The sequence below is a fragment of the Streptomyces sp. NPDC058632 genome (assembly GCF_042717095.1).
Classification (GTDB): domain Bacteria; phylum Actinomycetota; class Actinomycetes; order Streptomycetales; family Streptomycetaceae; genus Streptomyces.
In genome coordinates this window covers 55,883-112,880 of the sequence record NZ_JBHXQZ010000006.1, presented here as the reverse complement: position 1 = coordinate 112,880, position 56,998 = coordinate 55,883, and the positions used below count along the sequence as shown (strand labels likewise).

Sequence of the window (56,998 nt, the reverse complement as noted above, 5' to 3'; positions counted from 1 at the left end):
GTCGACCCGGCGTCGACGGGACCCGAGCACTCCGACCGGATCGCGGTGGCGTACACCGGGGACGAGGCGGTCGCGCTCGTCCCGCTGCCCGCGGTGGCGAGCGAGCACGACAGCGCCGACGGGCGGGGGCTTCTCGCCGACGCCCTGCTGGAGTCCGTACGGGAGCCGCTGACGGCCGGTCTGGACGGCGACGGGCGGCTCACCCTCGGGGTCAGCGCGGCCGTGCACTCGGCGGAGGGGCTGCGCGGGGCCCTGGAGGAGGCGCGGCACGCGCGGCGCGTGGCCGCGGCGCGGCCGGGCCGGGTCTGCGCGGCCGGCCACCACGAGCTGGCCTCGCACGTCCTGCTGCTCCCGTTCGTCCCCGACGACGTACGGCGGGCCTTCACCGCACGTCTCCTGGACCCGCTGCGGGACTACGACCGGCGCCACCGCGCCGAGCTGATCCCCACGCTGGAGGCCTTCCTGGACTGCGACGGCTCCTGGACCCGCTGCGCCGCCCGGCTGCACCTGCACGTCAACACGCTGCGGTACCGGGTGGGGCGCATCGAGCAGCTGACGGGCCGCGACCTGTCCCGCCTGGAGGACAAGCTGGACTTCTTCCTGGCCCTCCGCATGAGCTGACGGCCGAGCGGCCGGCCGGCGTTCGCGTGGTGGGGGTGGCGCGTGGTGGGGGTGTGCGCCGGTGGGGAGTCGCGGGCGCCGTCGGACGGTCCACCGTTCGGGTCCGTTGATCCACGACTTTGTGAAATCCTTCACCCACCCTCTTGGCCCGGCCCCGTTGTTCGTGCTGAGATGCGGCCACCACTCAACAGCTCGATGGCGTGCTCGGGGAGGGCAACGTGGCGCACACCGCCATGTCTGGTAACGGAACGACCGCTGGTGACGATCCCCTCCAGACCGCGGTATGGCGGTTGCGCTCACGCGCCTGCTGGGCCGACGCCGCCGCCCTGCTCACCCCGGACACCCCGGCCGCGGCGCTGCAGCGGTCGTCGCTCCTGGTGGAGCGGTGCCTGTACACGGAGACGGGCTGGGGCGAGGCCGAGGACGCGCTGCGGACGGCCGAGGCGCTGGCCGACACCGACGACGAACGGGGTGCCGCCGCTTGTGAACGCGGGTACCTGGCCTACGCCGCCACCCTGCTCGCGGTGCGCGACCGGGCCGACGAGGCGCGGGCCGCGCTCGGGCGCGCGGCGGCGCTGATCCCTCCGGGGGCCCCGGCGCGGGCGCTGCTGGACTTCCGGCGCGGGCTGATCGCCGAGAACCTGGCCCGCTCCCCGCAGTCGGCGCGGGCCGCGTACCGCCGCGCCCACGCGGGCGCCACCGCGCACGCCGACCCACTGCTGCTCTCCGGCACCTGGCGTCACCTCGCCGGACTCGCCCTGCGGGAGGGAGAGTTGGCGGAGGCGCGGCACGGCTTCGCCGAATCGCTGCGGATCCGTGAGGAGTTGGGCTACCTGGTCGGCACGGCCCCGGCCCTGGCCTCCCTCGCCGACACGGAGGCCGAGCCGGAGGCGTCCCGGCTGCGCGAGGAGGCCCGCCGGCTGCTGCGCCTGCTCGGGGGCGTCCCCACCTGGCTGTCCCGCCAGCTGGCCCCACCGGCCCCGGGAGCGGCGACGGCGTAGGAACGCCCGCGGCTGCGGCCCCGCTACCGCGTGCCGGGGTGCGGCGGGGCCGCCGTGCTTCGGGCCGCGCCGGTGAAGTGCTCCCCCACCAGTGACCGCACCGCGTCCCGGTCGCCCGCGATCAGCGCGTCCAGCAGGGTCGTGTGCTGGTGGGCGTCGGCCACCAGCCCCGCCCGGCCGAGGGGGCCGGGGGCGGTGCCGACCAGGGGCCACTGGGCGCGGCGGTGGAGGTCCTCGGCGATGCGGACCAGTTGTTCGTTGCCCGCGAGGGCGAGCACCGCGCGGTGGAAGGCGCGGTCGGACTCGGCGTACGTGGCCCGGCAGCCGGAGGAGGCGGCGCGGATGGTGGCCTCGGCGAGGGGGCGCAGTTCCGCCCAGCGCTCGGCGGGCACCGTACCGGCCAGCCGCAGCACCACCGGGACCTCGATCAGTGCCCGGACCTCGGCCAGTTCGGCGAGCTCCCGGTCGCCCCGCTCGACGACCCTGAAGCCCCGGTTGGGCACGACCTCGACCGCGCCCTCGAGGGTGAGTTGCTGCATGGCTTCCCGGACGGGTGTCGCGGAGACCCCGAACCGCTCGGCCAGCACCGGCGCGGAGTACACCGCGCCGGGCCGCAGGTCGCCCGTCACCAGCGCGGTGCGCAGCGCGGCGAGGATCTGCCCGCGCACGGAGGACCGCTGGACGGGCGTCCGGGGACGGGGAAGGACGGCGGCCGGCTCACCGTGGGTGTGCTCACCGCGCACGGCGTCGTCCCGGCCGGGTGCGGCGTCGGCCCCCCCGCCCCGTACGCCGGACCGGCCGGGCGCCCTGGCCCTGCCCGCACCCGTGCCCGGCCCCGCGCCGTCCCGTCCGGTCCCGGTGCCACCTGCCCCTGGGAAGCCCTTCGTGCCCTGCCTCACGGGGTCCTCCTCGGGACGTTTCGGTACTTGAGGTCATTACGGCGGCTTGTCAGTCGCTCGTCAAGCACCATACGGGCACGGGCCCCCCGGTTCACATCTCGAGGATCTTGGGTAAGGTGAGGCTTACCTTTACTGGCTCGGCGTCGGGTCGGTTCTGCGACACGTGAAGGGGTGGCCCCATGGCAGCGACCGGTTCGGCCGTCGCGGACGCGTACGCCCGCCTGGCGGAGGCCTTCCCGGCGCTCGCCGTCACGGAACTCGCCACCGACGAGGAAACCCCCCGGGGCGGCGCCTGGGTGTCCGCCGACGCGCTCGCCGAGGGCGACAGCGGCTCCGCCCTGGACGCCTTCCTGTCCTGGGACGAGACTCAGGTGCTGCGGGACTACGGACAGCAGGGCCGCCCCGACGTGGTCGCCAGCTTCGGCCTGCACCGCTACGCCTGGCCCGCCTGCCTGCTGATCACCGTGCCGTGGTTCCTGCACCGCCGCGTGCCCCGTTACCCCGTGACCCACGTCTCCTTCGACCGCGCCGCCGCCGGACTCGCCGTGGGCCGCATGGCCGTACGCCCCGACACGTTCGCCTGCCTTCCGGACGACCCTGCGGCCGCACTGCCCGGCGCCCGCGTGGTCCCGGACGAGGAGGCCCTGCGCACCGAGGTGCGCGCCGCCGTCGCCGAGCACCTCGAACCCGTCCTGACGGGCTTCGGCCCGAGGATGCGCCGTCGCGGCCGCGCCCTGTGGGGCATGGCGACCGACGAGATCGTGGAGAGCCTGCGGTACGTCGGGCAGCTGCTCGGCGAGGAGGAGCGGGCCCTGCGGGAGCTGGAACTGCTGCTGCCGGGCGCCACCAAGCCGTACGTCGGCGCGGCGGGTTTCCGCCCGGTCACCGGGCCCGGCGGCGAGGCCTCGCACACCCGGGACCGGATCAGCTGCTGCATGTTCTACACCCTGCGCCCCGACGACACCTGCGCCAACTGCCCGCGCACCTGCGGCGCCGGAAAGCCGAACGGAAGGGCGAGCGAAGGGGCGGCCACCGGCAAGGTCATCAGCATGCCCACCGAAGACGCCGTCATGGCGGTGGCGAAGGCGAGTTGACTTCGCGTCACTCGCCTGCCCCTCCGCACGCCCCTGAGCACGCCCGGTTTCGCACCACCACGAAGGTCACAGGGTCTTCACGATTCCCTCGCCTGCCGCAAGGTGTATCCACCGAACCACCCGTACGGGTAATCTCATTCGAACCCAACTCTCGCCCCTCACGCGTCAGTTCGAGCAGAACGGCGCCCTGGGCATCCCCTCGCACTTCGATGGCGGCCACTTGCCCCGAAATCCCCGGAGGGACGGCGGGATTGGGCCACTATGGCGGGCGTTACGCCCTATCCCAATGCAAGGGACCCCTAGATGAGACTGACCGACATATCGCTGAATTGGCTGCTTCCGGGCGCCGTGCTGCTCCTGGGCATGCTGGCGGCGGTGGCGGTGCTCGCGCGCGGCAAGCGCTCCTCGGTCAAGGACACGAGCGCGGACGACTCGTGGGAGCGCAGCGAGGAGCGCCGCAGGCGCAAGGAGGCTCTGTACGGCACGGTCTCCTACATCCTGTTGTTCTGCTGTGCCGCGGTGGCGGCCGCGCTCTCCTTCCACGGTCTGGTCGGCTTCGGCGAGCAGAACCTCGGCCTGTCCGGCGGCTGGCAGTACCTCGTGCCCTTCGGTCTGGACGGCGCGGCGATGTTCTGCTCGGTGCTCGCCGTGCGCGAGGCCAGCCACGGTGACGCGGCGCTCGGCTCCCGCATACTCGTGTGGACCTTCGCGTTCGCCGCGGCCTGGTTCAACTGGGTGCACGCTCCCCGGGGCATAGGGCACGCGGGCGCTCCGCACTTCTTCGCGGGTATGTCCCTGTCGGCGGCCGTGCTGTTCGACCGCGCGCTGAAGCAGACCCGCCGGGCCGCTCTGCGCGAACAGGGTCTGGTGCCTCGTCCGTTGCCGCAGATCCGCATCGTCCGCTGGCTGCGGGCTCCCCGGGAGACCTACCGTGCCTGGTCGCTGATGCTGCTGGAGGGCGTGCGCAGCCTCGAGGAGGCGGTCGAGGAGGTCCGCGAGGACCAGCGCCAGAAGGACGAGACACGCCGGCGCCGGCGCGGCCAGGAGCGGGTGGAGCGGGCGCGGCTGAAGGCCATCAGCCGGGGCCACCGCGCTCTCGTGGGCGGCGGTGGCCACCCCATGGAGGCCCCGACGGTGGAGCGGGCGGACGACGCGGTGACCAAGGAGCCTGCCATAGCGGCGCCGGAGGCCGTCCTGCCCGTCCGCTCGCGTCCGTCCCTGCAGCCGGTACGCGGTCATTCCGATCCGATGACGGTCGACCTCACCGCGGAGGACGACACGCAGGCGCTGCCGCGTCTGGACTCCCTCGAGCGCAAGCTCAAGGACCTGGAGCAGCAGTTCGGCTGACGCGGACGGGAGGGGCACCGCACGGGACGGGGCACGGCCGCACGGGCCGTACCCCGTCCCGTCGAGGGCGCCGGTGTCAGGCGGCGTTTGCTTCGAGTTCGAACCAGACCGCCTTGCCCACCCCGTGTGCCCTGATCCCCCACGCGTCGGCGAGGGACTCGACCAGGACCAGTCCACGGCCGTGCGTACCGTCGTCGGCGGCCGGTACCCGCGGCCGGGGTTCGTGGTCCACGAAGTCCCGTACCTCGACCCGTAGTCCACGGGGTCCGACGGTGGCCGTCAGGACCGCCGCCCGGTCGGTGTGGATCAGCGCGTTGGTGACGAGCTCGGTGGTGAGGAGCTCCGCCGTCTCCGACTGTCCGGGCCTTCCCCAGTGCCTGAGCAGTTGTCGTAGGTCGTGGCGGGACTCGGGTACCGCCCGCAGGTCCGCGCGCCCCAGCCGACGTCGCAGCTGGGCCGCTGCCGGCGCCTGCTCCGCGTCCCCGTCGGCCGTCCCGTCCACGGTCGTCGCCGAGCCGGTCCCCGCCGTGCCGGGACGACCCCCTTGTGCCTGCCTTCTCATGGCCCCCGCCCACGTTCCGGTGTCGATTCCCCCTGCGGCTCGAACACGTCCAGGGGAATCCATGCCCTGTCACCCACGCGGCAGTCATGCGGCGGTCGTAAGGCGTCTTCAAGGCCGGACATTGGCCGAACTTCAACGGCCACCCACGTGTGCGGGGCCGTCCTCCCGACCCCCGTGGCGAGAGGACGACCCCGGGTTCGCGGTGGTCGTGCGGTGCGTTGCGGACCATGCCCTTCCGGGCCGTGCCCTTTCGGACAGTGGCCTTCCGGGCGCCGGTGTCAGTACAGCTTGTCGACGGCCAGGGTCGTCGTCTTCTTGAAGGCGGCCACCGGGGCGTTGCCGAAGTCGCCCATCTGCCCCCAGCTCACGATGGTGACCGTCCTGCCGTCGCGTCCCACCGACAGCAGGTGGATGTCGGTGGCGCCCCAGGAGGCGTTGGTGTGCAGCCCGTGGACCTGCGCGCCCTCCTCGACCGGCAGCGAGCCGTAGTACCGGCCCTCGGCCTGGATCTCCGGGTCGGACCGCTCGATGCGGTCCGCACAGGAACGGAACTTCTTGTTGATCAGGGCGGCCAGCGCCTTGCCCTTGGCGGCCGAGCCCGTCACGACCGTGGCCTGCACGGCGCCCGTGTCCAGTTCGGTGTGGAAGACCCGGTGCCGGTAGTCGTAGGCCGCGACGCCGTCCTCGCCCAGACAGTGGGCGAGCTCGACCGGGAAGCCGTCGGTGACGGGCCCCGCCGTCCACTCGGACGACGGGTGCGGCGGAAGCTGGGACGCCGCGAGGAACGCGGGTGTGGTGGCCTTCGTCCGCTGTTCCTTCGGCTCCGGGTCCGCGGCCGGCGCGGCTCCGGCCGGCCCGGTGAGCGACGTGACGGCGGCGAGTGCGGCGACGGTGACGGCGGAGAGCGCGGCGGCCCGGGTGCGCATGGGCATGGGTGTCCCCCGTGAGGAGTGCGTGGTTGGATGCGGGTGCTGCCGGGATGGCCCGGACGGTCCGTCCGGTGGCCGTCGGAGCGACACCAGGAGCATCCGCCGTCCCGGGTGGCAGGCGCAAGCGCCGGTGGCCGTTCCCCGGGCATGGAACCATCCCAGCCCGTCTGACGTGCAGGTATATGGAGTGCCTGGGATGCCGTCCCGGGCCCGTCCGGTCCAACGAGTGTGCGCGGGGTGAAGGTGTCGACACAGGACGACGTGGCGGAGTTCGCGGCTCGGCTGCGGGAGCTGAAGGAACGTACGGACCGCAGTTACGGCTCGCTGGCCCGCCGCCTGGACATGAACACCTCGACGCTGCACCGCTACTGCGCGGGCGAGGCGGTCCCCCTCGACTTCGCTCCGGTGGAACGCTTCGCCGCCCTGTGCGGGGCCTCGGGCGCGGAACGCCTGGACCTCCACCGCCACTGGCTCCTGGCCGTCGCGGCACGGCAACGACCACGAGCGGGAGAGACGGCGGCGGAGGCCGTGGGCACTCCGCCCGCCACCCCGGCTCCGGTCACCGAGCCCACGAACAGCCGTCCCGCAGAGGCGCTCAGTGGCGACGGTGCCGGTGCCGGTGCCCACGATGACACCGGGACCGGCACGGACACCGCTGCCGGGATCGCCCCCGGAACCGGTCGAACGCCCCCGGACGCGGGCGCCGTCACCGGTCCTCGTCCCCCGGTCGGCCGCCCCCTCCCCCGCCCCTGGTACCGGCGCGAACGCGTCGCGGGTGTCCTGGCCGTCGCATGTGCGTCACTCGCCGCCGTGGGCACGCTGGCCGCGCTGCCGGACGGCCACCGTTCCTCCCCCGACGACACCTCCCGGGCCACCGCCGACTCCCTACCGACCGCCTTCGTGGACCCCACGGCCCCGGGCCTGCGTACCCCGTCGCCGCCCGCCTCCGCGTCCGCCTCGTCCGGACGCCCGGAGCGCTCGCCGGACGGCTCCGGAACCGGGCGTGAGCCGTCCGGCCCGGCCGCTCCCGGCGGCACCTTCGGAAGTTCCGCGGGGAGCGGCTCCGACGGCTCCTCGGGCGGCTCCTCCAGCGGCTCGTCCGGGGGCTCCTCCGCGCCCGCCGGCACGCCTCTCGCCTGGACCGTCGATTCCCAGGCCTGGGCGCACGGCTGCGGTCACGACTACGTCGTCGCCAAGCCGCCCGCCCAGGTGCCGCCGCCCCCGGTCCCGCAGGACGCCGGTACCTGGGCGGCGACGCAGGCGGCGGTGCACGGGGGCGAGACGCTCGTGAAACTGTCCGTACAGGGGACGTCGGACACGGCGGTCGTCCTCACGGCGCTGCGGGTCCGGGTGACCGGCCGCACCGACCCCGCTCCGGGCAACGCGTACGCCATGGACCAGGGCTGCGGCGGCGCCCTCACCCCGCGGTACTTCGCGGTGGACCTGGACAAGGACCGGCCGATCGCCCGCGCGGTCGCCGGGAACGACGCCGGTACGCCGGTCCCGGCGGTCCGTATGCCCTACCGGGTCTCCGCGGAGGATCCGGAGGTGCTGGAGGTGACCGCCACGACCGCGGGCTGCGACTGCCGCTGGTTTCTGGAGCTGGACTGGTCCTCGGGCGGCCGCTCCGGCACCGTCCGGATCGACGACGGCGGCCGTCCGTTCCGCACCAGCGGCATCGAGGGGCTGCCCCGCTACGAGTACGACACCTCCAATCGCCGCTGGACACCCCGAACCGGCTGAACGCCCTTACGGGCGCGGCATGTTGCGCAGGTTGGAGCGCGCCATCTGAAGCATCCGGCCGACCCCGCCGTCCAGCACCATCTTCGACGCGGACAGTGCGAAGCCGGTCACCATCTCGGCCTTGATCTTCGGCGGGATGGACAGCGCGTTGGGGTCGGTGACGACGTCGACGAGGGCCGGCCCCTTGTGCTTGAACGCGGACTTGAGTGCCCCGGCGAGGTCCTTCGGCTTCTCCACCCGCACCCCGTACGCGCCGCACGCGCGGGCGACGGCGGCGAAGTCCGTGTTCTTGGTGGCGGTGCCGTGCGAGGGCAGTCCGGCGACCAGCATCTCCAACTCGACCATGCTGAGGGAGGAGTTGTTGAAGACGACGACCTTCACCGGCAGGTCGTACTGGACGAGGGTGAGGAAGTCCCCCATGAGCATGGCGAATCCGCCGTCACCGGACATCGACACGACCTGCCGCCCCTGGTCGACGAACTGGGCCCCGATCGCCATCGGCAGCGCGTTCGCCATCGAACCGTGCGAGAACGAACCGATGACCCGGCGGCGGCCGTTGGGCGAGATGTAGCGGGCCGCCCAGACGTTGCACATCCCGGTGTCCACGGTGAACACCGCGTCGTCGTCGGCGAGTTCGTCCAGGAGGGAGGCCACGTACTCGGGGTGGACCGGCACGTGCTTCTCCACCTTGCGCGTGTATGCCTTCACCACCCCCTCCAGCGCGTCCGCGTGCTTCTTCAGCATCCGGTCGAGGAACCTGCGGTCGTCCTTGCCCTTGATCCTCGGGGTCAGACAGCGCAGCGTCTCCCGCACGTCGCCCCACACCGCGAGGTCCAGCTTCGAGCGCCGGCCGAGGTGCTCGGGCCGCACGTCGACCTGGACGATCTTCACGTCGTCGGGGAGGAAGGCGCTGTACGGGAAGTCGGTGCCGAGCAGGATCAGCAGGTCGCACTCGTGGGTGGCCTCGTAGGCGGCGCCGTATCCGAGCAGCCCGCTCATGCCGACGTCGTACGGGTTGTCGTACTGGATCCATTCCTTGCCGCGCAGGGCATGCCCGACCGGGGACTTGATCTTCTGGGCGAGTTCCATGACCTCGGCGTGCGCGCCCTGGGTGCCGCTGCCGCAGAAGAGGGTGACCTTCCCGGCCGAGTCGATCATGTCGACCAGGCGGTCGATCTCGGCGTCGCCGGGGCGGACCGAGGGGCGGGAGGTGACCAGGGCGGTCTCGACGGCCTGGTCGGGGGCTGCATGGTCGGCGATGTCACCGGGGAGGGTGACGACGCTGACGCCGGAGCGGCCGACCGCGTTCTGGATCGCGGTCTGGAGCAGCCGGGGCATCTGCTGGGGGTTGGAGATCATCTCGCTGTAGTGGCTGCATTCGCGGAACAACTGGTCGGGATGGGTCTCCTGGAAGTAGCCGAGGCCGATCTCGCTGGAGGGGATGTGCGAGGCGAGGGCGAGGACCGGGGCCATGGACCGGTGGGCGTCGTACAGCCCGTTGATGAGGTGGAGGTTGCCGGGCCCGCAGGAGCCGGCGCAGGCGGCGAGACCGCCGGTGATCTGCGCCTCCGAACTGGCGGCGAAGGCGGCGGTCTCCTCGTGCCGGACGTGGACCCAGTCGATGGCGGAGTTGCGGCGCACGGCGTCGACGACGGGGTTGAGGCTGTCGCCGACGACGCCGTAGAGGCGCTTGACTCCCGCGCGGGTCAGGATGTCGACGAACTGTTCCGCGACGTTCTGTTTGGCCATGGTTCCCAGGTGCCCCTTCGGTGTCCGTGAATCCCCCGGATCTCCGTCCGGGTTCCATGGAGGCACACCCGGCGCGTTCACGCCTCCCAGACGGCGGCGGCCGTACGGTCGTCCGCGTATCCCTTGACCCGTACCTGGGTGTCGGCGAGGAACGCGGCGAGGCCCGGCGGCCCGGGGCTGGACCACCGCCTGGCCAGGTGGGCGCGGAGTTCCTCCTCGCCGCGCAGCGGGTCGGCGAGGCCGGGACTGCACAGCAGGAGGGTGTCACCCTCGCGGGCGACGGACGTACGGAAACGGAAGGGTTCGCGCAAAGGGCCGGGGGCGGGCTCGTACGGGCTCGGGGGTGCCGGTATGCCGAGGTCCATGGTGAGCCGGTCGCCCTCGGGGGTCTCGGAGGGCGGCGAGCCGAAGCCGAGCACGGCCCCGCCCCTGGTCTCGGCGGCCTCCGGCTCGATGTCCTGCCACGTCCCCTCCCGCAGCCGGAACAGTCCGCCGTGGCCGACGCCGAAGAAGACGCGGGTCCGGCAGTCGGGGTCGGCGGGCAGCAGCAGGCAGCGCAGGGTGGCCGCGTAGGCCTCGGGTCCGAGGCCCTGCTCGGCGGCGCCCGCGCGGAGCCTGCCGAGGGTGCGGTCGGTGAGGCGGTGCAGCCCCGACTTGAGGTCGCCGCGCCGGCCTGCCCTGATGTCCTCGGCCAGGCGGGCGTGGCTGAGGCCCACCGCCTTGCCGATCCACCGACAGGCCTCGGCGGCCGCGCGATGTGCCCCGGGGGCGCCCCGTACGCCGGTGGCGACCGCCACCAGCACCAGGGCCCGGTCCCCGCTGCCGAACCGGGCGGTCAGCAGGGCGTCCCGCCGCAGTTCGCCCCGGTACCGCGCGGAGTCGCCGCGTACGGAGGCCGCCCGCAGGGTGCAGGCCCCGTACTGGGCGCCGTCGAGCACGGTGTCCGGGACCAGATCGTCCAGTTCGTGGGGGTCGGCGGCGGGCAGCGCGGTGGGCTCGGCGTCGTAGGTGGGCGGCCGGGAGCCCACGTGGCCGCGCGGCGGGGGCGGCGGCTCCGCGGGCGGGACGAGGCGCGGGGCCCGGGGGTCGGGGGGAGCGTCGGTGGGGGTGGGGTCGGGTGGGGCGCCAGGGGGTGGTGCGTCGGCGGGCGGTGCCGGGGGTACGGGCGGGAGGGGCGCGTGGGCGGGAAACGCGGGGGTGCCGGTCACCGAGGTCGTGCGGCCCGGCGGGGGCCAGGCCTGCGGTGGCCCTTCCGGCGTGCGGGGCGTCCCCCCGTTCACCGTGTCGGCCGCGGAGTCGAAGCGGTCGTCCAGGGAATCGGGCGCGGGCGCGGAGCCCGTGTCGCCTGTGGCGCCGTCGTACAACTGCCCCCACCAGTCGTCCTCGTGACCGGTGGACCGGCCCCCCTGCTCGCTCATACCTTGAATTGTCCACCGCGCGGGCCCGATGAAAACGGAGCATGGGAAAATCCGTTCCCTGCGCCGCGCGGCATACGGCACACCGGCCACTCGGGACGTACGGGGCACTCCCGTGCGATGTGAGGGGTCGTCAACTGCTTGCCGGGAGGCGTGCACCAGGGTGGTGCAACTCGATCGTGTGAGGGTCGGATTCCGTGCTTGCGGCATCCTGGGCCGTCCGGGTCAACGTGGTCGTGCGATCCGGGACGCCGGGTACGGCGCCGGTGAGCGGGCCCCTGCTCCACCGGAGTGATGGTTCAGGGCCTCCCCGTCGCCTCCGGCCGTATCCATGTGCCCAGGCCGTACAGGGAGCCGGCCTCCCGGGATCGGACCACGCACGGGATGCGTGTCGCCGCCCCGGGGTCGAGTACGCCGGTGACCCGGGGGTGCCTCCCGCGCCCTTGAGGCAGTGGGGGAGCGTCCAGGACCGCTCGGGGCGTGCGGCCGGGCAGACTCACTTCTGCTCGGTCCGGAGGAACGGTCGGTGCGGGTCCCCGTACCTGGTCTGCGCCTTCGACCGTCCTCCGGCACCCTGGACAGATGGGAGCGTGGGATCTCCTGCTGACCGGACTGGTGATCCTGTTCGGTCTGTGCGGAGTACTGCTGCCCGGGGTGCCGGGGTCGTGGCTGGTGTGGGCCGCGGTCATGTGGTGGGCGCTGGAGGACCCGCGGCCCGTGGCATGGTGGGTGCTCGTCGGCGCGACGGTCGTCCTGCTCCTGTCCCAGGTGGTCCGCTGGACCCTGCCACCCCGGCGGCTCCGGGCCGCCGGCGTCGACGGACGGGTGCTGGCGTACGCGGGCGCGGGGGCGTTCCTGGGCTTCGCCCTGTTGCCCGTCCTGGGCGCGGTCCCGGGTTTCGTGGCCGGGATCTACACCTGCGAGCGGGTCCGCCTGGGCCGCCACGGCGAAGCGGTGACGGCGACACGTACGGCGATGCGCTCGGGTGGCTGGAGCGTGCTGGCCGAACTGTTCGCCTGCCTGCTGATCACGGCGGCATGGCTCGTCACGGTCGTCTGGAGATGACCCGCCGGCCGCTCGGTCCGCGGCTACGGCCGCAGGGCTCCTTCGTGGGTGAGCAGGCGGACCTTGCGGTCCAGGCCGCCAGCGTATCCGGTCAGCGTCCCGTCGGCGCCGATCACCCGGTGGCAGGGGCGCACGATCAGCAGCGGGTTCGCGCCGATCGCCCCGCCGACGGCCCGTACGGCGGCCCTGGGGGCGCCGATCCGCGCGGCGATCTCGCCGTACGACACGGTCGCCCCGTAGGGGACGTCACCGAGCACGGCCCAGACCTTCTCCCGGAAGGGGGTGCCCGCGGTGTGCAGCGGCAGCCGGAAGTCCTTGAGCTCACCGGCGAAGTACGCGGCGAGCTGCTCCTCGGCCGCACGGAACGGACCCGGGTCCTGCCGCCAGACCTCCCGCACACTGCGCCCACCCTTCTGCCCGGGCACGGAGAGCGAGGTCAGCGCCCCGTCCGGGCCGGCGGTGAGAAGCAGTTGCCCGAGGGGGCTGTCGACCCTGGTCCAGTACGTGTCCGTGTCCGTGCCTGTGTCGGCCATGCCGCCGTTCGCCATCGTGGTCGTGGTCGTGTTCATGAGTACTCCAACTCCCCTGCCGCGCGCAGGTGGTTCAGGGCGTATGAGCGCCAGGGGCGCCAGCTGTCGGGCAGGTCGGGGCCGGGCAGGGCCACGTCCGGGTCGCCGAGCGCACGGGTGCGGATCTCGGTGATGGTACGGGCCTCCAGGCCCGGAACGCCGGTCAGCGTGTCCGCGGCCTCGTCCCGGTCGGCGCCGGGGTCGAGCCGTACGGCGCCGTCGGCGAGGGCGGCGGTGAGCGCGCCCAGGGTGCCCCCGGGTTCGGCTCCGGCGAGGACGGCCGGTTCGGGGAAGAGGTGGGTGAGGGTGCCGCAGGGGGCGTCGAGCGTCTTGCCGTACCGCTGGACCAGCCGTGCGGCCTCGTCGCGGCCCACCAGGGCCCGTACGGCGAGTTCGGCGGGGTCTGCGGTGCCCGGCGAGCGCAGTCCCGGCCGGGCGGCGACCAGCGGGGCGAGCCGCGCGTCGGCGCCGAGCCGTTCGTCGACGGCGTACGGGTCCGCGTCCAGGTCGAACAGGCGGCGCAGCCGCTGTACGGCGGTGGTCAGGTCGCGGAGGTCGGTGAGGTGGATCCGGGCGTCGAGCCAGCCGCCGGGGTGGGCTCCGGAGCCGGTGCGGACGGCGCCGGGGTGTTCGCCGACGGCGGTGATGCCGGTGCCGTACGGAAGCCGGAGGGTGCGCCGGTAGGTGCGGGTGCCCGGGGTGCCCGTGACGTCCTCGACGCCCGGGACGGCCTCGCGTTCCAGCAGGTCGAAGACGGGTCCGGGCGGGTACGGGCCGCGGTGGGCGAGGCGCAGGGGGACACCGGCGGCGGGGGTGGCGGTGCGGTGGTCGAGCCGGCCGCCCCGTGGCGCGGCGGCACGCAGTTCACTGGGCGTGGCGGCGTACACGGCCCGCACGGTCTCGTTGAACTGCCGCACGCTGGCGAACCCGGCGGCGAAGGCGATCCCGGTGACCGGGAGCGTGGTGGTCTGCAGGAGCACGCGCGCGGTGTGCGCGCGTTGCGCCCGGGCGAGCGCGACGGGTCCGGCGCCGAGTTCGCCGGTGAGCTGGCGCTGTACCTGGCGGGCGCTGTAGCCGAGCCGTGCGGCCAGTCCGGCGACGCCTTCGCGGTCGACGACGCCGTCGGCGATCAGCCGCATGGCCCGGCCCACGACGTCGGCGCGTACGTTCCACTCGGCGGAGCCGGGGACGGCGTCCGGACGGCACCGCCGGCAGGCCCGGAACCCGGCGCCCTGCGCGGCGGCGGCGGTCGGGAAGAACCGCACGTTGCGTCGCTTGGGCGTGACCGCGGGGCAGCTGGGACGGCAGTAGATCCCGGTGGTCCCGACGGCGAAGAAGAACGCCCCGTCGAACCGTCCGTCCCGGCTGCGCACCGCCTCGTAACTGCTGTCCTCGTCCATCACGCCGTCCAGTCTCCACCGGCCGGAGGGGTCCGGCTGGCGGAAATCGGACATGAAGGCACAGGAGGGTGAGCGGCCGCCCGGGAGTCGACGGACGGCCGCTGCCGGAGCTCGGGCAGGCACCCTGTGACCGGTGTTACCGCCGGCTGCTGTTGCCGCCCCTCTTCGCCTCCATGGCGGCCCTGCCGATCGCCCCCTTCCGTTTCCAGTCCTTGCGGATCTCGGCGCGGAGGCGTGCGTCGGTCTTGGCGACGATGCGCCGGTTCTCGCGGAGCAGTTTGCGGTAGCTCTCGAGGCGGCGTTCCGGAAGGGCGCCGCTCCCGACGGCCTCGAGGACGGCACAGCCCGGCTCGCTCTCGTGGGCGCAGTCGTGGAAGCGGCAGCCCTCGGCGAACTCCTCGATCTCGGAGAACACCTGGCCGACACCGTGGCCGGCGTCCCAGAGGCCGACGCCCCGCAGGCCCGGGGTGTCGATGAGGACGCCCCCGCCGGGGAGGGCGAGCAGGTTGCGGGTGGTGGTGGTGTGCCGGCCCTTGCCGTCGACGTCGCGGGCGGCCCGTACGTCCATGACGTCCTCGCCGAGGAGCGCGTTGGCGAGGGTGGACTTGCCGGCGCCGGACTGGCCGATCAGGACGGACGTACCACCGGCGGCGATGGCGGTGAGGACATCGAGCCCTTCCCCGTCCTGGGCACTGACGGCGAGCACCGGCACGCCGGGCGCGCTGGTCTCCACGTCCTGGACCAGGTGCGCCAGCGTCACCGCGTCCGGCACGAGGTCGGCCTTGGTGAGCACGACCACCGGCTGCGCCCCGGACTCCCAGGCGAGCGCGAGGAACCGTTCGATCCGGGCCAGGTCCAGCTCGACGGCGAGCGAGACGGCGATGACGGCGTGGTCCACGTTGGCGGCGAGGATCTGCCCCTCGGACCGCTTGGACGAGGTGGACCGCACGAAGGCGGTACGCCGCGGAAGGCAGGCCCGCACATACCTCGGCGTGCCCCCGTCCGGGTCGACGGCGGCCCAGTCCCCGGTGCACACGACCCGTAGGGGGTCGTGCGGAGTGACGAACGCGGTGTCGGCCCGCACGGTCCCGTCACCGGTGACGACATCGCACTGTCCACGGTCAACCCGCACCACACGGCCGGGCAGCAGCCCTTGCTCGCCGTACGGGAAGAACCCGGCCTCCCATTCCTCGTCCCAGCCGAAGGGAGCGAGAGGATGCGGGGAAACGGACAGAGAAGAAGAGAGGTTCAAGGGAAACCCTTCGAAGGGCGGCCCCGGCACCGCGCATCACAGGCGCGGCAGCAGAAGAGGTGTCAGCCGAGGGCCACGGAGGTGGGATGAACGAACGTCCGGATGCAGACAGCACCCATCACGGAGACAGTCATCGGTCGCACCTCCCTTTCACCACACACGCACCAACGGCGACAGCAGCCGACGGCCCTGCTCACTTCCGCGCCCAGAGTAAAGCGCCGATCAGCCGGACGGCCACTCCTTTTCCGCACCCGCCCGCGCCCCGCCACCCGGCACGGGCGCCGTCGGGCCGCGTCATCCGGTCGCGCAGGGGTGACCGTTGAGGGTGATGTCGGCGGGCGGGGAGTTCTTGCCGGTCCAGGAGGCGAGGAAGCCGAAGGCCAGTTTTCCGCCGGCGGGGACCGTCCTGTTGTAGTCGGCGGGGGTGGCGGTGACGCGGGAGCCCTTCTGGCTCGCTTCGGCGTCCCACATCTGGGTCACGCGCTGGCCGTCCCGGAAGGTGAAGGTGACGCGCCAGGAGTCGAGGGGCGCTGTCGTGGTGACGGTCAGGGTGGCCTGGAAGCCGTCGGGCCACTGGTTGCCCAGGTCGTACGTGGCCCGGCAGACGGCCGGTTCGCCGGCGGGCGCGGTGGTCCGGGGCGGGGGGGCCGTGGCGGAGGTGCTGCCCTGCGGTTCGGGGTCGGGGCGGGGGCCGGAGTCGGTGTCGGTGTCGGGGGCCGGCCGGTCCGGGGCGCGTCCGTCGGCGGGGGGTTTGTGAGCGTCGCCGGGTGCGGCGCCGGAGGCCGAGGCGGGTGGAACGGCGCCGGGGCCCGCGGGCGGGTGCGGATCCGGGTTGGCCACCGCCTGGCGGTCGGCGTCGGGGCGGGTCGCGCTGTCTCCCTCCGCGCCGCCGAACTGTGTCAGGGAGACGGCGAGTGCGACTCCCGACACCAGGACGACGGCGACCATCAGCCGGTTGCGGACGACGCGCGCCCGGTCCGATCCGTCGGCCGGGGCTCGGCCCGCGCCGGGTCCGTCGGGGCGGCCGGGGCCGAGGCGCGCCTCGGCCGCGCGGCGGCGGCGCTCCAGGTAGGCGAGGCCGCCCCAGCCGATGACGCCGCCGGTGAGCGCGACGGGCAGTCCGCCGCCGTGCATCCGCAGGCAGGCCGCGGCCTCGGCGCACTGCACGCAGAGGGCGAGGTGCCGGGACAGGTCGTCGGGGGTGTCGGCGGCGGGTGAGCGGGTGACGGCGTCCAGCAGCCGGGCGTAGCTGCGGCACTCCGCGTCCATCGGGGAGTCGAGGTGGTTGCGGTGGCAGCGGTCCCGGAACAGGCGGCGGACCTGGGTGAGTTCGTCCGCGGCGGTGGCGGGGTCGAGGCCGAGCCGGCGGGCCACCAGGGGCAGCGGCAGGGACTCCGCCTCGGCCAGCCAGAGGAGTTCGGCGTCGGCCTGCTGCAGATCGCGCAGTCCACGCAGGGCGACCGGGCGGCTCAGCGGCGGTCCGGTGTAGCGGGCGGCCTTGTCCGAGTGGAGCCACAACCGCAGGTCAGGATCGAGCCGGTGCCCCTGTCCGGTGTCCTCCCAGTCCGCGGCAGTGGTGCGAACGGAGGCCAGCAGCAGGGGTATTCGGGGCAGCCTGGAGGAGCGGCGACCGGTGCCGCGCACGGTGCTCGCCTCCGCCTCGCGCACCTCCCGTATGCCTTGTGCGAACGCCTCGCGCGCGAGTTGCGCGGCGGCGGTGGAGCCGGCCGTGCAGAGATCGGCGTACGAGAGCACCGCGTCCCAGCACTCGGAGAACAATGCTGCCTCGGTGGCGTCCTGAGGGGCCGGCAGGTCGGGCATGAGTCTCCTGCATCCACGAACGAGGTCAACTCGCCATTCTGAAAGCGCAGTTGGGGAAACCCTCGGGGCGATGGACGAGCTTTTCACGATCTCGACACAACTGACAAGCACTGTCTCCGCTTTGGGCGGCACGGCGGAAGGCGTGCACGCCCTCGCGCACGCTTCCCGCCGGAGGATACGCAAGGAAGGCCGGAACGTCTCGGTTCCGGCCTTCCCTGTTTTCCCGTTTCCCGCTCAGGCGCTCTTGGCCCTCGCACGTCTCACGCCTCGACGGGCTCCTTCGCCGGGAGACTGTCCATGAAGGAGCTGACGGAGAACACCGCGCGCCCCGGTCCGGGCTCACCGTAGCCGGGGGGTGAGGACAGGCCGAAGTCGTCCATCGTGGCGCGGTAGGCCTCGAGCAGCCGGATGTGGTACTCCAGCGGCGCGCCCTGCGGGTTGGCCTTGCCCAGCGGGGTCGTCGGCTCGGGGCACCAGGTGGTGAAGCGGGGTGTGATGCCGTGCGACATGAAGAAGCGCAGGCCCTCGGTGGTGGAGGCGATGGCCTCGTCGACCGTGGTGAAGCCGGAGGGCTCGGCCATCTCCACGCCCGCCACGAAGTTCGGGATCACGTTGCGCGCGCCGAAGATGTCCGCGGAGTCCAGGATGCGCTTGTGCCACTCGTCGCGGCCGACGTAGCGCTCCTTGCCGGGGCAGTACAGCTCGAACAGGCGGCGGTCCCACACCTCGTAGTTGGGATGGTAGATCTGCACGCCGTAGTCCTTGAAGCGCTGCACGTCGTCCCTGGGCAGCGCCTGGGCGACGACCTTGCCGATCCAGCGGCCGGGGAAGCGCTCCTCGATGGCCTTGGCGTAGTGGCCGTAGAAGTCGGCCTCGTCACGGCCGGCGACCGTCTTGGTGATCGCGCCGCCGGTCAGCGTGTAGGCGGTGGACGCCTTCGCCGTGTCGTACCGGTCGATGATCTCCAGCGCCTCGAGGACCTCCTCGACGTCCTTGACCCCGGTGTAGGGGCGGCCGGCCGCCTTGTGCTGGCGCCAGTTGTGGTTGATGTCGCAGTACTGGCACTCCTCCTTGGCGCCGAAGTACTGGCAGACCCGGAAGACGGTCAGGTAGATCAGGTAGCCCCACTGGATCGTGGGAGCGACCTCCATGACGGACTTCCCGTTGGAGAGGGTGTGCCGGTAGTACTCGGGCATCGGCGGCACGCCGACGTCCGAGATGCGCTTCCCGTCGAGGTAGAGGCCGAGGACCCCGTCCTCGTTCGCCGCGACCCGGTAGGGGGAGGCCGGGTTCACCCTCACGGAGACGACGGTGCGGCGCAGGTCGTAGGGGCCGCCGGTGAGGATGATCTCCTCGGGCGGGCGCCGGAGCGCGGCTTCGCCCAGCTCGGGCAGCGTGCCGTGGTCGAAGGAGAAGATGAAGTACGACTTCGGTTTGACCTCACCGCCCTCGTTGTCGCTGAGGGCGGACGGATCGAAGGCGACCCCGCCCCGGAGCAGGTCCTCCTTGAAAACGGCCTCGCGCGGCACATGCGGGAACCGCTCCATCAGATCCTCGACCAGCGCGGTACGGCTGCCGCTGCCCATCCCGTGTCTCCTTCCGGCTCGGACGTACGACTCCCGGCTCGGACGTACGACTCCTCACGGTATGCCCCCGCCCGTCGGTCCGTGGTGCCGGGGCCCCCGACGTGACGTGGGGCACTTCCCGGACCTGCGAAGACAGGACGTCCTGCGGGTCGCCCGGTGGGCTTCGGTGCCGCGGGGGCGCCCCGTGCGCGCCCCCGCGGGAAGCGGAAGGGCGGGCCGGGCGACGCCTGCCCCGGGGCGCGCGATAAATTCCGGCGGGGACCTTTTCGGTCCCGCACCTCGGGGAAGGACGACCGATGACCGGGACCGTGACCAACTGGGCGGGCAACATCACGTACGCCGCCAAGGAGCTGCACCGCCCGCACACCCTGGACTCGCTGCGCGCGCTGGTGGCCGGGAGCAGCCGGGTGCGGGCTCTGGGCAGCGGGCACTCCTTCAACGAGATCGCCGAGCCGGGCGAGGCCGGCGTCCTGCTCTCGCTCGAGGGCATGCCCGCGCAGGTCGACGTGGACACGGCGGCCCGGACGGTACGGGTGGGCGGCGGCGTGCGGTACTCGGAGCTGGCCCGCCGCGTGCACGAGCGAGGGCTCGCGCTGCCGAACATGGCGTCGCTCCCGCACATCTCGGTGGCCGGTTCGGTCGCCACCGGCACGCACGGCTCCGGGGTCGGCAACGGTCCGCTCTCCTCGGTGGTGCGCGAGGTGGAGCTGGTCACGGCGGACGGCTCGACGGTACGGATCGGTCGTGCGGACGAGGCCCGGTTCGGCGGGGCGGTCACCTCGCTCGGGGCGCTGGGCGTCGTCACGGCGCTCACCCTGGACCTGGAGCCGGCGTTCGACGTCGAGCAGCACCTGTTCACCGAGTTGCCGCTGGCCGGGCTGGACCTCAACCTCTTCGAGACGGTGATGTCGGCCGCGTACAGCGTGAGCCTGTTCACCGACTGGGGGGCGCCGGGGTTCCGGCAGGTGTGGGTGAAGCGGCGTACGGACCAACCGCTGCCGGACTTCCCCTGGGCGCCGCCCGCGACCGAGAAGCTGCACCCGGTGCCGGGCATGCCGGCGATCAACTGCACGGACCAGTTCGGCGTGCCGGGTTCCTGGCACGAGCGGCTGCCGCACTTCCGCGCGGAGTTCACCCCGAGCAGCGGGGCGGAGCTGCAGTCGGAGTACCTGCTGCCGCGCAGGTTCGCCGTCGACATGCTGCATACGATCGACAGCATCCGGGAGACGATCTCCCCCGTGCTGCAGACCTGCGAGGTGCGGACCGTGGCCGCCGACGGCCAGTGGCTCAGCCCCTCCTACGGCCGGGACACCGTGGCCGCCCACTTCACCTGGGTGGCGGACACGCCCGCGGTGCTGCCCGTGGTCCGGCGGCTGGAGGAGGCGCTGGCCCCCTTCGACGCGCGGCCGCACTGGGGGAAGGTGTTCACCACCCCGGCGGCGAAGCTGCGCGCCCTCTATCCGCGGCTCGGCGACTTCCGGGCCCTGGCCCGGTCACTGGACCCGGCGGGCAAGTTCAGCAACGCGTTCGTGCGGGACGTCCTGGGCGACTGACCCGGCCCCGGCCCCGGCACCGCCCCGACTTCGTACAGCCCCTTTCCGAACCCCTTGTCGAACGTCGGCACCGGCCATAGCCTTGCCGCGCGCCGGTGCCGACGCCGCCCGGCACGGCAGGGCGGGCACTGCAGGGATGGGGGCACCTCCGGTGAAGCGCACCTCGCGGGACATCCGTACCGCCAACCGCTACGAGGTGCTGCGCCAGATCATCGCCGAGTCCCCCACCTCACGGCAGGAGCTGGCGGCCGCCACCGGGCTCAGTCTCGCCACGGTCGCCACCCTCGTCGGCGAGCTGCTCGGCCTCGGCATGATCGTCGAGGTCGGTTTCGAGGACTCGGCCGGCGGGCGTCCGCGCGGTCTGGTGGCCGTCGACGCGGCGGGCGGTGCCCTGATCGGCGTCGACCTCGCCGAGACGTACGTCCGGGTCGAGCTGTTCGACCTCGCGCTGAACGTGCTGGCCCGCGCCGGCGAGGAGATGCGCCCCGGCGAGAACCGGCCCGAGCAGGTCGTGGGCCATGTGGTGTCGGCGGTCGGCTCGGTGGTGGAACGGGCCGGGATCGAGTCCGCGCGGGTGCTCGGGGCCGGGGTGAGCGTGCCGGGCCAGGTGGACCGTGCCACGGGCGTCTGCGAGTACGCGCCGAACTGGGACTGGCACGACGTGCCGCTGCTGGACCTGCTCGCCGAGCGGATCTCCCATCCGCTGTACCTGGACAACCCGTTGCGCGCCTGCGCGGTGGCCGAGCTGTGGTTCGGGGCGGCGCGCGGGCACGGTGACGCGGTGGTGGTCAACCTCGGGACCGGGGTGGGCGCCGGGCTCGTGCTGGGCGGCGGAGTGCACCGCGGGGTCAGCAACAGTGCCGGCGAGTGGGGGCACACCACGCTCGTCCTGGGCGGGCGCCCCTGCCACTGCGGCAATCGCGGCTGCGTCGAGACGTACACCGGGGCTCCGGGGATCATGCTGAACCTGCGGGAGGTGAGCCCGCACAGCCCGCTGCTGCGTCCCGACGACCAGACAGCCACCGTCGACGCCCTGGCACGGGGGGTGGGCTCGGGCGACCCGGTGGCGGTCAGGGTCCTTGAGGACACCGCCCGTTACCTCGGTGCCGGGATCGCCGACCTGATCAACCTGTTCAACCCGGAGGTGGTCGTGCTCAGCAGCTGGGTCGCGGCCGCGTTCGGGGAGCGGCTGCTCGACGCGGTGCGCGAGGCCGTCACCCGGCACGCGCTGCGCCGCCCGCTGGCCTCCACCCGCATCGTGCTCTCCCCGATTCCCACCGATCCGGTCTGCCTGGGCGCGGCGACGTTCGCACTGGAGGGCGCGTTGCAGGCGGCGCGGAAGAAGAACGGCACACGCGTCACCGCGCCCGCGCGCACCCGCGCCACCGGCGGCAACAGCGGCTCCGACAGCTCCGACAGCTCCGACAGCTCCGGCGGCAGCGGCAGGCCGTAGCGTCCCTCGCGCCACGTGCGTCCCGAGCGTCAACGCCCTTGCCCTGTCGACCCGTTCGTCATTCCGAACGAGGTGCAACGCTTCGTACGGGCTTTGCCCAACCCCTTGCCGAAGCCTTAGCCGAAGGTTAACGTCCGGCACCGCAAGGCCTTTCCGTGCCGCCCGCCGCACCACCGCCGGAAGCCGTTCGCCGTTCGCCGCAGATCCCTCTGCTCCGCGCGCACTGCCCCGTACCGCCGCCGCCCGCACTTCCCCGCACCCGCCCGGGGCACCTGCTCCACCCACCTGCCTTCCGAGCCGTACTCGAGACAAGGACGTCGACATGTCGGCATTGAGTACTCACCACTGGGACCGCCGTTCCGTACTGCGGGCGGCCATGGGTCTGGCTGCCGTCGGCGGACTCGCCGCGTGCGGCGGCAACACCGGCCGGGACGGCGGTTCGGGGTCGGGCAAGCGCCTGGTCCAGTACTTCCACGCCTACGGCGAGGCCGGCACCGAACAGGCCGTCAGGCGCTACGCCAAGGCCTACAAGGAGGCCGACGTGACCACGCAGTGGATCACGGGCTCCAACTTCGAGAGCAAGCTGTTCGCCTCCCTGCTCACCGACAAGGCCCCGGACGTCTTCGAGTTCCATCCGCAGATCCAGCTGGTCAGGAGCGGTCAGGTGGCGGACCTGACCGACCTGGTCGAGCCGGTGAAGGACGACTTCAACCCGGCCGACATCCAGTCGCACACCGTCGACGGGAAGATCTACGGGGTCCGGATGATCGACGACCCGCAGTTCTTCTTCTACCGGAAGTCGATGTTCGAGAAGGCGGGCGTCGGCGTCCCCGCCACACTCGACGATCTCCTCGCGACAGCGGCCGAGCTGACCACGGACAAGGTCAAGGGCATCTATCTGGGCAACACCCTGCACCCGGTCGTCAACCCGATGATCTGGGCGTCCGGCGCCGACACCCTCGACGAGAAGAACGAGATCGCGTACCACACGGACGCGGTGGTCGGGGGCTTCCGCACCCTGCGCAAGCTCTTCACCAGCGGCGATCTGCTGCTTGACGCGCCGACCGACTTCTGGGACCCCTCCGCGCTCAACCAGGGGCTCACCGCCATCCAGTGGTGCGGCATGTGGGCGATGCCGCAGATGCAGGAGGCGCTCGGTGACGATCTCGGGATCTTCCCCTTCCCGAAGGTCACCGACGCGGGCAAACCGGCGGTCACCAACGGCGGCTGGTCGATGTTCGTCAACGCGAAGGGCAAGAACGTCGAGGCGGCCAAGGAGTACGTGAAGTGGCTGTGGATCGACCAGAAGGAGTACCAGGAGGACTGGTCGCTCTCCTACGGCTTCCACATCCCGCCGCGCACCTCGATCGCCCGGTCCGCCGACAAGCTCAAGTCGGGCCTGCCGGCCGAGGGCGTCAGGCTGTTCAACGAGTTCGGGCACTTCGACAACATCGGCTGGACACAGGCCATGATCACCGCCCTGGAGGACGTCCTCGCCGACTGCGTCCGCAAGGGCGGTGACCCTCAGAGCGCGCTCGACAAGGCCGACACGACGGTCGACCGCGAACTGCAGAAGCTGTTCGGATAGACCGCGGACGGGCAGCGACGAGATGCCGACCACCACCGCGCGCGGTGCCACCCGCCACGCCCCGGCCATGGGCTCCCCCCGGCCGCGGCGGCCGCTGCGGACCAGCAGCACCTTCAACTTCTGGCTGTTCACCGGGCCCTTCCTCCTCGGCCTGCTGATCTTCGTCTACGTGCCGATCCTGTGGAGCGCGTGGCTGTCCTTCTTCGAGGCCCGGTACACCGTCACGCCCAGCGAGTTCACCGGCTTCGAGAACTACCGGGTCATGCTGACGGACGACCGGTTCATGGGCTCCCTCGGTACCTTCACGGTGTTCGCGGCGCTCATCGTCCCGACCACCTGGGCGCTGTCGCTGGCGCTCGCGCTCGCGGTGAACCGGCTGCGGTTCATGCGGGCCTTCTTCCGCTCGGTCTTCTTCCTGCCGACGGCGGTGAGTTATGTCGCCGCCTCGCTCATCTGGAAGATGTCCATTTTCAACGGGGTCCGCTTCGGTCTGGCGAACACCGTGCTCGGTGTGTTCGGCGTGGACAACACCGCGTGGCTGGCCGACCCGAACCCGCCCTGGTACTGGCTGGTCATCGTGACCGTACGGCTGTGGCTCCAGGCGGGCTTCTACATGATCCTGTTCCTGGCCGCGCTGCAGAACATCCCGCGCGAGCTGTACGAGGCGGCCGCCATCGACGGGGCCGGGCCCGGCTGGCAGACGTTCAGGTACATCACACTGCCGCAGTTGCGCGCGACCTCGACGGCCGTGATCCTTCTGCTGCTCGTGGCCGCGTACCAGGCCTTCGACGAGTTCTTCAACCTGCTGAACAAGACCACGTGGGGGCGCCCGCCGCTGGTCGAGCTGTACCACAAGGCCCTGGGCGACAACCAGGACTACGGCGCGGGCAGCGCGGGCGCGCTGATCCTCACGCTGCTGATCTGCCTGGTGACGCTGTTGCAGGGCCGGTTCATGGGCTTCGGCCGGGAGGAGGACGCCAGGTGACTTCCGGTACGCCGAAGACGGCGGGACCCGGGCCGAACCGGCCGAACCGGCCGAACCGGGGCGGCCCGCGCGGCAGCGTGCTCGGGTCCGCGGGCCTGTACGCCGCGACCGGCCTCGCCGCGCTCCTCTTCCTGGTCCCCTTCTACCTGCTCGTCCGAGGCTCCCTGTCCACCGATCCCGAGATCACCGGCGAGGAGTGGGCGTTCTTCCCGTCGGACATCCAGTGGGGCAACATCACCGAGCCGTTCGACGACCCGACGGTCGACTTCGCCCGGTCGCTCTGGAACTCGGCGGTCGTCGGAACACTGCATACGGTCGGCACTCTGCTGGTCTGTTCGCTCGCCGGGTACGGGCTGGCCCGCATCCCGTACCGGCACGCCGGCAAGGTCTTCTACGCCGTCCTGGGGACCCTGATGGTGCCGACGGCGGTCACCTTCGTACCCAGTTTCGTGCTCGTGTCGTCGCTCGGCTGGGTGGACAGTTACCGGGGTCTGATCATTCCGGGCCTCTTCAGTGGTTTCACGTGCTTCCTCTTCCGGCAGTACTTCCTGGGGTTCCCGAGAGAGCTGGAGGAGGCGGCGCGGGTGGACGGACTCGGTTACTGGGGCGCGTACTGGCGTGTGGTCGTCCCGAACTCGCTGAACTTCTTCGCCGCCATCGCGACGATCACCTTCATCAGCGGCTGGAACTCCTTCCTGTGGCCGCTCGTCATCGGCCAGGACCCGAGCGCCTGGACCGTCCAGATCGCCCTCTCCTCCTACATGACCAACCAGACCGTCAACTTCCATCTGATCTTCATGGCCACGGCCATTTCCATCCTGCCCCTGGTCTGCGTCTTCCTGTTCCTCCAGCGCTGGCTCGTCCAGGGCATCGCGCAGACCGGCATCAAGGGCTGATCCAGGAGACCGATGTCTTTGCACACGCACACCACGGTGACCGACTACGTGGAGGACGTCTCCCCCGGCCGCGGGACCCTTCCCCCGCGTGCCCGGTACACGTCCTCGGACGCGGCGTCCCTTTCCCTGAACGGCAGGTGGCGGCTGCGCCTGTCGGCGACCGCCGACGCCGAGGACGACGCGTTCAGCGTGCCCGGCTACGATGCCGGCGACTGGGCGGAGGTGACCGTTCCCGGCCACTGGGTCCTCCAGGGCGACGGCGCCTTCGGGGCCCCCGCCTACACCAACCACCTCTACCCGTTCCCCGTCGATCCGCCGTACGTCCCCACCGAGAACCCGACCGGCGACCATCTGCGCCTCTTCGACCTGCCGAAGGGCTGGCCCGCCCCGGCCGAGGGGGACGACGCCGTGCTGCGCTTCGACGGGGTCGAGTCCTGTGCCCGGGTGTGGCTGAACGGCACGGACATCGGGGAGTTCAAGGGCTCGCGGCTGCCGCACGAGTTCGCGGTCGGGGCGTTGCTGAAGCCCGCCGGGAACGTGCTCGCGGTCCGCGTCCACCAGTGGTCGGCCGGTTCGTACCTGGAGGACCAGGACCAGTGGTGGCTGCCCGGCATCTTCCGTGACGTGACGCTGCTGCACCGGCCGGCGGGCTGCGTCGGCGACTTCTTCGTGCACGCCTCCTACGACCACGTCACCGGCGAGGGCACCCTGCGCGTCGACGCCGACACCGACTCCGGTGCCGGCGGGCGGGTGACCGTACCGGAGCTGGGCATCGACGTCGCGACCGGGGAGAGTGTGACGCTGCCGGTCGATCCCTGGTCGGCGGAGACCCCACGGCTCTACGACGGGGTGCTCGCCACGGCCGGTGAACGCGTCCGGCTGCGCGTGGGGTTCCGCACCGTCGCCCTGGAGGACGGCCTGCTCAAGGTCAACGGCAGGGCGGTCCTCTTCAAGGGCGTCAACCGGCACGAGTGGCACCCCGAGCGGGGCCGCGCGCTCGACGTGGACACCATGCGCGAGGACGTGCTGCTGATGAAGCGGCACAACATCAACGCCGTCCGCACCTCCCACTACCCTCCGCACCCCGCCTTCCTCGACCTGTGCGACGAGTACGGGCTGTGGGTCGTCGACGAGTGCGACCTGGAGACCCACGGCTTCGTCGAGCAGGACTGGCGCGACAACCCCACCGACGACGAACGCTGGACCCCCGCCCTGCTCGACCGCGCCGCCCGCATGGTCGAGCGGGACAAGAACCACCCGTCGGTCGTGATGTGGTCGCTCGGCAACGAGGCGGGCACCGGCCGCGGTCTGACCGCGATGGCCGACTGGATCCACTCACGGGACCCCGCCCGCCCGGTGCACTACGAGGGCGACATCGACTGCCGTGACACGGACGTCTACTCGCGGATGTACCCGCCGCACGCCGAGGTCGAGCGGATCGCCCGCGGGCTCGACGGCGGCTCCCGCCGGCGCCGTCGGCTGCCGTTGATCCTCTGTGAGTACGCGCACGCCATGGGCAACGGCCCCGGCGGACTCGCCGACTACCAGTTTCTGTTCGAGCGGTACGACCGGCTCCAGGGCGGCTTCGTCTGGGAGTGGATCGACCACGGCGTACGGCACCCCACGCTCGGCTACGCGTACGGCGGCGACTTCGGCGAGGAGCTGCACGACGGCAACTTCGTGTGCGACGGGCTGCTGTTCCCGGACCGTACGCCGTCGCCGGGGCTGATCGAGTACAAGAAGGTGATCGAGCCCGTCCGCATCGAGGCCGGTGGGGTGGACGGCACCGTGCGGGTGACCAACCGGTACGACTTCGCCGACCTGTCCCATCTGGAGTTCGAGAGCTCCTACCAGATCGGCGGGCTGCCGGCCGGTGCGCACCGCCTCACCGTGCCCGCGCTGGCCCCCGGTCGGTCTGCGGAGGTCGAGCTGCCCGAGGCGCCGGACGGAAAGGGCGAGGAGGTCCAGTGGACGGTGCGCGCGCTGCTCGCCGACGACACCGCCTGGGCGGACCGGGGCCACGAAGTGGCATGGGCGCAGCGGACGGTGGCCCCTCGTGCCCCCGTGGCCGCCGCGACCGGCGTGCGGCCCGCCGTCGGGAGAGACGGGATCACGCTGGGCCCGGCCTCCTTCGACGCCCGCACCGGCACGGTGCGCACGATCGCCGGTGTTCCTGTGAGCGGTCTGCGCCTGGACGTGTGGCGGGCGACGACCGACAACGACGACGGCGCACCCTGGCAGTCGGACACCCGGTACGGCCTGCTCTGGCGTGAGCTGGGCCTGCACCGCATGCGGCACCGGCCGGTCGCCGTCGAGACGGACGGCGACGCCCTGGTCGTGCGGACCCGGGTGGCGCCCGCCGGCCGGGAGGTGGGTCTGCGGACGGCGTACCGCTGGACGTCCGACGGTACGCACGTGCGGCTGACCGTCTCGGTCGTGCCGGAGGGTGACTGGCGGGTACCGCTGCCCAGGCTCGGCATCCGCTTCGGGCTGGAGGGCTCACCGGAGAATGCCGCCTTCTGGTTCGGCGGCGGGGGCGAGGCGTATCCGGACACCAGGGCCGCGTCCAAGGACCTGCTGTGGAACGCGAGCGTCGAGGATCTTCAGACGCCCTACGTCCGCCCGCAGGAGAACGGCGCGCGGGCCGACGTGCGCTGGGTGGAGCTGGGCGGCCTGCGGATCGACGGCGATCCCGAGTTCTGGTTCACGGCCCGGCCCTGGACCACCGAACAACTGGACGCGGCCCGGCACCTCACCGACCTCGTCCCCGGTGACACGGTGTGGGTGAACCTCGACCACGCCCAGCACGGCATCGGCTCGCAGTCCTGCGGTCCGGGCCCGCTCCCGCGGTACGTGCTGGGGGCCGAGCCCGCGGAGTTCTCGTTCGTCTTCTCCGCGCGGCCGGGTTCCGGCTGAGTCGGGCGGACCGCCTCCCGCCGGGCGCAGGAACGCCTGCGCCCGTTCGGCGACAGGGCCTGGCCCCGCCCGGGTACCGGCCCGCACGCCCCCGGGGCGGCCCGGCGGTGCGGGGCCGCCCCGGGGGGGCGTGGGCGTGCGGGCGTGCGGACCGGGGGTGCCTCGGTCAGTGGTCCGCGCAGCAGGGCGTGGGGTCCGGGTACTCGAAGGGGACGAGGGTGCCGCCGACGGCGGGTGCGGCGGCGAGGACGAGTGCGCCTCCCTGCCACTGCGGCCGGACGTGATCCCGCGTCACCATCCGTGATTCCGGGTCGGGTTCACCCGGTACCCCGAGGACCGTCACGCGGTCGATGGCCGAGCCCGCGAGCAGTTCGGCGACCGTCATCGTGCCGGTGAGCGCCGAGGCCCCCGGGTAGAGGACGGCACGGCCCACTCCGTCGGGCGGGCCGGCCGACAGGTCGCCGTGTCCGGCCGCGGCGAGCCGCGCCCACGTGGTGCGCAGGTGCGGTTCCGACGGCAGGGTCAGGGAGACGGCGACACGCGGACGGTCGCCGCGCACCAGGTGCGTACAACCGAACGTGCCCTCCGGCAGGTCCAGTTCGGCTGCCAGCCGCTGGAGCAGGTGGTCGGCGCTGCGCAGGTCGCCGGTGCCCGCGTCGACGGTGACGGTGTACGGCGTCACGAGGGCAGGACCCACACGGGGTTGGTGTAGAACCACAGGTCGCGCCACGGGTCGGCGTCACCGACGACGTCGATGGCGGGACCGACCGGGTCGACCTTGGCGCCCATCGCGCCGACGGCGGTGCGGTTGCCGTCGGAGCCGCGCAGCCGGACGTACAGCGGGCGGTCCACGCGGCCGAGGTCGTACGTGACCCGGACCGTGCCGGCCGTCTTGTCGATGTCGTACGAGCGGGTGACCTTCGCGGTGGGCGCGGTGAAGGTGTCCTTGTCGGCGACGGGGCCGGTGACGTCGCCCTGGATGACGTCCACGCGGGCCAGCTTCGGTATGAAGCCCGCCCAGTTGGTGCCGCCCGCGAGCGTCACGTCGGCGGTCAGCGTGACCTTGGTGCCCTTGCGCACGTGCAGCGCGCCGCCGAGGGTGGCCCAGCGGCTCCCGCCGGAGACCCGGACGTCGAGGCCGCTGATGAGCTGGCCGTGGTCGACCCAGATGCGGCCGGCGCGGATGCCGTCCATGACGGCGGCGTAGGAGAAGCCGTCGGCGCCGACGTGGGTGCGGCTGTACTGGCCGGGCCAGAAGTCGCCCTCGGTGACGTCGATCTGTCCGCCGTAGACGGGGTCCGGGTAGCGGCCGTCGGTGGCGAAGTCGCCACCCGTGCCGCGGGCGCCGGTGTCGGCGTAGACCTGGTGGGAGTCGGAGTTGGCGGTGATCCACCAGGGGCGGCCCTCGGCGAGGAGGCTGTCCCACAGGCCGCCGACGGTGGCGGTCATCCAGTCGAAACCGCCCCAGGTGCGGTAGCTCTCCAGCGGGTAGCCGGCGAAGGAGTTGGCGCCGGGGCTGCCGTCGTAGATGCCGCGGGCGCGGCCCATGCCGAGGGGCTTGGGCAGGCCGGCCGCCTGGTGGCCGGGGGCGCCCTCGAAGCCGACGGCGATCTGGTGCTTCGCCGACGTGGCGTCGCGCCAGGCACGGATCTCGTGCGGGGAGTCGATGCCCTTGCGCGCCGGGTGGTTGGCGAGCATCAGGGCGTCCTGCACCTTGCGCCGCTTCACCTGCTCGGCGAGGAACTCCAGACCCGCGATGGCGAGGGCCTCGTTGGCGGGGGTGGAGTTGGACGTGCCGTTCACGCTGCCGTCGTAGTCGTTCTCGAACTGCTTGAGGACGGAGACCTCGTTGCGGCCCGGGTGGACGAAGACGGTGCCGTGCTCGGCGGCCGGGATGTTCCACTCCAGGCCCTGGAAGACCAGCGTGTCCTCGTGTGCGGCGCGGGCCTCCTTGATGTCGGGGTTGACCTTCTCGACGCCGATCTTGGCGTGCGTGACGCTGCCGTGGTCGGTGATGACCAGCCAGTCCATGCCGTGCTTGGCGCCCTGGCGGACCTGGTCGACGACCCGGTACTTGCCGTCGCTGCTGTACTGGGTGTGGATGTGGTGGTCGCCGGCCAGCCACAGGAAGCCCTTGCCCTTGCCCCGGCCACTGCCGTGTGCGCCGGCCTGGGCGGGGGCGGCGGCCGCGGTGTTCGTGGACAGCACGCTGCCGGCCGCGAGCCCGGCACCGAGCAGCCCGGCCCGGCGCAGGAGGGTACGGCGCGACTTCTGCTCCGGGGAGAGGGCCTCGTCGGGCACGGAGGTGTCGAAGGCGGCGGGCAGCGGCGCCGTCGCCTCGTGCTGGTGGTCGTCTCCGTGGTGATGGTGCGGCCCGTGTGCGTGCCCGTGGCCGTGCGTGTGCCCGTGTCCCATATGAGTGCCTCCTGGATGCCACCGGTGGGGGCGGCTGTCTTTCGCGGCGTGACCACGCCGCGTGTGGAGGATCGAGGCCCCGCGTGAACGCCGTACGACGTGGGAGTGAGCTGCACATGCCCCGCGCACGGCGGCTCGCCGCACCCGCCCGCCCCGTAGCTCTGGGTCGCGGGGCGAACACCGCAGGTCGCACACCAGGGACGTGGTGGTCCGCGCCGGAGCTGTCCGTCCGGCGCCGCAAGTACCCTGCCGCACACCTCCGTCACGCACGGTCGTCACGCATCGGGCGGCCGTGCCGGGTGTGAGAGGGCGAAAACAGCGGTACGGACGTTGAGACGGAACCGTTTTCCTAAGATGGAGCGAACGCGGACGTCATATGCCGCCCAACGGGAGGGGGATGAAACACGCCTTGTCCCACCAGCAGCTCGGCCGCGGTTCGTTGCGGCCCACTCCCCCGGACGGCCCCGCCCCGTCCGGCCCGGACGACGGGACGTCCCGGCCGACCCGGTTCGTGGGCTGGCTGGGCGGCTTCGGATGCGCGGCGGCCGGATACGCCGTGTTCCAGTTCCTGTTCGAGGTCCTGCCCGACTCCGTCGACGGAGAGGCCGCGAAGTACCTGATCGCCTCGGTGAGCGGCCTCGGCACCGCGCTCGCCGCGTGGCTCGCGGCGGCACTGCTGCGGGCCCGCGCGGCAGCGACGGCACCGCGACCGCTGCCGCGTCCCGGTACCGGTACCACGGCACCGACCGGCAGCCAGGGTCCCGGCCCGCTTCCGCAGCTGTTCGCGGCCACCTGCGACACGCTCGTCGGCGAGGTGTCGGTCGTCGACGATCCGGAGCGCGGGCGGCTCGTCGGCTGGGCGCACTCGCTGGGCGAGAGCACTCCGTCCCGCCCCACCTCGGTCGGGACGGCGTACGGGCTGCAGACCATGCTGGACCTGGGGACGACCGACGGCCGCCTCTTCACGGGCGAACTCGCGGACACGCTGTGGCGGTTGCGGTTGCCGGACGGCGGTTGGTCGGCCCGGTCGCAGGGAGCGCGGGCGCGTCCCGAGGTGACCGCGCTGGTGCTGGGCGCGCTGGCCCGCGCGGGGGCGTCCCGGGACGGACGGCTGGCGCGCGAAGTGGATCTCTGTACGGCGGCCTTCACCCATGAGGCCGACCCCGCGGGACGCGAGTCGACCCACGTGTTGACGACGGTGCTGCGGGGGCTGCTGCGCGCCGCGCCCGACTGCGGCGCGCTGCCGGTCCTGCGGGAGGCGCTCGTCGACGGGGCGGTGAGCGATCCTCACCGGGACCATCTGCGCTGCTGGGGCTACCGGCTCAACCAGCCCCCCGAGCACCCGTCACCGGTGCACACCGCGCAGGCGGTGCTCGCGCTCGACCGTGCGGCACGCGTCCTGGGCGAGAGCCCGGCGGTGCGGGCCGCCCGGGAGGACGGCGTGCGCTGGTTGCTGTCCTGCCCCGACGCGGCGCACCACGACTGCCGGGACCTGGAGAACGGCCGCGACGAGGTGCGTCGTCCCCGCCCCGACGACCCGGCGCGCCACGAGGTGCTGAACGTACGGCACTTCACCGCGTCCTGGATCGTGCGCGCCCTGCTGTGCCGGGGCTCGCTGGAGGTGGCCCGGCAGGACGGCCTGGAGGAGACCTGGCGGGAGCTGCTGGACGGCGCGGCCGCCCGCGTACGCGCCGGGCAGCAGGACGGCATCTGGACCTGGGCGCAGAGCGAGAACACGGAGCTGCGGCGCCCGATGTGGATGACGTATCAAGGTGTGTCGGCACTGCGTGCCCACGCGGTGTGGACCTATCGGCCGGACGAGGCGGCTGCGGCCCGCTGACGCGTGCGCGGTACGGGCCGCGCGTCAGCGGGCGGGAGCCGGGAGGAACGGAGTGCGCATGGGTGGTCGGCAGGTCCTGGCGGCACGGCGGTTACTGTCCGCGTCGCTGGACGGTACCTCGCCCGGGCGGGACCATGTGGCCGCGGCGTACGCGGTCGTCGACGAGCTCGGCCCGCCGGACAGGCTCTTGGAGCTGGTCGCCGAACTCGCCTGCGGTGAGGGTGACCCCGAGGCGGCTGCCCGGCTGTCGTACCGGCACGTCCTCGGTTTCGACAAACTGCTGCTGGTCGACGCCGGTCCTCAGCACATGCTGCGCGCCCATGTGTGGCACGCGGGCGCGGGCGGCACGGGCCGGGAGGACATCCACAACCACCGCTCGGCGCTGGCCTCGCACGTCGTACGGGGCAGGCTGTGGACGGAGTTGTACGAAGAAGTGCCCGAGGGGCGGGATGCGGGGCGGGCCGGAACGCGGACCGGGATGCGGGACGAGAGGCGGGGCGGCGGGCTCGAGGCCGCCCGCTTCGAGGAGTCGCTGGCCGAGGGATCGGCAGACTGGCTGCTGGAACCGGCGGGTCCGGCGCGGCTGCGGCTGACGCATCTGGGCCGGTACGCGGCGGGCAGCACGTACGCCCTGCCGGCGCACACCCTGCACCGCGCCTGGTGCGACACGGAGGGGCCGACGGTGACCCTGTTCCTGGAGACGGGCGGTCAACGGCGGCGCCACACCGATGTGTTCACCCCGGGCGGCCCGCACGCGGGGGCGGTGCCGAGGGTGCCGAAGGTGCCGATGGACGTGCCGGCCTATCTCGAGTCACTGGGCTTTCTGGCGGACCTGCTCAGGAGTCCGTGAACGCCTGCCGGACGATGTCCAGGTTGTAGTCGTCGATGTCGACGCAGGTCAGCTCCCCCGGGCGGAGCCAGACGTGGTCCTGGTCGGGACGGGGCAGCGTGACGTCCCCGGACAGCGGGCGCACCAGGAAGTTCTCCTGCCGGTTCTTGACCTCGTGCCCGGCGTACTCGCTCAGGAAGGACGAGTCACCGACCTTGCGCACGATCTCGCCGAGCAGGCCGGTCTCCTCCTTGAGCTCGCGCAACGCGCCGTCCGGGGCACTCTCACCCGGTTCGAGCTTGCCGCACGGGACACCCCACACCCGGGGCAGGAATCTCTCGTGCTCGCTGCGGCGCACCAGGAGTACGCGTCCCTCGTCGTCCCTCACGACCGCTGCCGCCAGCCGTTTGTCGCCGGGGATGTCCATGCCCATGGTTCCTCGGTCCCTCTGTCCCTCGCCGGAGATGAGTACAAAGGTTCTGATACCCGCGAAAGCGTCAACCGTACCAGGGTCGCCCAAGGGACGCAGTGGCGTCGGCCGTGCCCCGTACGGAGTCCCTGCTCAGCGCCTGGATCTCCGCGTAGGCGGGTGCGGTGCCGGTGGGCGCGCGCCCCTCCCGGATGTCGGTCGCGGCCTCCACCGCGGCACCCAGCGCCCGCCGGTACAGCAGGGACCCGAGACTGATCCGGCGCACGCCGAGGCCGGCGGGTTGCGGAACGGAGGGGCCGGTGGGCGGGTAGAGGACGGTGAGCGGCACGTCGAACCGGCGCACCGGACCGGCGATCTCACGGGGGCCGGTGAGACCGGGCACGAACACACCATGGGCGCCGGCCTGCTGGTAGGCGTCGAGCCTGCGGAAGGTGTCCTCCCGCCTGCTGCCGCCGTCGGCGTCGGGACCGGCGGCCCAGTAGGTGTCGGTGCGGGCGTCGACGAAGAGTGCGGGGACCGCCGCCCGCACCGCGGCGATCTTCGCGGCGTGCCGGCCGACGGGCCCGAGCCCGTCCTCCAGGTTGATCCCGACAGCACCGACGGCATACAACTCGCCAGCGGACGAGGCGACTTCGTCCGGGTCGTCACTGGATCCGTCCTCCGCGTCCACGGACAGCCGGTACGGCCCCGAGCCGAGGGTGAGGGCGAGCAGCAGCGTCTGCTCACGCGTCGTCGCCGCCCCGTCGGGCAGCCCGGCGCCCGCTGCGACGGCCAGGCCGGTGGTGCCCACCGCCCGGAACCCCTGTGCGGCGAGGGCCGCGGCGGAGGCGTGGTCCCAGGCGTTGGGCAGCAGCAGGGGCTCGTCGGCATGGTGCGGTCCGGCGAACCCGGTGACGGCGTTCCGTGCGCTCTCACTCATGCCGGCACGCCAGCCGCGGAACGCTTCGGCGCCAGCCGAAGTGTGCGAGGGGGACCTGGGACGCTCCGGTTCCGGTCGGAACGTCCCAGGGGCTTCATCCCCTCCTGACCCGGTCCTCGGGCACCAGACGCCCGAGGACGAGTGCGTCGCGGACCAGGGCCGCGAACTGTGCGGCGCCGTGAGTGGAGGTGTGGGTGTTGTCGCGCTTCTCGTCGTAGAGGTAGAGCGCCTTGGAGCCCTCCACACCGAGGGATTCCACCAGCGCCTTGGTCCTGGCGGTGAGGTCGATCAGCGGGACGCCGGCGTCCGCGGCGACGGAGCGGACGACCGCCGGGTGGTCGACACCGAGCCCGTTGACCAGGAGGGCGGTGTCGTTGTTCAGGGTTCCGTCGGCGTTGAACCAGCGCCGCACGACGGGCGTCACGAGGACCGGTTCGCCGCCCTCGGCCCGCACGCCCGCCACCATGGTCTCGAGGTTGGCCCGGTAGGCCGCCTCGTCGGTGGTCTTGTCGTTGTGGGCGAGCTGGATGAGGACGAGGTCACCGGGCCGGATCGACGACCGGACGGTGTCCCACAGGTGCGGGTTCCCCAGATAGCTGACCGTACTCTCGCCGGAGTCCGCGTGGTTGGCGACCGAGACGCCCTTGCGCAGGTACTGGGGCAGTTGCTGGCCCCAGCCGGAGTACGGGTCGCCGGGCTGGTCGCAGGCCGTGGAGTCGCCCACGAGGAGGATCTGCCGGGTGCGCCGGTCGGCGGCCGGGGTGACCCGGATGTCCGCGAGCGCGGGTGCGGCGCCGCCGATCGTGAGGTCGAGCCCGGGGCTGCCGTCGGGCCCGGTGGGCTCTCCCTCGGGCGTGCGGACGTCGACGGTGAAACTGCGGCCGACCCGCTGCCCGGCCCCGGCGGGGGTCTCCGCGAGGAGCGTGCGCCGGGTCTCGCCGCCGATGGCGGTGCGGGAGGCGGTCTGCCCGCCGAGACGGACGTGTACGTCGTAGGTGCCGGGCGGGAGGTCGAAGTGGCAGGCGGTGGCGGCGCAGTTCTCGATACCGGGGGCCGGCCGGTGGTCCCGCGTCCGGGCGGCGGCCGGGACGGACGACAGCCCGAGCCCGCCGACGACCGTCGCGGCCGCCATCGCGCCCGCGACGAAAGCCCTCGCCGGCCCTCTCCGACGCGTCCTCATGTCCCGCGTGTCCACTGCTGGTTGCTCCCTCCGTTGCAGGTGTACGTGATGAGGGCGGCCGAGTTGGCGGTCGCACCGCCGGACACGTCGAGGCACTCGCCGGTCGCGCGGGACGTGAGGGTCACGTAGGAGCCGGTGGTGGAGACCGACCACTGCTGGGCGGTGGCCGCGGCGGAGGCGGAGCAGTTCTCCTGCGTGACGGTGCTCGCGTTCTCCTGGAGGCACAACGAGCTGTTGCGCACGACGAGTTGGTGGTAGCCGTTGCCGACCGGCCTGAACCAGAACCGTTGGTTGCCGCCGCCGTTGCAGTCGTACTGCTTGACCTGGGCGCCCTGCCACAGCGACTGGCTCGTCACGTCGGCGCACTTCCCGCTGTGCCGGGCGATGAGCGTGTTGTACGTGGCGGAGGTCCCGCCGACCGTCCCGGCCGCGGTGTCGACGGTGATCTCGGGCGACCAGGACAGGGACATCGAGGTGGAGGACGGGAAGGTCAGCGGCAGCCAGACGTACCGGGAGTCGTTGACCCTGCCGCCGAAGGAGTTGCCCCAGCGGTCCCCGAGGTACAGGTAGGACGTGCCCGAGGATCCCTGTACCGGCAGGACGAACGCGGTCTGCGATCCGTGGGCGGTCGCGTCCCCCACGTCGCGCATCGCCGACCAGGGGCCGGCGAGGCTGGTGGCGGTGGCGTACTGCTGCTGGTTGGGGTTCCAGCCGGTGGCGCCGGACGTCAGCATGAAGTACACGCCGCCCCGCTTGAACAGGGCCGGCGCCTCGCGGTGGCCGCCGGGCCACGGGTTGGCGACCAGGCCCGCGATGCCGGTGTGGTCGGCGGTGAGCCGGTAGATGTGCAGGTCGTAGTTCTCGCGGGCGGCCGAGATCATGTAGCCGGTGCCGTCGGTGTCGGTGAAGACGGTGATGTCGCGGGACATGTGCTGCCCCAGCGGGCGGAAGCTGCCCCGCCACTCGTAGTCGCCGTCCACGGTGTCGGAGACGGCGACGGCGGCGCGGGCCTCGCTGTAGTCGGAGCCGTTCTCCTTGTGCATCCACATCACGAACTTCCCGGTGGCCGCGTTGTACATGACCTTGGGCCGCTCGATGTTGGCGGTGGCGAGCTCCGGGTCGCGGGCCTCGGTGAGGACGTGGTTGCGGAACTCCCAGTTCTTCAGGTCGGTGGAGCGGTAGGCGTCGACGTACCGGAAGGTGTTGTCGTCGTTGCGGTGCTCGCCGAACCAGTAGTAGTACGCGCCGACCTTGATGATCCCGCCGCCGTGCGCGTGCACGGGGTTTCCGGTGACGTCGGTGAACTGGACGCCGTTGCCGATCGTCTGCGGTGCGGCCTGGGCGGGCCCGGCGGTGACGAGGGCTCCGGCGAGGGCGAGGCAGAAGGTGAGCACCACCGCGTACAGGCGTCTCATGTCACACCCCCGTGCCACGGGTCGTTCCGGCTCCGTCGGCCACGGGGATGCCGAAGTCGGGGGTGCCGTCCGGCTTCCAGCCGAGGGGCTGGACGCGGGTGTGGCGGTTCGGGTCGTTGAGCGGGTCCCCGTTGATCTCCTTGTACTGCCGGGCGTGGTAGACGAGGACGTCGGTGCGGCCGTCCTCGGCGACGGTGAAGCAGCTGTGCCCGGGACCGTACTGCCGGGTCGTGTCGTTGCCGGTGAAGACGGGGACGGGCGACTTGGACCAGCTCGCGGCGTCCATGAGGTCGCTGTCGCCGGGGGCGGTGAGCAGGCCCATGCAGTAGTTGGCGTCGGTGGCGCTGGCCGAGTACGTCATGAAGACCCGGCCGTTGCGCTGGATCACGTACGGCCCCTCGTTGACCTTGTAGCCGATGCGCTCCCAGGCGTACTCCGGTGTGGACAGCCGCACTTGGGGTCCCGTCAGGGTCCACGGGTCGGACATCTCGGAGAGCCAGACGGCGGTGTTGTTGTCCATGCCGGGCTCGTGCTGGGCCCAGGAGAGGTAGCGGGTGCCGCGGTGGGTGAAGGTGGTGGCGTCCAGGGAGAAGGTCTCCCACGCGGTCCTGATCCGCCCCTTCTCGACCCAGGTGCCCCGGAAGGGGTTGGGGTGTGCGTTCTCCAGCACCCAGATGCGGATGGCCCACACGTCCTCGGCGGGCGCGGCGGCGAAGTAGATGTACCACTTGCCGGCTACCCGGTGCATCTCCGGCGCCCAGATGTGGGCGCCCATGTCACCGGTGGGGTGCGCCCGCCAGATCACGGACTCGGCGGCACTTCCGAGCCCGGCCAGCGTGCGGGAGCGGCGCAGGATGATCCGGTCGTACTCGGGGGCGGTGGCGGTGAAGTAGTAGTAGCCGTCGGTGTGGCGGGTGATGTGCGGGTCGGCGCGGTTGCGGACGAGGGGGTTCACGTAGGCGACCGCCGCCTTCGGTCTGCCGGCGGGGGTGGAGGGGACGGCCGCGTGGGCCACCGCGGGGGTGGTGGCGGCCAGGGCGCCTGCGGCGAGGGCGCTCTTCAGCAACAGTCTGCGGGCGGGCGTCGGGGACGGAGCGGATGACGCCTCGGGGAGGTGGGGGTGGGGCAGGTCGTCGGCGCGGCTCATGCGGTCTGCCTCTCGGGGAGGGGAGGTGGTCCGTGCGCGGGCTGTTCGGCTCGTTCCTTCTGTTCGGCATACCGAAAGTCATCTGACATGACGAACAGCGAACGTCGAAAAGGTAAGCGCTTGTCATGGGTGGGTCAACGGTTCGGGCGGGCCGAAGCGGTACGTCCGCTGAGGCGAAAAGTTTTCGGGTGCCGATGTCGAGAACCCGTGGCCGGCTCCGTCCCCGCAGTGAACGCGACCAGAATGGGTCGCACAGCACCGAGGAGAAGCACCATGACCAAGTACCTGCTGCTGAAGCACTACCGCGGCGCCCCGGCTGCGGTCAACGACGTGCCCATGGACCAGTGGACGCCGGAGGAGATCTCGGCCCACATCCAGTACATGAACGACTTCGCCGCCCGGCTCGAGGGGACCGGTGAGTTCGTCGACGGTCAGGCGCTCGCCCCCGAGGGGACGTTCGTCCGGTACGACGGCGAGGGCCGCCCGCCGGTCACCGACGGCCCGTTCGCCGAGACCAAGGACCTCATCGCCGGCTGGATGGTGATCGACGTCGACAGCTACGAGCGCGCCGTCGAGCTGGCCGGGGAACTGTCGGCCGCCCCCGGGGCGGGCGGGAAGCCGATCCACGAGTGGCTCGAGGTGCGCCCGTTCCTGGCCGCGCCGCCCACCATCACGGAATGACGACGGAAACGACGACAGAAGTGATGAGGGAATGACCTCCGAGGTGAACGAGTTCCTCCTCCGGAGCCTCACGCCGAGCGTGCTCGCGATCCTCGTCCGCCGCGGAGCCGACTTCGCGGCGGCCGAGGACGCCGTCCAGGACGCACTGGTCGAGGCGGTCCGCGTCTGGCCGGCCGACCCACCGCGGGACGCCAAGGGCTGGCTGGTCACCGTGGCCTGGCGCCGGTTCCTCGACGCGGCCCGCGCGGACACCGCCCGCCGCCGGCGGGAGGACCGCGTCGACGAGGAGCCGGCCCCCGGACCCGCGCCCGCGGTGGACGACACGCTCCAGCTCCACTTCCTGTGCGCCCACCCGTCGCTGACGCCGTCGTCCGCGGTCGCGCTCACGCTGCGCGCCGTCGGCGGGCTCACCACCCGCCAGATCGCCCGGGCCTACCTGGTGCCCGAGGCGACCATGGCGCAGCGGATCAGCCGGGCCAAGCGCACCGTCGCCGGCGTGCGGTTCGAGCGGCCCGGCGACGTCGCCACCGTGCTGCGCGTCCTCTACCTGGTCTTCAACGAGGGCTACTCCGGCGACGTCGACCTCGCCGCCGAGGCCGTCCGGCTCACCCGGCAGCTCGCGGCCGCGATCGACCACCCCGAGGTGGCGGGGCTGCTCGCCCTCATGCTGCTCCACCACGCCCGGCGCGCCGCCCGGACCGCGCCCGACGGCAGCCTGGTGCCGCTCGCCGAGCAGGACCGCGGCCGGTGGGACACCGCGACGATCGCCGAGGGTGTCGGGATCCTTCAGGCGGCCCTCGCCCGCGACCGGCTGGGCGAGTTCCAGGCCCAGGCCGCCATCGCGGCACTCCACGCCGACGCGCCCACCGCCGGGGAGACCGACTGGGGGCAGATCGTCGAGTGGTACGACGAGCTCACGCGCCTGACCGACAGCCCGGTCGTCCGGCTCAACCGCGCGGTGGCCGTCGGCGAGGCCGACGGACCGCGCGCCGGCCTGGCGGCGCTCGCTGCGCTGGACGGCTCACTGCCCCGCCACGCCGCGGTGGCGGCGTACCTCCACGAGCGCGACGGCGACCTGGCGACGGCGGCACGCCTGTACGCCGAGGCGGCCCGGAAGGCGTCCAACCTCGCCGAACGCGACCACCTGACCCGCCAGGCCGCCCGGCTCAACGCCCGCCGGGGGCGCTGAGGGATCGCGTTCGGATTTTCGGAATCCCCCGGCGTCCGACCAGGCCCCGTGCCGAGGAGCCGTGTCAGACGCTCGCCCGCGCCCGCGCCCGGTTCACGGTTCACGGTTCACGGCTCACGGCTCACGGCTCGACTACCGTCGACGGTATGCACACCGCCCCCGCCCCCGCCCCGGCCGACCTCCTCGCCGCCGGCACGGTCGTTCTCGACGGCGGCATGTCCAACCAGCTGGCGGCAGCGGGCCACGACCTGAGCGACGAACTGTGGTCGGCGCGCCTGCTCGCCGAGGCCCCCGAGGCGATCACCGAGGCGCACCTCGCCTACTTCGAGGCGGGAGCGGACGTGGCGATCACCGCCAGCTACCAGGCCACGTTCGAAGGCTTCGCGCGGCGCGGCATCGACCACGGCCGGGCCACCGCCCTCCTCGCCCTGAGCGTCGGGTCGGCCCGCGAGGCGGCCCGGCGGGCACGGGTGTCCCGCCCCCTGTGGGTGGCGGCCTCCGTCGGCCCGTACGGCGCGATGCTCGCCGACGGCTCCGAGTACCGGGGCCGGTACGGCCTGAGCGTGGCCGAGCTGGAGCGCTTCCACCGCCCCCGCATGGAGGCCCTGGCCGCCGCGGAGCCCGACGTCCTCGCCCTGGAGACCATCCCGGACACCGACGAGGCCGAGGCCCTCCTCCGCATCCTGCCCGGCCTCGGCATCCCGGCCTGGCTGTCGTACTCGGCGAAGGGCGACCGCACCCGCGCGGGCCAGCCCCTGTCCGACGCCTTCGCGCTCGCCGCCGACGTGGACGAGGTCGTCGCGGTCGGCGTGAACTGCTGCACCCCCGAGGACGCCGACCACGCGGTCGCCCTCGCGGCCCGCGTCACCGGCAGACCCGTCGTGGTCTACCCCAACAGCGGCGAGGCATGGGACGCGAGGGCGCGGGCATGGAGGGGCCGCGCCACGTTCACCGCCGAGCAGGTCACGGGGTGGCGGGAGTCCGGGGCCCGGCTGATCGGTGGATGCTGCCGGGTGGGTCCGAAGACGGTCTCGGCGATCGCCGCGACGCTACGGCGGCCGGTGTAGCGAACGCGCACCGGCCGGCCTTCCCGGGGCCCTGTTCCCCCACCCCGCCCGCTGTCCCGCGCCCGCCCCGGGCCTCGCCGCCGCCGACTGTCCGCCGTCCCACCAGGAGCAGTTGTCAGGGGCAAGCGTTATCCTCACCGAGCGCTTGTGACACATGTGTCTTACGACCACCGGGGGGTGTCCGTGCACGGCCGTGATCAGAGTTTCCCTCAGGACTGTCCGGGTGGCCACCCGGGCATGTCGACCGAGGCGGGAATCGACGTCCAACGCCAACTGGAGTCCCTGATCCAGGACTTCCGGGCGAGCGATCCTCCGATGCCGGTGATCGTGCTGCACGCCGAGGATCCCGCCGACGACGACCGGGTCACCGAACTCGTCGACGAGCTGCGCGAAGGGCAGCAGCAGCACGGCACGCGCCTGGCCGTCGCCTCGACCGGGCCGCAACCGGGGGACCACAGCCCCACGGCGCGGGCCGCACAGCTTGTGCGCGATCTCGGCGACTCCAGGAAGTGGGGCGACCGGTCCGCCGCCTACCGGCCCTACTCCTTCCCCCGCCTCGGCCTCGTCCGTGCCCTCCAGGAGGCCACCGACGATCCGGAGATGCGCGAGCACTGGCCGACCGCCCCCGCCGGCACTCCGGAGGGGAACACCCAGCGGGAGCAGGCCCGGACCCAGCTGCTGCGCCTCCTGGCCCGGCAGCACTGGCGCCCCCGCAGACCCCCGCGCCGGCAGATACTGCTCACCGACGTGCAGCAGTTCCTCCCCATGGGCGTCCTGGGCGCCTTCACCTCGCTGCTCACCCGCCCCGAGTGGTACATCGCCGTCCTGGCGGGCATCGGACTGATGGTCCTGCTCGCCGTCCTGAACCACGTCCCCGGCCGCGCCCCTCTCTTCCTGTGGCTGCGCAGGGAGAGCCGGTGGTTCCTGACCACGACGTTCCTCCAGTCCGCCGCCCGCCACCAGTCGACCAGCGTGCGGCTGCTGCGGCCCGTCCACTCCTGGAGGGCCATCGCGGCCCGCGCCTACGACGTGACCGAGGCCATGCGGGAGGGCGGCCCGTTCCCCCTCCAGCTGCATGTACTGGCGCTCCTCGAGGACCTGCGGAACAACCACCGGCGCGGCAGCTGGGACCTGCGGGGGTTCAAGCGGACGCGTCCGCCGGTGCTGTTCCTGCGCCGGACGGGACGGGAGAACGGCGGCATCGAACTGATCAAGGCGGTCAGCGACGTCCGCAGCCGACGCAGTGAACTCGACCCGCTGCTGATCGTGGCGGGCGTGGCGACGGACGACGCGCCACTGCTCGACCGCGGCGCGGACGGAAGTCCACAGGCCTCCCCGTCACCGTCCCGGTACCAGCCCTCGCGGCTCCAGCAACGGCTGCGGAACTGGTACGACGAATGGGCCGGCAACCTCCGGGCCGACCAGTCGCCGAGCAGGACGAACGCCCTGCCCTGGGTGCTCAGGATTCCGCTGCCCCGCGAGGAGTTGGTGCAGCTGCGGGAGACGGACTGGCGCTGTGTCAGGGCCGGGCACCGGCTGCCCCTGGTCCGCGTGGTGTGGTCGGCGTACAGCCTCGCCCTCGCCCTCGTCCTCGCCTGCACCGCGGGCGGTGTCCACTCCTACGAACTGCACCGGACGTACTGCTCGGCGGGCCTGCTGACCGCCAACCGCGACACCGAACGGCATGCCGCGCCCGGCGACGGCACGGAGTGCGTCGGGATAGCCACCGGGGACGTCCGGTTCGGCGCGTACCTCCGGGACGCGGACGACGAGGAGGCCGGCAGGCAGGGCGAAAGACTGCGCGACCTGGAGAACCGGATCCACGACGAGAACGCCAGGGTGCTGCGCAACCACTCCGGCACCCACGTCACGGTGGTGTACGCGGGACCGCTGAGCTCCTCCAAGCTGAACCCCTCACCGGTCAAGGGCGTCGAGGAGCTGACCGGCGTGTACCTCGCCCAGCGCGTCGTCAACGAGAACCACACGGTGAAGATGCGGGTGCTGCTCGCCAACGGCGGCGCGGACATGGGACACCAGAGGGAGACCGCCGAGGCGATCGCCGCGTACGCCGAGCGCGACCCGACCTTCGTCGGCGTCGTCGGCTTCGGCCGTGACCTGCAGAGCAGCCCCGGTGTCACGGACCGGCTCCACAAGGCGGAAGTGCCCGTCGTCTCCGGCACCAACTCGGCGAGCTACCTGCCGAAGGAGTTCTCCAACTGGTTCAGTCTCGCGGCTCCCGACGAGCACCAGGCAGAGGCCCTCGGTCACGTCGCCCGGCAGCTGCGCACCCCCGGCAGGGCCACGCACGCCCTGGTGCTGGCCCGCGACCTCAAGGGCTCGCAGGACCGTTACACCAGCGAGCAGGCCGCCTACGGCGGGGAGATGCTGAAGCGGGAAAGCTTCCGGATGCTGCCCACACAGGAGTACCGGGTGGTGAACGGCGACCCCGAGCTGCGGCTGCACGCGGAGCGCATATGCCAGGGGGAGAACGTCCCCTCGGTGATCTACTTCGCCGGACGGGTCGAGGACGTCGGACCGCTGATGACCCAGCTGAGCACCCAGCCGGGCTGCGCGAACAAGGAGATCTCCATCCTCACGGGCGACGACCTGAGCAAGGCCAGGTTCTCCGGTACGGGCGGCAGCGACGGTGTGGCCCCGCAGATCACGCTGTACCACGCGGCCCTGGCCGAGCTGGAGGACGCCGCACCCGCCACCGCCTTCTACGAGGACGCCGCCCGTCACCTCACCTGGATCGAGCAGGACCGGCTCCCGTACACCACCCCCGACTTCGCCAGCGGCCAGACGGCCCTCTCCCACGACGCCGCGCGTGCGCTGTACTGGGCGGCCAGCCGCGAGGACGCGCCCCAGAGCCGCGCGGCGACCTGGGTCAACCTCAGGAGCGTCAGGCTCGACAGGATGGCCACCGGGACGATCGACTTCACCAACGCGCCCCTGTACGGCGAACGGCACGGCCACGGCATCCTCGTCAAGCGGGTCCGCAGAACCCCGGCCGGCGTCTCGGAGGCGGAGGTCCTGTGCAGCAGAACGGCCGGCGACACCAAGCCGCTCGACGTGAAGGAGTGCCAGACCAAGTGAACGAAACGGTAATTGTTCAGGATTCCGGGATGAGGATTCCAGGCCCCGAGGAGATCCGCGCGCTGCACGAGAAGCACGCGCCCACCGCCGAGGCGTTCGCGCTCGTCCACACCCACTGCGAGATCGTCTGGAGCATCGCCGGGCAGCTCCTTTCCGCGCCGCACCTCGCCCACCTCGACGCCGACCTGGTCCGCGCCGGCTGTCTCCTCCACGACATCGGCGTCTACCGCCTCTACGGGGACGACGGCCGGCTGGACCACAAGAGCTACGTCCGGCACGGACTGCTCGGTCAGGAGATCCTCGAAGAGGAGGGCTTTCCCGAGGCCCTGTGCCGGTTCTGCTCCCACCACACCGGAGTCGGGATCACCCGGCACGACATCGCGCGCCTGGGCCTCCCCCTGCCTCCCGCCGACTACACGGCGGCGACGCAGGAGGAGCGGCTGGTGATGTACGCGGACAAGTTCCACAGCAAGTCCAGACCGTCGGTGTTCCTCTCCCCCGACGCGTACGCCGTCCACGTCCGCCGCTTCGGCGAGGAGAAGGTGACCGCCTTCCGGGCCCTGCGCACCGAGTTCGGCGACCCCGACCTCGCCCGCCCGGTGCCGGGCGGGGGCGTGGACAAGGACGGGAGCGTGGGCGTCCTCCCGTGACCGTCATCGCCCGTCAGGCACGGGCCCGCCGCAACAGCCCTTGTGGAAGTGGACACCCGCGTGGACGGGCCGCTCCGCACTCACCGCAGGAACGCCTCCGCGATGAAGACGGTGGGCGCCCTGCTCGCCACCTTCCGCGAGGCGGCGGGCCACACACAGCGTTCCCCGGGCGGAACAGAGGTGCACATCGAACAGGTACGGAAGCCCGGAGACCTGGACCGCGTTCCTGCCCGTACCGACGCAGGACCGTGCCACGGCGTAGACGCAGGACCATCGCCGGATGGGCAGGATCATCTTGGTGCCGGATCCACGGGTAGCGGTCGTCCCTGTGCGCGAGTGCGGTGAACCGGTGATCGGTATCCGCAGGGGCGGCCCGCTCCTTGTGGGCCTACCGGAGCAGGATGATCCGAACGCCTTCTTCCATCTACGGGAAGGCATGTTCGAGTGTCTGCTTCAGGCGCACACACTTACCGGCCGGCCTGGGGTTCCTGGCCGTCGAAGGATATCGATCACCAGGGCTGCAACGCCGCTACTTCGAGAGGTACGCGGGGAGGCTCCGCGCTGAGCGGCCGGGCTGGTCCGCGCATCCTCCACCAGATCACTCACGCACCGTCAACGAGTGCGAACCCAAAGCGTTTCGGATCAATAGTTGGTGGAGGTGCTCCGAGGCGGCCGCTTCCCGCGATTGTCTCCGTGGCAACGGTGCGATCTTCACAGCCCGTGATCCTCGCGCACGTGGACGGCCGACGGCCCCGTCCACGCGCCCGGTGGTTGGCGGCTTTCGGCCTGACCGTCCGAGTACGGGAGGCACACAATGGCAGGCACATGCCATAGGAGGCCGCCGTGAGTCCCACGCGTTCCGAAAGACCCCTGCGAACCGTCGTCCGGACCGTCGTCGTACTGACACTGCTCCTCGGCTGGTCCGCCGCCGTCGGATCAGCCTCCCATGCCGGGGAGCGGGCGGGGCGACAGGCGGCCGTCTCGGTGCGCGGCGGCGACACCCTCTACAGCACCGGCGCCCGCTGCACCGTGGGCTTCAACGCCCGCTCCGGCTCCACGCTGTACGCGCTCGTTTCGGGCCGGTGCGCCCAGGGCGCCCGCACCTGGTACGCCGACGCCGCCCTGACCGTCGCCGTCGGCGTCACCGCGGGAGTGAGTTTCCCGGGCAGCGACTACGCGAGCATCCGGTACACCAATACGGCGGTCGCCCACCCGGGCGAGGTCTCGCTGGGCGCCGGCGCCGGTGCCCGCGACATCACCAACGCGGCGCATCCCGCCGTCGGACAGTCGATCTGCCACGTCGGGCGGACCACCGGATACCGCTGCGGGACCGTCCAGGCCGTGAACGTCACCATCGACTACGGCGGGGGAACCGTATACGGACTGTTCCGGTCCACCATCTGCTCCGAGCCCGGCGACACCGGCGGTCCGGCTTTCTCGGGCAGCACGGCTGTCGGCGTCATCGTCGCCGGCAGCGGTAACTGCAGCTCGGGAGGCTCCACCTACTACCAGCCGGTGTCCGAGTGGCTGTCGGCGTACGGCCTGAGCGTCTACTGAGGCGACCGAGCCGACCGAGCGCGCGAAGCTCCCGGCGGACAGAGCCAGGTCGCCGGGGTGTGGCGCGCGGGTGGAGGCGGGCTGGAACCGATCGCCTTCCGCCCGCTCACCAAGGCCGCGTGGCACGGTCCGACCGAGGATGCGGAGAAGTTGTCCGTGCTGCTCGCCGACCGTGATCCCTCCGTCTGCCGGTGCTACGGACACTGAGGGGACAAGGGGACTCCCGGGGTCGGGACCAGGACCGTCGAGGGCTGACCGCCCCGACCGCCCTGCCCCGTTCCCACCGCCCCGGAGACCAGGTCCCCCGCGTGCCACGTATCAGAGGAACCCGGTGCGGGGAGCCGTGACCTCGACGGTGTCCTTCACCAGGGCGAGCGCGGCGCCCAGGGGGCTCGAGCGTCCCCCGCTCACGATCACGTCGCCGGCGTCGGGGCAGCCGAACACCACGGCCTTTTCCGGTCCGACGAGGGCGTGCAGGGGATCACCGGGTTCCGTCTCCTCCAGTCGGACACGGACAAGGTGGGGCTCATCCGCGGACGCGCTTGCCACGGCCCGCAGGCGGCGCGCTCGGGAGACCGCGTCCAGTGCCGCCCGGGGAGTGTTCTCATCCACCGGCTCCGCCTGCACCCGTACGGACGCCGGGTCCCATTCCCAGGCCAGCGCTGCCAGCAGCCGCACCTTGGTGGCGGCATCCTCGCCGGACAGGTCGGACGACGGATCCGCTTCCGCGGTCCCCCGGCGCTGAGCCTCCCGGACCGCCTCACCCAGCGAGTCGCCCTCGGCGAGGCGATCGAGGACGAACGTGGCGGTGCCGTTCGGGCAGGCCCGAATCGTCGTGCAGCCCAGACCGCGCAACGAGGTCCTGGCCAGGTCCCCCGCCGGCAGAGCGGCTCCCGTCGCCCCGGAGATCCTGATCATGCTGCCGGCCGCACGGGCCGCTTCGTCGAGGTCCCGCCAGTGGCTGAGCAGGTGGCTCTTGGTGGCCGTGACGACATGGACCCCTCTGCGCAGGGCGACCAGGGCCTCCTCCGCGGCATGCCGCCGGAGTTGGGGTGAGGACGGGATCGCCTGGACGAACACGCGGGCAGCGGTCCGGTCGAACGTGTCCTCCAGCGAGGCCAACGGACTCCACGCCGAGCGGGACGGCACGGGCTCGCCCTCGCGGAGCCGGCATTGCGCGGAACTCGCCCGGACGACAGCCACGTTCACCCGTACGCCGTGCCGGCGGGCCAGCCCGTCTCCCTGCCGCGCCAGGTGCTCGACGAAGGCCTGCCCGACCGGACCGTATCCGGAAAGCACCACATCGGCCCGGCTCACCTCACGCATGGTTTCCCGCTCCTCCTCGACAACCCCGTACGGGAGACCAAGCTTCGCATTCCCTCGTGAGATCACCGGGAAAGAACCGGCGTCGCCCGAAAACGGACCCGAACCGGATGGCCGTGGCCATGACAATCCCGTGTATCTCGACCACCGCCCGGCGATGATCTGACGGTTTCATGCGTCCTGAACACTGCGTGACCAGAAACCACATCGAGGTCTGGCACGGAAAGGTGCCGCCCGCCGGGGCGGCGCCGGTCACGTTCCGGATCGTTCTCCTCGGCTCCCTCCTGCCGGTCCTGGTCTGGACGGGCATCGCAGGCTTCGTCCACTTCTTCTACCACCCGGCCGCGACCGTGGTCCTTGCCGGGCTCTTCGCGCTCTCCTTCCTCTCGGGATTCGCCCTCCGCCGCAAAGCCGGACACACCGCGCGATGCAGTCTCCACGGCGCGGTGGGAGGAGTGCTCGACAAGTCGATGGCGGGGTTCTGAGCCGTTGCGGGCCTCGGTGCGGTCACTTGGAAACACCGGACCGGATCACCCTGGAGGAAGACCTGACGAGGTGAGAAATACCCGGGCGCAGGAGCACAGGAGCGCAGGAGCGCAGGACATGCTCGCCCAGTTACGGAACGCCCCGCTCCCACCCCCGCAGGACGCTCTCCCCCTTCCCTCGGTCAGCCACCTGCCTCACCGTCCCGAAACCCGCGGCATTCGGCTTCGTTCAGGGAGCGCGCCCAGCGCACGGCCCAAACGAGGCGGGGGGAGGGCCGAAGCCGACCGCAGTGGCGAGTCGAGGGGGCGGGGTGAAGGCCAGTCCCGGGTGCCGCTGTTTCCCGGGCGGGTGGTGCGGCTGTCCCAGACCAGGCAGAAATGCCCTGAGGGAAGTTCGTAAGGTGTGGGCCAGTCCCTCAAGTAGCGTTCGCCGGTGTCCAGGCTCGCGGCCAGGCCGTCGAAGAGTTCGGCCAGGCTGGACGCCCACCTGGTGGCCTCGACGGCTCCCGATCCGAGGCCCGTCTCGTAGACGTGACCGTAGGTCGGGCCGGGGCGATGGTCGACGAAGGCGATCCCTCCGTCGATGGGATACGCGAAGGGCACCCACTGGTGGGCGTGGCCGTAGAGCGTGTCCTCCTCCCAGTACCCGTTGGCGATGAGCTCCGCCATCTCGTCCGCCAGGAACTCGTGCCCCCGCGCGATGCTGTCGGTTCCGATGAGCCGGTGCCCCAGCGGCAGGAACGCGCCGGCGTGGTGGCTGGCCGGCTCCGGATCCGGCATGACGCCGTCGTGCCGCTGCAGAAGTGCTCTCACATGCGGGTGGAGCGGAAACCCGAGTCGCGCTTCGAGGGCCGCGATCTCCTCGGCGGTGGCAGGCGGCAGCAGGGCGGCCCGGTCGATGGGAGCGCGCACCGATAACCAGTGTTCGAAGCGCTCCCACGCCGCATCGAACGCGGCAAGCTCTGTGTCCGTCATGCGGTGACCCTAGACGGCACCACTGACACTCCTCCGCGGCCGCAGGGCGACAGTTGGGTTCCCGCCTCTCCATGCCGACGCGGTGGCCGGAGGGCAGGCGAACCAGTAGAGGTGCGAAGGTGCCTCGCGCCCGTCGGCCGTGTGCGGGTTCTTCCCGCCGGGTTGCACCGGATCTACAGTAGGAAGCGCTTTCTATACGGTGGCCCTCGGCTGGGCCGGAGAGGTGGGGTCCCGATGGTCCGTACGGGAGGTGCGGGACGGGCGAGCGTGGGGGCCGGGCCGACGCTGGCGGTCGTGGCCCGCGAGGCGGGGGTGTCGGTGCCGACCGCGTCCAAGGTGGTCAACGGGCGCGAGGACGTGGCCCCGGAGACCCGGCGCCGGGTCACGGAGGCGCTGGACCGGCTCGGCTATGTGCGCAGACCCCGGTTCGACGGGGCGAGGGCTCCGCGCATGGTGGACCTCGTGGTGGACTCGCTGGGGAGTTCGGGGTCCGGCGCGGTCCTGCACGGCGCGGAGGAGGCGGCGCACGACGCGGGCCTGGAGATCGTGGTGTCGGCCGCGCTGGCCCGCGGCCACTCCGGCCGCCCGGAACGTGGCTGGCTGGACAAGCTGGTGACCCGCGGATCGTCGGGGGTCCTGTTCAACCTGGCCGAGCTGGGCATGCCCCAGTACGCCTGGCTGGAGCAGCACCGCATTCCGTTCGTCATGATCGACCCGGTGCTCGAACCCCCGCCCGGCGTCGTGTCGGTGGGTGCGGCGAACTGGCAGGGCGGGGTCACGGCGACCGAGCATCTCCTGTCCCTGGGGCACGAGCGCATCGCCCTCGTCGCGGGTCACCGGCACACCCTGTCCAGTGGCGCCCGCGCCGCCGGCTACCGCTCGGCCCTCGCCGCGGCGGGAGTCCGGCACCGCGCGGAGTACGTGCGCCACGCCGGGTCCGACGAGGCCACCGCCTGCCGCCGTACCCATGAACTCCTCGACCTGCCCGAGCCGCCCACGGCCGTCTTCGTCTGCTCGGACCGGATGGCGCTCGGCGTGTACGAGGCCCTGGCCGAACGGGGCCTGTGCGTGCCGGACGACATGAGCGTGATCGGCTTCGACGACCTCCCCGAGGCCCGCTGGCTCGCCCCGCCGCTGACGACCGTCCGCCAGCCCCTGTCCGAGATGGCGGCGACCGCCCTGCACCTCCTGCTCCGCATCATGGACGGCCACCACCCGGAAAGCACCCGCACCGAACTGTCCACCCGCCTGGTGGAACGCGCGAGCACGGCACCGCCGCGCGGCTGACCCACGCGCGGGCCGTGTCCGATTCCTTCAAGACCGGGGAACCGGGGCGCGCCTACGGTGACCTCATGAGTGCACGATTTGATGCCATCGGGTTGGTCGTCTCCGACATGGGCGCCTCCGTCGCCTTCTATCGGCGGCTCGGGTTCGCGTTTCCCGGCGGGGCCGAGGAGCAGGGGCATGCCGAGGCGGAACTTCCGGGCGGACTGCGGTTGCTGCTGGACACCGAGGAGGTCGTCCGGTCGTTCCACGCCGGGTGGGAGCCGCCTTCGGGTGGAGGGCGCGCCTCGCTCGCCCTGCGGTGCGACAGTCCCACCGAAGTGGACGCCCTGTACGAGGAGTTGGTGGCGAGCGGCTGCCGGAGCGAGCTCAAGCCCTGGGACGCGGTGTGGGGACAGCGGTACGCCACCGTCCTCGACCCGGACGGCAACGGGGTCGATCTGTTCGCGCCGCTAGCCGCGAGCGGCCAGTAGCTCACCCAGCGGCAGGCCCGTCAAGTCCCGTACGTCGCGGGAGAGGTGGGCCTGGTCGGCGTAGCCGGTGCGGGTGGCCGTCTCCGCGAAGGGGGCGCCGGTGCGGGCCAGGGCGAGGGCTCGGCGCAGGCGGAGGATGCGGGCCAGGGTCTTGGGGCCGTAGCCGAATGCGATGAGTGAACGGCGGTGCAACTGGCGCGCGCCAAGGCCTAGTTCGTCGGCCGTCTCCGCGACCGGGCGGCCCGCGTCCAGGGCGGCCACGACTTGTCGAAGCACCGGATCGGGCCGGATGGCGACCTCGGCTGTCCTCCTCAGGGCCAGGTCCTCCAGGCCGCGCGCCGGGTCGGCCGCCGCGTTCACCAGGGCGGTCGCTCGGCGTACCTCCGCCGTCGGCCACAGGTCCGCCAGGCCGGGGCGCCGATCGCGCAGTTCGTGCGCGGGCACTCCCAACAGCGCGGGGAGGGTGCCGGGGCGGAAGCGGATGCCTGCCCAGGGGCCCGACGTGCCGGCCTCGGTGAGGTGGGCGTGGGTGTCGGGGCCCGCGACCAGCAGGCGTCCGTCGTGCCAGAGCAGGTCCATGCAGCCGTCGGGGAGTACTCGGCCCGCTTCCGCGCCGGCCGGGGTGCTGGTCCACACGACCGCGCCCGGCAGCCGTGACGCCCGTTCGCTGTACACGTGGCCCAGGCTACGCGGCCCGCGTCCGCCACTCCTGTGGGCTGACACCGTACGCCCGTTTGAAGGCCGTCGACAGGGCGAAGGCGCTGCCGTAGCCGACGTGGCGGGCGATCGCGCCGAGAGTGTCGTCGGTGTCGCGGAGGCGGTCCGCCGCGAGGGCGAGGCGCCAGCCGGTGAGGTACGTCATCGGGGGCTCGCCGACGAGTTCCGTGAAGCGTCGGGCCAGCGCGGCGCGCGAGACGCCGGCCTTCGCGGCGAGCGCGGCGACCGTCCAGGGGTGGGCGGGATCGTCCTGGAGGAGGCGCAGCACCGGGCCGACGACGGGGTCGCCCAGCGCCCCGTACCAGGCGGGCGGTGCCGCCTCGGGGCGGGCGAACCAGGCCCGCAGGGCGGCGATGACCAGCAGGTCGAGCAGCCGGTCGAGGACGACCTCCTGGCCGGGTTCGTCCCGCACGATCTCCGCCGCGAGGACCGGGGTGAGCGGGCAGTCCCAGTCGTCGGCGGTGAGGAGGAGCAGGGGCGGGAGCGCGTCGAGCAGGCGGCCGCCGATCTCGCCCTGCATCCGGTAGGTGCCGATGAGCATGACCGTGGCGCCGTCGGTCCGGTCGCCCCAGGTGCGGACGCCGAGGTCCATGACGCCGTTCAGGGGGCGTCCGTCGGGGTAGTGGCACTCGCCGCCCGGCAGGATCAGCGCCTGCGGCGGGGTGTCGGGGGCGTCGGCGCACGTGTACGGGTCGGGACCGCGCGCGATGGCGAGGTCACCGGGGCGCAGCAGCCGCCGGACGCCGCTGTCCGGCGCCAGCCAGGCCTCGCCGCGGACGAGGAGCATCACGGTCAGCGGGGCGCGGTCCTCGATCCGGACCGCCCAGGGCGGGTCGAAACAGGCCCGGATCATGAACGCGCCACGGGCGCGGGGGCCTTCCAGCAGGCCGGTGAGAGCGTCCATGGGCTTCAGCGTAGACGCGGGCTTATGGGAATGAGCCGTTCGGCGATGGTCCGGGCGGGCTGGGGGCAGTTGACTCGTAGGCATGACACAGGGCAAGAGCACAGCAGGCATGACAGTGGTCGTCACGGGGGCCTCGGGGCGTACCGGAAGCCGGGTGGCGCGGGCGGCCGAGGCGGCGGGGCTCACGGTGCGGGCGGCGTCCCGGGCCACCGGGTTCGACTGGGAGGACCGTACGACCTGGGCGGACACCCTGCGGGGCGCCGACGCGGCCTACCTCGTGCACCCCTCGGACGTGGGCGCACCGGGGACCGCCGAGGCGGTCGGCGCGCTCGCCGAACAGGCGCTCGGGCTGGGCGTACGGCGGCTGGTGCTGCTGTCCGCGCGGGGCGAGGACCAGGCGCTGCCCACGGAGGAGGCGCTGCGGGCGTCGGGCGCGGACTGGACCGTCGTACGGGCGGCGTGGTTCGCGCAGAACTTCAGCGAGGGACCGCTGGTGGAGGAACTGCGCCGGACCGGGGAGCTGGTGTTCCCGGCCGGTGAGGTGCCGGAGCCGTTCGTGGACGCGCGGGACATCGCGGAGGTCGTGGTCGCCGCGCTGACCGGCGGGGAGCGGTACGCCGGGCGGAGTCTCACGGTGACGGGGCCGCGGCTGCTGACGTTCGGGGAGGCGGTCGCGGAGATCGCGCGGGCGACGGGACGTGAACTGACGTACCGCGCGGTGTCCGCCCAGGGCTACGGCGAGGCGCTCACCGGGTTCGGGGTGCCGCCCGAGGAGGCCGGGTTCCTCACCGGCGTGTTCGCCGCCCTTCTGGACGGCCGCAACGCGCGGGTGGAGGACGGGGTGGTGCGGCAGGTGCTGGGCGGCCGGGAGCCGCGGGACTTCTCGGACTTCGTACGGGAGGAGGCGGCCGCGGGGACCTGGAAGCCGTGAGCACGCTACGTGTCCTCGCCGGACGGTGGCGCCGGGTCCGCGGGCCCTTCCCCGTTCCTCGGGTGGGGGTGGTGGCTGCTCTTCGCGTGGGTGCGCAGGCGGGCCGTGACGTCCTCCGGGGGCAGGAAGCGGGACCAGCGTTCGGGGAACTCGGAGGGCATGTCGGGGTCTGCCTCGTCGCCGGCCGCCGCGGAGGTGCGGGCGACGTACTCGGCGACCTGCTCCTGCCGCAGCCGCTCGTTCGCCTCGCGGGCGGTGGCGGTCGCGGCGGCCGGCCAGACCCGGTCGATCGCGGCGTTGACCGCGGCCCCGACGAGCACGGCGAAGGCGGAGACGCCGATCCACAGCAGTACGGCGACGGGGGCGGCGAGGGAGCCGTAGATGGTGGGGCCCTCGATGGTGCTGGTCAGGTAGATCCGCAGCAGGAAGCTGCCGAACACCCACATGGCGAGGGCGACCAGCGCGCCGGGCACGTCCTCGATCCACGGGGACCGTACGGGCACGGAGACGTGGTACAGCGTGGTCAGGAAGGCCACTGACAGCAGGATCACCACGGGCCAGTAGAGGATCTGTACGAGCGTCGTCGACCAGGGGACGACGCTGACCACGGCGTCGGGGCCGGCCACCATGAGGGGCAGCGCGACCGAGCCGATCAACAGGGCCACGATGAACAGCAGGAAGGCCATCAGCCGGGTCTTGACGATGCCGCGCACACCGTCGAGGCCGTACATGACGGTGATGGTGTCGATGAAGACGTTCACCGCGCGGGAGCCCGACCAGAGGGCGAAGAGGAAGCCGAGGGAGATGACGTCGGGCCGGCCGCCCTCCATCACGTCGTCCAGGATCGGCTCGGCGATCTGGCTCACGCCCCGGTCCGACAGCACCGCGCGGGAGGCCTCGATGATGTTGGTCCGCACGCTCTGGGTGGTCTCGGCGCCGGTCCAGGTGTCGACGTAGCCGAGCAGGCCGATCAGGCTGAGCAGCAGCGGGGGCACCGACAGCAGGGTGAAGAAGGCCGCCTCCGCGGCGAGGCCCAGGATCCGGTACTCCATGCAGGAGTTGACGGTGTCCTTGAGCAGCAGCCAGGCGGTCCTCCGTTTGGAGACATTGCGGTACAGGGCCCGGGCCCGGTGGAGTCGGCCGGAGGGCGCGTCGGGGGATTCGCTTGCTGGCTGCACGAACCAAAGGTATCCGTCGTGCCTGGTCGGCCTCACTCGAAGGGTCCCGAGGCGGTCGCGGGGTGCCTGCGGGGTGATGCGGAGGGCGGTGCCGGGTAGGTTCGTGTTCATGGCAGGTACCACGCACACCGTGACCAACCAGACTCCGCCGCTGGCGCAGTACGACGTGTTCACCGCCGACCGGGCACTGACGGAGGCCGTCGCACGGCATCTGGATCCGTCGCTGCTGGACGAGGGCCTGTCCGAGCTGTCGGCGCTCGGACACACCTCCGGCTCCGCCCAGGTGCAGGAATGGGGGGCGCAGGCCAATGAGAACCCGCCCCGGCTGCGCACCCACGACCGGTACGGGCACCGGATCGACGAGGTCGACTTCCATCCTGCCTGGCACCGGTTGCTCGGCAAGGGCGTCTCGGCGGGTCTGACGGGCGCATGGGCGCGGCCGGGCGGGCATGTGCGGCGGGCGGCGGGGTTCGTGGTGTGGTCGCAGGTCGAGGCCGGGAACGGCTGCCCGCTGTCGATGACGCACGCGGCCGTGCCCGCCCTGCGCGCGGACCCGGCGCTCGCCGCCGAGTGGGAGCCGCGGCTGACGTCGGCGGTGTACGACCGGGCGCTGCGGCCCGCCCACGAGAAGTCCGGTGTGCTCTTCGGGATGGGCATGACGGAGAAGCAGGGCGGCAGCGACGTACGGGCCAACACGACGTCCGCGCGGCCGCTGGCCGAGGACGGGACCTACGAGCTGACCGGGCACAAGTGGTTCTGCTCGGCGCCGATGTCGGACGCGTTCCTGGTGCTGGCGCAGGCACCCGGCGGGCTCACCTGTTTCCTGGTGCCGCGCGTGCTCGAGGACGGCTCGCGCAACGTGTTCCTGATCCAGCGGCTCAAGGACAAGCTGGGCAACCGGTCCAACGCGTCCTCGGAGGTCGAGTTCGCGGGGACGTGGGCACGGCGGGTCGGGGACGAGGGGCGTGGGGTGCGCACCGTCATCGGGATGGTGGCGGCGACCCGGCTGGACTGCGTGCTGGGCTCGGCCGGGCTGATGCGGCAGGCCGTGGCGCAGGCGGTGCACCACTGCACGTACCGGGAGGCGTTCGGCGGCAAGCTGGTCGACAAGCCGCTGATGCGCAACGTCCTGGCCGATCTCGCCCTGGAGTCGGAGGCGGCCACCACGCTGGCGCTGCGGCTCGCCGCGGCCTACGACGACGGGAGCGAGCGGGAGCGGGCGCTGCTGCGGATCGCGGTGCCGGCCGCCAAGTACTGGGTGACCAAGCGGTGCGCGCCCGTCGCGGTGGAGGCGGCGGAGTGCCTGGGCGGCAACGGGTACGTGGAGGAGTCGGGGATGCCCCGGCTGGTGCGCGAGTCCCCGCTGAACTCGGTGTGGGAGGGCGCGGGCAACGTCCAGGCGCTGGACGTGCTGCGCGCGCTGAGCCGGGATCCGCAGGTGCTGGACGCGTACCTCGGCGAGGTCGGGCGGGCACGCGGGGCCGATCACCGGCTGGACGGCGCGATCAAGGACCTGCTGACCGAACTGGCCGACCTGGAGGGCGCCGAGGGGCGCGCCCGGCGGCTCGTGGAACGGCTCGCGCTGGTGCTCCAGGGCTCGCTGCTGGTGCGGTACGCGCCGCCGCAGGTCGCCGACGCGTTCTGCGCGGCACGGCTGGGCGGTGACGGGGGCGCGGCCTTCGGGACGCTGCCGCACACCCTCGACCTCGCGACGGTGGTGGAACGGGCCCGGCCGGAGGTGTGAGACGGCAGAGGGCTGTCCCGGGCGGGAGACGGCGGAGGGCTGTCCGGCCGCGAATCGAACGGGGCGACCCGGCCGGGAGGAGCCGGTTTCGACATCCCCGGCACGACGACCGGGTATGACGCGGG

47 protein-coding genes (1 of these 47 only partly in view) are annotated in these 56,998 nt (G+C 72.5%); 25 read left to right on the top strand and 22 right to left on the bottom strand.

The genetic code is table 11. From position 1 onward, the window contains the following. Together ACFWVE_RS04600 and ACFWVE_RS04595 are read left to right on the top strand one after the other, a co-directional pair. Positions 1-621, top strand: partial view of a PucR family transcriptional regulator gene (locus ACFWVE_RS04600; protein ID WP_384008160.1) — the final stretch only. 1,140 nt of this gene lie to the left of the window's left edge; only the last 621 of its 1,761 coding nucleotides appear in the window; its start codon lies off the left edge, out of view; it ends in the stop codon at positions 619-621. A 233-nt stretch (positions 622-854) separates the two neighbouring features. Next, a complete protein-coding gene (locus tag ACFWVE_RS04595; protein WP_384008158.1) occupies positions 855-1,622 on the top strand; it encodes a hypothetical protein in 768 nt (255 codons plus the stop codon). 23 nt (positions 1,623-1,645) lie between these two features. Here the strand turns inward: ACFWVE_RS04595 and ACFWVE_RS04590 are convergent, their stop codons facing one another. Continuing rightward, a complete protein-coding gene (locus tag ACFWVE_RS04590) occupies positions 1,646-2,521 on the bottom strand; it encodes an FCD domain-containing protein (RefSeq protein ID WP_384008156.1) in 876 nt (291 codons plus the stop codon). Positions 2,522-2,700: 179 nt separating this feature from the next. Between ACFWVE_RS04590 and ACFWVE_RS04585 the strand changes: the two genes are divergently transcribed. Next, complete coding sequence (locus ACFWVE_RS04585; RefSeq protein ID WP_384008154.1) at positions 2,701-3,615, top strand: (2Fe-2S)-binding protein; 915 nt, start codon at positions 2,701-2,703, stop codon at positions 3,613-3,615. A gap of 303 nt (positions 3,616-3,918) precedes the next feature. After that, a complete protein-coding gene (locus ACFWVE_RS04580) occupies positions 3,919-4,962 on the top strand; it encodes a DUF2637 domain-containing protein (protein WP_384008152.1) in 1,044 nt (347 codons plus the stop codon). Positions 4,963-5,038: 76 nt separating this feature from the next. Here ACFWVE_RS04580 and ACFWVE_RS04575 read toward each other — a convergent pair whose 3' ends face one another. Next, complete coding sequence (locus ACFWVE_RS04575) at positions 5,039-5,524, bottom strand: ATP-binding protein (protein ID WP_384008150.1); 486 nt, start codon at positions 5,522-5,524, stop codon at positions 5,039-5,041. A gap of 278 nt (positions 5,525-5,802) precedes the next feature. After that, positions 5,803-6,456: a hypothetical protein gene (locus ACFWVE_RS04570; RefSeq protein WP_384008148.1), complete on the bottom strand. Its 654-nt coding sequence runs from the start codon at positions 6,454-6,456 to the stop codon at positions 5,803-5,805. 240 nt (positions 6,457-6,696) lie between these two features. Between ACFWVE_RS04570 and ACFWVE_RS04565 the strand changes: the two genes are divergently transcribed. Further along, positions 6,697-8,196 carry a helix-turn-helix domain-containing protein gene (locus ACFWVE_RS04565; protein WP_384008184.1) on the top strand — a complete coding sequence of 500 codons (1,500 nt, stop codon included), beginning with the start codon at positions 6,697-6,699 and terminating at the stop codon, positions 8,194-8,196. 6 nt (positions 8,197-8,202) lie between these two features. On the opposite strand, the gene ACFWVE_RS04560 is transcribed toward ACFWVE_RS04565, so the two are convergent. Then, on the bottom strand, positions 8,203-9,945 hold the full coding sequence (locus tag ACFWVE_RS04560) for a pyruvate dehydrogenase (RefSeq protein WP_384008146.1): 1,743 nt from the start codon (positions 9,943-9,945) through the stop codon (positions 8,203-8,205). Positions 9,946-10,022: 77 nt separating this feature from the next. After that, positions 10,023-11,363 (bottom strand): protein phosphatase 2C domain-containing protein, encoded by a 1,341-nt coding sequence (locus ACFWVE_RS04555; RefSeq protein WP_384008144.1) that lies wholly within the window; start codon positions 11,361-11,363, stop codon positions 10,023-10,025. 579 nt (positions 11,364-11,942) lie between these two features. Between ACFWVE_RS04555 and ACFWVE_RS04550 the strand changes: the two genes are divergently transcribed. Beyond that, entirely contained in the window at positions 11,943-12,425 is a 483-nt protein-coding gene (locus ACFWVE_RS04550) for a DUF456 domain-containing protein (RefSeq protein ID WP_384008142.1), read from the top strand. 23 nt (positions 12,426-12,448) lie between these two features. Here ACFWVE_RS04550 and ACFWVE_RS04545 read toward each other — a convergent pair whose 3' ends face one another. The 5 genes from ACFWVE_RS04545 to ACFWVE_RS04525 form a co-directional block, all read right to left on the bottom strand. After that, on the bottom strand, positions 12,449-12,994 hold the full coding sequence (locus ACFWVE_RS04545; RefSeq protein WP_384008140.1) for a methylated-DNA--[protein]-cysteine S-methyltransferase: 546 nt from the start codon (positions 12,992-12,994) through the stop codon (positions 12,449-12,451). Further along, positions 12,991-14,394: a bifunctional transcriptional activator/DNA repair enzyme AdaA gene (locus ACFWVE_RS04540; RefSeq protein ID WP_384008182.1), complete on the bottom strand. Its 1,404-nt coding sequence runs from the start codon at positions 14,392-14,394 to the stop codon at positions 12,991-12,993. Before ACFWVE_RS04540 ends, ACFWVE_RS04545 begins: the two co-directional genes overlap by 4 nt. 136 nt (positions 14,395-14,530) lie before the next feature. Then, positions 14,531-15,646 (bottom strand): ribosome small subunit-dependent GTPase A, encoded by a 1,116-nt coding sequence (gene rsgA, locus ACFWVE_RS04535; RefSeq protein ID WP_384008138.1) that lies wholly within the window; start codon positions 15,644-15,646, stop codon positions 14,531-14,533. A 294-nt stretch (positions 15,647-15,940) separates the two neighbouring features. Further along, entirely contained in the window at positions 15,941-17,467 is a 1,527-nt protein-coding gene (locus ACFWVE_RS04530) for a cellulose binding domain-containing protein (protein WP_384008136.1), read from the bottom strand. A 260-nt stretch (positions 17,468-17,727) separates the two neighbouring features. After that, positions 17,728-19,053, bottom strand: a complete 1,326-nt coding sequence (locus ACFWVE_RS04525) for a radical SAM protein (RefSeq protein ID WP_384008134.1) — start codon at positions 19,051-19,053, stop codon at positions 17,728-17,730. Between the two features lie 296 nt (positions 19,054-19,349). Between ACFWVE_RS04525 and ACFWVE_RS04520 the strand changes: the two genes are divergently transcribed. The 6 genes from ACFWVE_RS04520 to ACFWVE_RS04495 all read left to right on the top strand — a co-directional run bounded on the left by ACFWVE_RS04520 (position 19,350) and on the right by ACFWVE_RS04495 (position 28,444). After that, on the top strand, positions 19,350-20,606 hold the full coding sequence (locus tag ACFWVE_RS04520; protein ID WP_384008132.1) for an FAD-binding protein: 1,257 nt from the start codon (positions 19,350-19,352) through the stop codon (positions 20,604-20,606). Positions 20,607-20,742: 136 nt separating this feature from the next. Continuing rightward, on the top strand, positions 20,743-22,059 hold the full coding sequence (locus tag ACFWVE_RS04515) for an ROK family transcriptional regulator (protein ID WP_384008131.1): 1,317 nt from the start codon (positions 20,743-20,745) through the stop codon (positions 22,057-22,059). A gap of 322 nt (positions 22,060-22,381) precedes the next feature. After that, positions 22,382-23,647: an ABC transporter substrate-binding protein gene (locus ACFWVE_RS04510; protein WP_384008129.1), complete on the top strand. Its 1,266-nt coding sequence runs from the start codon at positions 22,382-22,384 to the stop codon at positions 23,645-23,647. Between the two features lie 22 nt (positions 23,648-23,669). Continuing rightward, the gene (locus ACFWVE_RS04505; RefSeq protein ID WP_384008127.1) at positions 23,670-24,632 is read left to right on the top strand and encodes a carbohydrate ABC transporter permease; all 963 of its coding nucleotides are present in this window, start codon (positions 23,670-23,672) and stop codon (positions 24,630-24,632) included. Positions 24,633-24,709: 77 nt separating this feature from the next. After that, on the top strand, positions 24,710-25,528 hold the full coding sequence (locus tag ACFWVE_RS04500) for a carbohydrate ABC transporter permease (RefSeq protein WP_384008180.1): 819 nt from the start codon (positions 24,710-24,712) through the stop codon (positions 25,526-25,528). A 12-nt stretch (positions 25,529-25,540) separates the two neighbouring features. Continuing rightward, the gene (locus tag ACFWVE_RS04495) at positions 25,541-28,444 is read left to right on the top strand and encodes a glycoside hydrolase family 2 TIM barrel-domain containing protein (RefSeq protein ID WP_384008125.1); all 2,904 of its coding nucleotides are present in this window, start codon (positions 25,541-25,543) and stop codon (positions 28,442-28,444) included. 166 nt (positions 28,445-28,610) lie between these two features. Here the strand turns inward: ACFWVE_RS04495 and ACFWVE_RS04490 are convergent, their stop codons facing one another. Next, complete coding sequence (locus ACFWVE_RS04490) at positions 28,611-29,141, bottom strand: hypothetical protein (RefSeq protein ID WP_384008123.1); 531 nt, start codon at positions 29,139-29,141, stop codon at positions 28,611-28,613. After that, positions 29,123-30,859, bottom strand: coding sequence for a PHP domain-containing protein (locus tag ACFWVE_RS04485; protein ID WP_384008122.1), 1,737 nt, complete (start codon positions 30,857-30,859; stop codon positions 29,123-29,125). The genes ACFWVE_RS04490 and ACFWVE_RS04485 overlap by 19 nt, the downstream gene beginning before the upstream one ends. Positions 30,860-31,256: 397 nt before the next feature. Between ACFWVE_RS04485 and ACFWVE_RS04480 the strand changes: the two genes are divergently transcribed. Beyond that, a complete protein-coding gene (locus ACFWVE_RS04480; protein ID WP_384008120.1) occupies positions 31,257-32,699 on the top strand; it encodes a hypothetical protein in 1,443 nt (480 codons plus the stop codon). Positions 32,700-32,757: 58 nt separating this feature from the next. Continuing rightward, positions 32,758-33,549, top strand: a complete 792-nt coding sequence (locus ACFWVE_RS04475) for a hypothetical protein (protein WP_384008118.1) — start codon at positions 32,758-32,760, stop codon at positions 33,547-33,549. Here the strand turns inward: ACFWVE_RS04475 and ACFWVE_RS04470 are convergent. The 5 genes from ACFWVE_RS04470 to ACFWVE_RS04450 all read right to left on the bottom strand — a co-directional run bounded on the left by ACFWVE_RS04470 (position 33,536) and on the right by ACFWVE_RS04450 (position 38,619). After that, positions 33,536-33,955 carry an NUDIX hydrolase gene (locus tag ACFWVE_RS04470; protein WP_384008117.1) on the bottom strand — a complete coding sequence of 140 codons (420 nt, stop codon included), beginning with the start codon at positions 33,953-33,955 and terminating at the stop codon, positions 33,536-33,538. The genes ACFWVE_RS04475 and ACFWVE_RS04470 overlap by 14 nt on opposite strands. A 70-nt stretch (positions 33,956-34,025) precedes the next feature. Further along, positions 34,026-34,877: an isocitrate lyase/phosphoenolpyruvate mutase family protein gene (locus tag ACFWVE_RS04465; RefSeq protein ID WP_384008115.1), complete on the bottom strand. Its 852-nt coding sequence runs from the start codon at positions 34,875-34,877 to the stop codon at positions 34,026-34,028. A 94-nt stretch (positions 34,878-34,971) separates the two neighbouring features. Next, a complete protein-coding gene (locus tag ACFWVE_RS04460) occupies positions 34,972-36,009 on the bottom strand; it encodes a rhamnogalacturonan acetylesterase (RefSeq protein ID WP_384008113.1) in 1,038 nt (345 codons plus the stop codon). 44 nt (positions 36,010-36,053) lie between these two features. After that, positions 36,054-37,472 carry an RICIN domain-containing protein gene (locus ACFWVE_RS04455; protein WP_384008112.1) on the bottom strand — a complete coding sequence of 473 codons (1,419 nt, stop codon included), beginning with the start codon at positions 37,470-37,472 and terminating at the stop codon, positions 36,054-36,056. Between the two features lies 1 nt (position 37,473). Then, positions 37,474-38,619: a family 43 glycosylhydrolase gene (locus tag ACFWVE_RS04450; RefSeq protein WP_384008110.1), complete on the bottom strand. Its 1,146-nt coding sequence runs from the start codon at positions 38,617-38,619 to the stop codon at positions 37,474-37,476. A 273-nt stretch (positions 38,620-38,892) separates the two neighbouring features. Here ACFWVE_RS04450 and ACFWVE_RS04445 point away from each other — a divergent pair, with 273 nt between their 5' ends. From ACFWVE_RS04445 to ACFWVE_RS04420, 6 genes are all read left to right on the top strand, one after another. Further along, positions 38,893-39,300, top strand: a complete 408-nt coding sequence (locus ACFWVE_RS04445; protein WP_384008108.1) for a YciI family protein — start codon at positions 38,893-38,895, stop codon at positions 39,298-39,300. A gap of 43 nt (positions 39,301-39,343) precedes the next feature. Continuing rightward, entirely contained in the window at positions 39,344-40,489 is a 1,146-nt protein-coding gene (locus ACFWVE_RS04440; protein WP_384008178.1) for an RNA polymerase sigma factor, read from the top strand. A 146-nt stretch (positions 40,490-40,635) separates the two neighbouring features. Continuing rightward, positions 40,636-41,556 (top strand): homocysteine S-methyltransferase, encoded by a 921-nt coding sequence (gene mmuM, locus ACFWVE_RS04435; RefSeq protein ID WP_384008106.1) that lies wholly within the window; start codon positions 40,636-40,638, stop codon positions 41,554-41,556. A gap of 237 nt (positions 41,557-41,793) precedes the next feature. Beyond that, positions 41,794-44,652, top strand: coding sequence for an ABC transporter substrate-binding protein (locus ACFWVE_RS04430; protein ID WP_384008104.1), 2,859 nt, complete (start codon positions 41,794-41,796; stop codon positions 44,650-44,652). Between the two features lie 29 nt (positions 44,653-44,681). Continuing rightward, the gene (locus ACFWVE_RS04425) at positions 44,682-45,302 is read left to right on the top strand and encodes an HD domain-containing protein (RefSeq protein ID WP_384008102.1); all 621 of its coding nucleotides are present in this window, start codon (positions 44,682-44,684) and stop codon (positions 45,300-45,302) included. An 843-nt stretch (positions 45,303-46,145) separates the two neighbouring features. Beyond that, positions 46,146-46,859 (top strand): S1 family peptidase, encoded by a 714-nt coding sequence (locus ACFWVE_RS04420; protein WP_384008101.1) that lies wholly within the window; start codon positions 46,146-46,148, stop codon positions 46,857-46,859. A gap of 318 nt (positions 46,860-47,177) precedes the next feature. Here the strand turns inward: ACFWVE_RS04420 and ACFWVE_RS04415 are convergent, their stop codons facing one another. Beyond that, a complete protein-coding gene (locus ACFWVE_RS04415; protein ID WP_384008099.1) occupies positions 47,178-48,185 on the bottom strand; it encodes a homoserine dehydrogenase in 1,008 nt (335 codons plus the stop codon). A gap of 188 nt (positions 48,186-48,373) precedes the next feature. Between ACFWVE_RS04415 and ACFWVE_RS04410 the strand changes: the two genes are divergently transcribed. Then, on the top strand, positions 48,374-48,667 hold the full coding sequence (locus tag ACFWVE_RS04410) for a hypothetical protein (protein WP_384008097.1): 294 nt from the start codon (positions 48,374-48,376) through the stop codon (positions 48,665-48,667). A gap of 195 nt (positions 48,668-48,862) precedes the next feature. Here ACFWVE_RS04410 and ACFWVE_RS04405 read toward each other — a convergent pair whose 3' ends face one another. Further along, on the bottom strand, positions 48,863-49,642 hold the full coding sequence (locus ACFWVE_RS04405; RefSeq protein WP_384008095.1) for an SMI1/KNR4 family protein: 780 nt from the start codon (positions 49,640-49,642) through the stop codon (positions 48,863-48,865). A gap of 234 nt (positions 49,643-49,876) precedes the next feature. Here ACFWVE_RS04405 and ACFWVE_RS04400 point away from each other — a divergent pair, with 234 nt between their 5' ends. After that, positions 49,877-50,929 carry a LacI family DNA-binding transcriptional regulator gene (locus ACFWVE_RS04400; protein WP_384008093.1) on the top strand — a complete coding sequence of 351 codons (1,053 nt, stop codon included), beginning with the start codon at positions 49,877-49,879 and terminating at the stop codon, positions 50,927-50,929. A gap of 65 nt (positions 50,930-50,994) precedes the next feature. After that, positions 50,995-51,399: a VOC family protein gene (locus tag ACFWVE_RS04395; RefSeq protein WP_384008091.1), complete on the top strand. Its 405-nt coding sequence runs from the start codon at positions 50,995-50,997 to the stop codon at positions 51,397-51,399. Here ACFWVE_RS04395 and ACFWVE_RS04390 read toward each other — a convergent pair. Beyond that, positions 51,379-52,074 (bottom strand): helix-turn-helix domain-containing protein, encoded by a 696-nt coding sequence (locus tag ACFWVE_RS04390; RefSeq protein WP_384008089.1) that lies wholly within the window; start codon positions 52,072-52,074, stop codon positions 51,379-51,381. The two genes, ACFWVE_RS04395 and ACFWVE_RS04390, sit on opposite strands and share 21 nt — an antisense overlap. Before the next feature lie 10 nt (positions 52,075-52,084). After that, on the bottom strand, positions 52,085-53,020 hold the full coding sequence (locus tag ACFWVE_RS04385) for an AraC family transcriptional regulator (protein WP_384008088.1): 936 nt from the start codon (positions 53,018-53,020) through the stop codon (positions 52,085-52,087). Between the two features lie 82 nt (positions 53,021-53,102). On the opposite strand from ACFWVE_RS04385, the gene ACFWVE_RS04380 reads away from it, so the two are divergent. Beyond that, positions 53,103-53,951 carry an NmrA family NAD(P)-binding protein gene (locus tag ACFWVE_RS04380; protein ID WP_384008085.1) on the top strand — a complete coding sequence of 283 codons (849 nt, stop codon included), beginning with the start codon at positions 53,103-53,105 and terminating at the stop codon, positions 53,949-53,951. Between the two features lie 5 nt (positions 53,952-53,956). On the opposite strand, the gene ACFWVE_RS04375 is transcribed toward ACFWVE_RS04380, so the two are convergent. After that, on the bottom strand, positions 53,957-55,129 hold the full coding sequence (locus tag ACFWVE_RS04375) for a YihY/virulence factor BrkB family protein (protein ID WP_384008083.1): 1,173 nt from the start codon (positions 55,127-55,129) through the stop codon (positions 53,957-53,959). Positions 55,130-55,238: 109 nt separating this feature from the next. Here ACFWVE_RS04375 and ACFWVE_RS04370 point away from each other — a divergent pair, with 109 nt between their 5' ends. Then, positions 55,239-56,873, top strand: coding sequence for an acyl-CoA dehydrogenase family protein (locus ACFWVE_RS04370; RefSeq protein ID WP_384008081.1), 1,635 nt, complete (start codon positions 55,239-55,241; stop codon positions 56,871-56,873). The last annotated feature ends 125 nt before the right edge of the window (positions 56,874-56,998 follow it).

Bases quoted from the DNA above. Each gene is read 5' to 3' on its own strand.
- ACFWVE_RS04570 (WP_384008148.1), bottom strand. From the start codon at position 6,456: ATGCCCATGCGCACCCGGGCCGCCGCGCTCTCCGCCGTCACCGTCGCC.
- ACFWVE_RS04380 (WP_384008085.1), top strand. From the start codon at position 53,103: ATGACACAGGGCAAGAGCACAGCAGGCATGACAGTGGTCGTCACGGGG.
- ACFWVE_RS04540 (WP_384008182.1), bottom strand. From the start codon at position 14,394: ATGGACGAGGACAGCAGTTACGAGGCGGTGCGCAGCCGGGACGGACGG.
- ACFWVE_RS04395 (WP_384008091.1), top strand. From the start codon at position 50,995: ATGAGTGCACGATTTGATGCCATCGGGTTGGTCGTCTCCGACATGGGC.
- ACFWVE_RS04450 (WP_384008110.1), bottom strand. From the start codon at position 38,619: ATGAGCCGCGCCGACGACCTGCCCCACCCCCACCTCCCCGAGGCGTCA.
- ACFWVE_RS04425 (WP_384008102.1), top strand. From the start codon at position 44,682: ATGAGGATTCCAGGCCCCGAGGAGATCCGCGCGCTGCACGAGAAGCAC.
- ACFWVE_RS04545 (WP_384008140.1), bottom strand. From the start codon at position 12,994: ATGAACACGACCACGACCACGATGGCGAACGGCGGCATGGCCGACACA.
- ACFWVE_RS04445 (WP_384008108.1), top strand. From the start codon at position 38,893: ATGACCAAGTACCTGCTGCTGAAGCACTACCGCGGCGCCCCGGCTGCG.
- ACFWVE_RS04460 (WP_384008113.1), bottom strand. From the start codon at position 36,009: ATGGCGGCCGCGACGGTCGTCGGCGGGCTCGGGCTGTCGTCCGTCCCG.
- ACFWVE_RS04560 (WP_384008146.1), bottom strand. From the start codon at position 9,945: ATGGCCAAACAGAACGTCGCGGAACAGTTCGTCGACATCCTGACCCGC.
- ACFWVE_RS04400 (WP_384008093.1), top strand. From the start codon at position 49,877: ATGGTCCGTACGGGAGGTGCGGGACGGGCGAGCGTGGGGGCCGGGCCG.
- ACFWVE_RS04495 (WP_384008125.1), top strand. From the start codon at position 25,541: ATGTCTTTGCACACGCACACCACGGTGACCGACTACGTGGAGGACGTC.
- ACFWVE_RS04550 (WP_384008142.1), top strand. From the start codon at position 11,943: ATGGGAGCGTGGGATCTCCTGCTGACCGGACTGGTGATCCTGTTCGGT.
- ACFWVE_RS04580 (WP_384008152.1), top strand. From the start codon at position 3,919: ATGAGACTGACCGACATATCGCTGAATTGGCTGCTTCCGGGCGCCGTG.
- ACFWVE_RS04595 (WP_384008158.1), top strand. From the start codon at position 855: ATGTCTGGTAACGGAACGACCGCTGGTGACGATCCCCTCCAGACCGCG.
- ACFWVE_RS04530 (WP_384008136.1), bottom strand. From the start codon at position 17,467: ATGCCCGACCTGCCGGCCCCTCAGGACGCCACCGAGGCAGCATTGTTC.
- ACFWVE_RS04510 (WP_384008129.1), top strand. From the start codon at position 22,382: ATGTCGGCATTGAGTACTCACCACTGGGACCGCCGTTCCGTACTGCGG.
- ACFWVE_RS04415 (WP_384008099.1), bottom strand. From the start codon at position 48,185: ATGCGTGAGGTGAGCCGGGCCGATGTGGTGCTTTCCGGATACGGTCCG.
- mmuM (WP_384008106.1), top strand. From the start codon at position 40,636: ATGCACACCGCCCCCGCCCCCGCCCCGGCCGACCTCCTCGCCGCCGGC.
- ACFWVE_RS04485 (WP_384008122.1), bottom strand. From the start codon at position 30,859: ATGGGACACGGGCACACGCACGGCCACGGGCACGCACACGGGCCGCAC.
- ACFWVE_RS04555 (WP_384008144.1), bottom strand. From the start codon at position 11,363: ATGAGCGAGCAGGGGGGCCGGTCCACCGGTCACGAGGACGACTGGTGG.
- ACFWVE_RS04470 (WP_384008117.1), bottom strand. From the start codon at position 33,955: ATGGACATCCCCGGCGACAAACGGCTGGCGGCAGCGGTCGTGAGGGAC.
- ACFWVE_RS04515 (WP_384008131.1), top strand. From the start codon at position 20,743: ATGGGGGCACCTCCGGTGAAGCGCACCTCGCGGGACATCCGTACCGCC.
- ACFWVE_RS04385 (WP_384008088.1), bottom strand. From the start codon at position 53,020: ATGGACGCTCTCACCGGCCTGCTGGAAGGCCCCCGCGCCCGTGGCGCG.
- ACFWVE_RS04465 (WP_384008115.1), bottom strand. From the start codon at position 34,877: ATGAGTGAGAGCGCACGGAACGCCGTCACCGGGTTCGCCGGACCGCAC.
- ACFWVE_RS04405 (WP_384008095.1), bottom strand. From the start codon at position 49,642: ATGACGGACACAGAGCTTGCCGCGTTCGATGCGGCGTGGGAGCGCTTC.
- ACFWVE_RS04585 (WP_384008154.1), top strand. From the start codon at position 2,701: ATGGCAGCGACCGGTTCGGCCGTCGCGGACGCGTACGCCCGCCTGGCG.
- ACFWVE_RS04520 (WP_384008132.1), top strand. From the start codon at position 19,350: ATGACCGGGACCGTGACCAACTGGGCGGGCAACATCACGTACGCCGCC.
- ACFWVE_RS04480 (WP_384008120.1), top strand. From the start codon at position 31,257: ATGAAACACGCCTTGTCCCACCAGCAGCTCGGCCGCGGTTCGTTGCGG.
- ACFWVE_RS04455 (WP_384008112.1), bottom strand. From the start codon at position 37,472: ATGAGACGCCTGTACGCGGTGGTGCTCACCTTCTGCCTCGCCCTCGCC.
- ACFWVE_RS04505 (WP_384008127.1), top strand. From the start codon at position 23,670: ATGCCGACCACCACCGCGCGCGGTGCCACCCGCCACGCCCCGGCCATG.
- ACFWVE_RS04575 (WP_384008150.1), bottom strand. From the start codon at position 5,524: ATGAGAAGGCAGGCACAAGGGGGTCGTCCCGGCACGGCGGGGACCGGC.
- ACFWVE_RS04475 (WP_384008118.1), top strand. From the start codon at position 32,758: ATGGGTGGTCGGCAGGTCCTGGCGGCACGGCGGTTACTGTCCGCGTCG.
- ACFWVE_RS04525 (WP_384008134.1), bottom strand. From the start codon at position 19,053: ATGGGCAGCGGCAGCCGTACCGCGCTGGTCGAGGATCTGATGGAGCGG.
- ACFWVE_RS04370 (WP_384008081.1), top strand. From the start codon at position 55,239: ATGGCAGGTACCACGCACACCGTGACCAACCAGACTCCGCCGCTGGCG.
- ACFWVE_RS04430 (WP_384008104.1), top strand. From the start codon at position 41,794: ATGTCGACCGAGGCGGGAATCGACGTCCAACGCCAACTGGAGTCCCTG.